The organism is Bifidobacterium italicum (genome assembly GCF_002286915.1).
In the GTDB taxonomy this organism is placed as follows: domain Bacteria; phylum Actinomycetota; class Actinomycetes; order Actinomycetales; family Bifidobacteriaceae; genus Bifidobacterium; species Bifidobacterium italicum.
Map to the genome: position 1 here is coordinate 1 of NZ_MVOG01000028.1, position 54,667 is coordinate 54,667.

A 54,667-nucleotide genomic window follows, 5' to 3' on the forward strand; every position below is an offset into this window, starting at 1 on the left:
CCGCGGGGCGCGGCGCGCGCCGAGAACCTGCGCTCCGGCGGCGACGGCGCCGCCTCGCACAAGGACGCCGGACGGTGAGCGCGAAGGGCGCCGACGGGCGTTGGACGCGCGTCGAGCACGGCTTCCCGCCGCTGTTCGACGCGCGTTCGCGCGTGCTCTTCCTCGGCACGATGGCCAGTCCGAAATCGCGCGAGGCCGGCTTCTTCTACATGCATCCGCGCAACCGCTTCTGGCCGATCATGGACGCGCTGTTCGCCGATCCGGACGACCCGTCGGACACGGTCGGCGCAACTGCGGCGTCGCGCCGCGCGTTCGCGCTGCGGCATCGTTTCGCGCTGTGGGACACGGTCGAATCCTGTGAGATCCTCGGCGCGTCTGACGCGTCGATCCGCGACGTCGTGCCGAGCGACCTGACGCCGATCGTGCGCGGATCCGAGATCCGGCACATCTACCCGTGCGGCGCGAAGGCGGCGGCCCTGTACGAACGCTACTGCAGGCCGATGCTGCTCGACGACGGGATCGACCTGCCGTCCACGCCGCTGCCGAGCACGTCGCCGGCCTACGCGGCGAAGACGCTCGACGACCTGATCGCGATCTACCGCGAGAAAGTGGACATGGCGGACTTCGCCTGACCCGCCGCGGCGGGCGCGCCCCATGCGCGCGTTCATGGGGCGCGTTTATGGTCTATGATGGTCTGCGCGCGCGAACGGCCGCAGGCGCTTTCGCTAAGGACGGGCGTTCGCACAGGACAATTCATGGACGAACGGATGAACATCACGGACCTCAGGGTCGGGAGACGGTGACGCAATGGCAATCGAAGTACAGGGACTGGAGATTCAGATCGGCGCGCGCACGCTGCTGCAGCCGACGAGCTTCCACGTCGCCAAGGGCGACAAGATCGGCCTCGTGGGACGCAACGGCGCCGGCAAGACGACGCTGACGCGCACGATCACCGGCGAACTGCTGCCGACGGCCGGCACGGTGCGCGTCACCGGCAAGCTCGGCTATCTGCCGCAGGACACGCATGCCGACGACCCGGAGCAGTCGGCGCTCGACCGCATGATGAGCGCGCGCGACATCGCGACGATCATCCGCCGCATGCGCAAGGCCGAAAAGGAGATGACCGACCCGGACCCGGACGTGATGACGAAGGCGATGAACCGCTACGACAAGGCGATGCAGGACTTCGAGAAGGCCGGCGGCTACGCGGCGCAGTCCGAGGCGCAGGCGATGGCGGCGAGCCTGGGGTTGCCGCAGGACGTCATGGCCCGTCCGCTCGGCACGCTCTCCGGCGGCCAGCGCCGCCGCATCGAACTGGCGCGCATCCTGTTCTCGGACGCGGACACGCTCATCCTCGACGAGCCGACGAACCATCTGGACGCCGACTCGATCGAATGGCTGCGCGGCTTCCTCAAGAAGTACGAGGGCGGCTTCCTCGTCATCTCCCACTCGGTCGAGCTGCTCGACGAGGTCGTCAACAAGGTGTGGCATCTCGACGCGCAGACCGCGCGGATCGACATGTACTCGCTCGGCTACCAGGCGTACCTGCACCAGCGCGCCGTCGACGAGGAGCGCCGCCGGCGCGAACGCGAGGTCGCCGAGAAGAAGGCGGAGCGGCTCATGCAGCAGGGCATCCGCCTGCACGCCAAGGCGACGAAGGCCGTGGCCGCGCAGAACATGATGCGCCGCGCCGAGAAGCTGCTCAACGAGACGAGCGGCGAGCAGCGCAAGGAGAAGGTCGCGGACATCCGGTTCCCCGAGCCGGCGCCGTGCGGACGCACGCCGATCATGGCGAAGGACATCTCGAAGGCGTATGGCGACAACATCGTCTTCGCCGGCGTCAACCTCGCGATCGACAAGGGCTCGCGCGTCGTCATCCTCGGCTACAACGGCGCCGGCAAGACGACGACGCTACGGCTGCTCGCCCATCTCGACGAGCCGGACACCGGTGCGGTCGAATACGGCCATGGCGCGAAGATCGGCTATTTCGCGCAGGAGCACGACACGCTCGAACTGGACATGACGGTCCTCGAGAACCTGCAGCATGTGGCCCCCGAGCTCACCGACACGCAGGCGCGTTCGATCCTCGGCTCGTTCCTGTTCTCCGGCGACGACGCGTTCAAGCCGGCGCGCGTGCTCTCCGGCGGCGAGAAAACGAGGCTCGCGCTCGCCACGCTCGTCACGTCGCGCGCGAACGTGCTGCTGCTCGACGAGCCGACGAACAACCTCGACCCCGCCTCGCGCGCCGAGATCCTCAAGGCGATCTCGAAGTACGAGGGCGCGATCGTGCTCGTCACCCACGACGAGGGCGCCGTCGAGGCGCTGCGCCCCGAACGCGTCCTGCTGATGCCCGACGGCGACGAGGACCTGTGGAACGACTCCTACCTCGAGCTCGTCGCCGAGGAGTGAGGACGCGCCCGTCTTTGCGGTCCGCTTACGCGAAACAGGGGCTTCATGGAACCGTTGCGGTTCCATGAAGCCCCTGTTTCGTCCGTGCGGCTGCGTCTTCGTCCGTACGCGCATTCAGTCGAGATCGACCGGCTCGTCGGGCGTGCCGGCCTGCGATGCGCGCATGATGTCCGGTTCGACGTAGATCTCCCAGTTGTACCAGGGCATCGACTCGCGCACCGACCGTTCGATCTTGTTGACGGTGTCCACGTCGTAGTCGCGGTCGAGCTTGGAGGTCTGCACCTTGAGGCACAGCAGGATGTTGTCCTCGGACATGTGCACGGACTGCATGTTGATGAGGTCCTCGACGCCTTCGGTGCCTTCGACCGCCTTGATGATGCGTTCCTGCGTCAGCGCGCTGACCGACTCGCCGATGAGCAGCGAGCCGGCCTTGTAGGCGAGCAGCAGCGAGCCGACGATGAGGACGACGCCGACGCACATGCCGCCGAGCGCGTCGTAGAGCTCGTCGCCGGTGGCGATGGCCAGGCCGATGCCGAGGAACGCGAACGCGAGGCCGATGAGCGCGAGCGTGTCCTCCATGATGACCGAGGCGAGGTCGGCGGATTTCGTCACGCGCCAGAATTTGTAGATGCCCATGTGCGGCATGCCGGTGTGGCGCATGCGTTCGTCCGATTCCTTGACCGACTGGTGCAGCCCGTAGCCTTCGAGACAGGCGGAGATGACGACGACGATGAGCGCGACGACGAGTTCGCCGCGGTTGGCGCCGCGCATGGCGGGGTCCTCGAGCACCTCGCCGACCTTCTTGAGCGCCTCGCTCGTCGAGAAGAAGCCGCCGACGAAGAACAGCAGCGTCGCGACGACGAAGGACGCGAGGTATTTGACGCGGTACCAGCCGAAGGGGTGCTGCGCGTTCTTGCGCCGTTTCCTGGCGACGCGGTCGCCGGCCATCAACACGATCTCGTTCGAGCAGTCCGCGATCGAATGCACCGATTCCGAGAGCATCGACGACGACCTCGTGAAGAGGAACGCGGCGAGCTTGGCGATGGCGACGCCGATGTTCGCCATGAGCGCGGCCTTGACCGCCGCTCCCTCATGTTTGCGTTCCTGCTGCGCGCTGATGCCGTCGCCCTGCGGCGCTGCGCCCTGTGCGATGTCCTTCGTGTGGCCGTCCGTCATGTCCTCGTCCTTTCCTCGTTGCTTCTCGTTGCCGTGGCGCGTCGCGTCACTCGTCGTCGGGCTCCGCGCCCGTCGCGGCATCCGGTTCCGCGTCGCGTTCGCCGAGCGACGCGCGGATGCAGACGATCGCGTTGAGCGCGCGCGGGTATCCGATGTACGGCAGGCATTGCGAGACGACGGCGATGAGGAAATGCTCGTCGTTGCCCAGCCGCAGGTTGGCCTGGATGTGCGCGCGCTCCTGCGCCTCGCAGCCGCCCTGTCCGATGAGCAGGCAGAACGTGACCATCTCACGCTGGGCGAGCGTCAGGCCTCCTCGCGTGTAATAACCGCCGAAGCAGTCGTCGGTGAGCCATGCGTTGATGTGGCGCGTATCCTCGGGTCCCTTGTGAGGGAAGTCCCTCATCGTGTCGCCGAACAGGCGCATCTCGACGCGTTCGCCGGCCGCCATGCGCCCTTCGTCGCCGACGGTGGCCTGGCCGGGCAGCGGCATCGCGACGTTCTCGGCGTTGAGGAAGTCGTTGAGCTTCCTCAGGTAGGGCAGCGCGTGGGCGAATCCGGCGTATGGCGTGGCCTGGTAGATGACCTCCTTGAGCTGCACGGACGTGACGCCGGTCCGGTAGGCGACCGGCAGCATCATCTCGAAGGCTTCCATGCCCTGCGCGCCGATGATCGCGGCGATGATAGCGAGGCACCGGTCGGTCTCCCCCAGTTTCGGGTCGTTCGCCTCGGGTTCGCGCACGACCTCGTCGTAGGCGAATCGGGAGAACAGCGCGATGTACTCCGGGTCGGTCTGGGACAGCGTGCGGTCGTCGTTCCAGAAATGGTTCATCTTCTTGTGCAGTTCCTCGAACACTGCGTGCCTCCTGTCCGGTTGTCGCGGCGGTCCCGCGCATGGCCGGCGCGACAACCGCGCACGGCCGGAAAAACATGCCTACGACGTCCGTATAATACGACAGGCCATCACGTCATGCCCATGACGTTCCGCGCGGGCGGCGCGTATTTCGCCATGGGCTGACGGATGATGGGGCGGCGGGGCCGTCCGGCCCCGCGGGCGCTCACTTGGTCTGCAGCTTGTCGCTTGCCGCGTCGAAGTCGCTCACCGGCGTGGCCACGATCGTCGGGTCGTCGTAGGTGGCCATGTAGTAGGTCTTCGTCTTCGCCGAGTAGCCGCTCGTGAACATCGTCTTCTCGTACTGGCCGTCGGCCATCGCGCTCATGCCCTCGATCATCGCGGCGCTCGAAAGCGTCTTGAACAGGCGGGTGACGTTGTCCTTCTCGCCCTGCTTGTCCGGGTAGTGCGCGTTCGCGTAGGCGATGCGCACGAAGCGGGACATCGAGTTCGGGTCGCCCGGCAGGCCATGGGCGCTCAGGCCCGCGCCCCACGGCTTGAGCTCGGCGCCGCCCCACTTGACGGGCTTGACCATCGTCGGCACGCAGTTGATGTAGTTGATGAGGTTCTGGCGGTGCACCGGGAACTCCGGCTGGTTCGTCATGACGTCGATGTCGTCGTCGTAGACGTGCATGCCGCTCGCCGTGTATTCGACGACGATGCTGCGCGTCGCGTCGGCGATGATCCAGTGCAGCATCGCGACCGGGTACTGGTCGTTGATCGGCTTGGCGACGATCGTCACATTCTTGAGCGCCTCGGCGACGTCGTCGACGCTCGTGAAGCTGCGAGCCACCCACAGCGGGAACTCGTAGGCGGCCACGTTCGTCGTGAAGTTGACACTGTCCTCGGCGTACTGCGCGTAGCCGGGGAAGTTGAGCCCGGCGACGGTCAGGCCCGCGTCGTTCGCGCAGTCGAAGTAGAGCGGCGTGTCCTCGACGATGATGCCGACGCCGATGACGGCGTGGTTGCGGTCCTCGGCGTTGAACGCCGGCTGGTAGTCGTAGTCGGCCGGCGTGTACACGATCTTCTCGCCGTAGCCGCATTCCCAATCGAGGTTGCGGCCGAAGTAGAGGTTGCCCTCGCCATCGACGAAACGCACTGCACTGCACATGATGATGTTCCTTTCCATGTCGCGGACGGCCTCGCCGCCCGCGTTCGATCGCGCGCGCCGCCCGGCGGGGCGGGTCGTGCGCCGTTGCCGCCATTGTAGGGAGCGGTTCGGCGCGTGCGCGCCGGTTATCGTTGTCAGAGGAAGCGGCGCGGCACTGCGCCCCGGCGTTCGGCCGGCGGCGCACACGGCGCACGGTACTAGAGTGGATGGCGTATGTGTTTGCCCTTCCCGGCCATGCGCTCGCACGTCGCGGGAAGGCGGGGAAAGGACCGACGATGAACGATCACGGCACGCGCGGCGCCGCCATGGCGGCCGCGCAGGACATCGAACCCGAGGAGGGGCCGCGCACCGACGTGCTGCGCTCGTGCGCCTACGGCGTGGCGACGGTGCGCGCGCTCGAACGCCCGCTGCTCGACGACGGCGTGCCGCTCATGCGCATGGCCGCCGCGGCCGCGGCGCGCCGCGTGCTCGACGTCATCGACGAACAGGGATGGGATGCGGACACGCTGCGCGTGTGCGTGCTCGCCGGCGCCGGGGACAACGGCGGCGACGGCCTGTACTGCGGCGCGATGCTCGCCGGCGAAGGCCTCAACGTGACGGCGATCGCCGTGGGCCGTTCTCTGCACGACGAGGCGTACGGCGCGTTCCGCGAGGCCGGAGGCCACGTCTTCACGCTCGACCCGAACGCGAGCATCCCGGGAGCCCCCGTCGGATTCTCCTCCGGCGAGGCCGGCGCACGCCTCGAACAGGCCGTGCGCTTCTCCTCACGCGCGCACATCATCATCGACGCGATGACCGGCATCGGCGTCAACGGCGCCCTGCACGGCATCCCCGCGGCCATCGCCGAAGCCGTCGGCACGCACGGAACACCCGGGCGCCCCGCGCTTCCCGACGACGAACTCGACATCGAATTCCCCTTCGTGCTCGCCATCGACACGCCCTCCGGCATCGGCGTCGAGGACGGCACGCTGCCCGGCGCCTACATCCCCGCGGACGTGACGATGACGTTCGGCGCGCTCAAGCCCTGCGCGATGCTGCCGCCCGCCTGCTACGCGTGCGGCCGCGTCACGCTCGTCGACTTCGGCTTCGACGTCGACGACGCCGAACCGGACGTCGAGATCGTCGACCGCACCTTCGCCCAGTCCGCGATCCGCGTCCCGTGCCTCGAGGGCGCCAAATACGAACGCGGCGTGGCCGGCCTGATCACCGGCTCCGACGCCTACCCGGGCGCCGCCGTCCTGTCCACATGCGCCGCCGCGCGCTCGAACATCGGCATGGTGCGCTATCTGGGCCCCGAGCGCGCCCAGGACCTTGTGCTGCACGCGCTGCCCGAAGCCGTCGTCGGCAAGGGACACGTGCAGTCCTGGATCGTCGGCTGCGGCATCCCCGACGGCGCGCACGGCGACGAGCGGGACCTGCAGCGGGCCCGCGCGAAGGCCCTGCTCGCCCACTACTCGCTCGACTGCGGCGATGACGCCCGCCGCGCCGCGCTCGCGATGCCGCCGATCGTCGTCGACGCCGGCGCGCTCGACCTGCTTCCCGCGCATGTACCCGCACACGTCGTCGTCACACCCCACGTCGGCGAGATGGCGGCGCTGCTCACCCGCCTCGGCGAGACGACCGACGCCGCCGACGTGGCCGCCCGTCCGCTGAACGCCGCGCGCCGCGCCTGCGAACTGACCGGCGCGACCGTCCTGCTCAAAGGCGCGATGACCGTCATCGTCGGCGCCGACGACGCCGGCGCGACGCGCACGCTCGTATGCGGCCGCGCACCCGCGTTCCTCGCCACGGCCGGCGCCGGCGACGTGCTCGCAGGCATCACCGGGGCGATGCTCGCCCAACAGGCCGACGAGGTCGTCGCGGACCCCTCGCTCGCCGCCGAGGTCGTCGCCGGCGCCGCCTACGTGCACGGACTCGCCGCCGCGCTCGCCTCGCACAGCGACCAGCGCGCATGGAACGAGCCGACGCTGTTCTCCGACGGCGCCGCGGACACACACGCCGCAGAATCGGTCGGCCATCCGATCGTCGCGATGGATGTCGTCGACGCGCTGCCCGCCGCCTTCGACATGCTCAACGCGACCGCGCGCTACGAGTGACGCGCGCCCACGCGCCGGACACAAGACCACCACCCATGACGGACGCCCCGCGGGACGCCGCCGTACAGAAAGGAACCACCATGACGCTGCTGCAGCACGACGTCGTCGACTTCACCCTTCAGGCCTACCAGAACGACGCCATCAAGACGGTGTCCAAATCCGACCTGCTCGGCCACTGGTCGCTGCTCTTCTTCTACCCCGCCGACTTCTCGTTCGTCTGCCCGACCGAGCTCGAGGACCTCGCCGACCACTACGACGCGTTCAAGCAGGACGGCTGCGAGATCTATTCCGTCTCCTGCGACACCCAATGGACGCACAAGGCATGGCACGACGCGAACGAGAAGATCGGCAAGATCTCCTTCCCGATGCTCGCCGACCCGACCGGCGAGCTCGCACGCGACCTCGACACCTACAACGAACACACCGGGCTGGCCGAACGCGGCGACTTCATCATCGACCCCGAAGGACGCGTCGTCGCCTACGAGGTGATCTCGTCGAACGTCGGCCGCGACGCCGCCGAGATCCTGCGCCGCGTCAAGGCCTCCCAGTTCGTCTACGAACACACCGACCAGGTGTGCCCGGCCAGCTGGGAGCCCGGAGACAAGACGATCAAGCCGAGCCTCGACCTCGTCGGGGAGCTGTGATGGGCAACGCCGGACAGGACTTCTACGACGCCGTCGTCATCGGCGGCGGCCCCGCCGGGCTCACGGCGGCGATGTACCTCGCGCGTGCGCGCTACCGCACCCTCGTCGTCGAGAAGGATGACTTCGGCGGCCAGATCACGATCACCGACGAGGTCGTCAACTACCCCGGCGTCCCGATGACCGACGGCCGCGCGCTCGCGTCGGCGATGCGCCGGCAGGCCCTGGACTTCGGCGCCGAGCTGCGTACGGCCGACGTGACCGGCATCGACATGCTCGACGACGGAGTCAAACTCGTGCATACGACGCGCGGCGACGTGCGCGCCTTCGCCGTCGTGCTCGCGATGGGCGCCGCTCCGCGCCGCATCGGCTTCGCCGGCGAACGCGAATACGCCGGACGCGGCGTGGCCACCTGCGCGACCTGCGACGGCGAGTTCTTCACCGGACGCGAAGTCCTCGTCGTCGGAGGCGGCTTCGCGGCTGCCGAGGAATCGGTGTTCCTGACGCGCTACGCGCGCAAGGTCACCGTGCTCGTGCGCGAGGACGACTTCACCTGCGACGCGCAGATCGCGGAACGCACGAAGAGCAACCCGAAGATCGACGTCCTCTACCACACCGAGCTCGACGGCGTCGAAGCCGGTGGCCAGGGCCTCGTCGCGGCGACGCTGCGCGACGCGCGCACCGGCGAACGGCGCCGCTGGCAGCCCGAGCACGGCGGCGCTTTCGGCGTCTTCGTCTTCGCCGGCTACGTGCCGCAGACCTCGATCGTCGACGGCTTCGTGCGGCTTGACGACGACGGCTACGTGATCTGCGACCCGACGACGCTCGAGACGTCGGAGTCCGGCGTCTACGCCGCCGGCGACCTGCGCGTCAAGGACCTGCGGCAGGTCGTCACGGCCACCGCCGACGGCGCGATCGCCGCCGTGCACGCCGAACAGTACGCGGCCGAGGCCTCCAGGCGCACCGGCGTCGTCCCCGAACGCCCGTCCGACTCCGTCTACGAACGCAAGGAGCGCGAGGCGCATGCGGACGTGCCGCCCGAAACGACGCTCGCACCGGCGTCCAGCGACGTCGAGGACACGCCCGCACCGCAGGTCGCTTCGTTCTTCGACGACGACGTGCGCACGCAGCTCGCGATGGTCTTCTCACGCATGCAACGTACGGTCACGCTGCAGCTGCAGCTCGACGACACGCCGCTGAGCGTCGAGCTCAAGGCCTTCGTCGAGGAGCTCGTGCGGCTGAGCGACGGACGGCTCGAGATGGTGGCCGACACGGTGGAACGCGTCGACGAGCACGGCCGCGGCGTCTTCAACGCGACGCTGCCGCTGCCCTTCGCCGCGCCGGTCGTCAGCCTGCTCGTGCGCAACGATGCCGACGAGCTCGTGCCCACCGGCATCGCGTTCCATGGCGTGCCCGGCGGCCACGAGTTCAACTCCTTCGCGCTCGCGCTGTACAACGCGGCAGGTCCGGGACAGCCGCTTGCCGACGGCGAACGCGAACGCATCGAGGCGATCCACGATCCGGTCGACGTGATGCTGCTCGTCTCGCTGACGTGCACGATGTGCCCGGAGACGGTGCGCGCCGCGCAGCGCATCGCGTCGCTCAACCCGAACGTGCGCGCCGAGGCGTACGACATCGCGCGCTACCCCGAGCTCAAGGAACGCTACGACGTCATGAGCGTGCCGTGCATCGTTGTGACGCGCGGCGGCGAACAGCGCACCGACTTCGGCAGGAAGGGCGTCACGCCGATGCTCGACCTCATCGAACACGTCTGATACGGCCGTCGTTCATATGCGAGGAGAATCCCCGTCCGCGGGGATCCTCCTCGCATATCAGCACCATGTCCGCATATGCACTGTCCGCCATTTGTACTGCACGGGCGCGCACATCGGCGCCCGTGCAGTACACTGGCGATGTCATTCTCATCTTCATCCGATGCACCCAAGCGAGGTTCCCGATGGCCGATGCCCGTCCGATCACCGATGTCGTCTTCGATTTCTGCGGCGTGCTCGTCGACTGGCAGTGCCATTGCGCGCTCGACGGTCATGTGGACGCCGAGCTCGTCGAACGCATCTGCGCCGACGACGACCCCTACGGCTTCTTCCACTACGAGGATCTGATGGACGGCGGCATGCGGCTCGACGACGTGCTGCCGGTCGTCGAACGGGAGCACGGCAAGGACATCGCCGCGATCTACCGGTACTACATCGAACACTACGGCGACGCATTGCCGGGCATGGTCGCCGGCATGGAGGAGCTGCTGCGCGACCTCAGGGCCGCGGGCGTGCACGTGTGGGGGCTGACGAACTGGGCCGAGGAGACCTTCCATTTCGCTTTCGACCGCTTCCCGCAGCTTGAGGGGCTGCTCGAGGGCACCGTCGTCTCTGGCGTCGAGAAGTTGCACAAGCCCGAGGCGCCGATCTACCGGCTCGCCGAGGAACGCTTCTCGCTCGACCCGCCGACGACCGTGTTCGTCGACGACACGGCGAGGAACGTCGCGGGCGCCGAGGCGCTCGGCTGGCACGGCATCCGCTTCACCGACGCGGCCGGCGCGCGTGACGCACTGCGCGGACTCGGCGCGGCCATCTGAGGCTTCATCGGGCAAGCATCGGCAAACGGCAACGGAAAGGACTGGCATCGCATGGCCACATTGCTGCAGCTCAAGTACATCGTCAAGATCGTCGAATGCGGCTCGATGAACGAGGCCTCGCACATGCTGTACATCTCGCAGCCGGCGCTGAGCTCATCGGTCAAGGAACTCGAGAACGAACTCGGCATCGAGATCTTCACGCGTTCGTCGCAGGGCATCGCATTGACGGTGGACGGCGCCGAGTTCCTCACCTATGCGCGCCAGGTGCTCGACCAGGTCTCGCTGATGGAGGAACGCTACAAGAACGCGAAGCCGCGCAAGCAGCTGTGCTCGGTCTCGACGCAGCACTACATGTTCGCCGTCGAGGCTTTCGTCAAGATGATCGAATCGATCCGTTCGGACGAATACGAGTTCACGATCCGCGAGACGCGCACGCGCGACATCATCAACCAGGTCGCGAACATGCGCTCGGACATCGGCATCCTGTACCTGTCCGACTTCAACAAACAGGTCATCGGCAAGCTGCTGCGCGAGAAGCATCTCGAGTTCCATCCGCTGTTCCGCGCGCCGTTGCATGTGTTCATCGCGCGCACGAACCCGCTCGCGATGAAGAAGAAGGTCACGATGGAGGACCTCAGGCCCTTCCCGTTCATCCAGTACGAGCAGGGCGAGGAGGGCAGCTTCTACTTCGCCGAGGAGGCGGTGTGGCCGGACCAGTCCCCCAAGCAGATCAACGTGACCGACCGCGCGACGATCCTCAACTTCATCATCGGCCTCAACGGGTACACGGTGTGCACCGGCATCGACAACGGCGACCTCAACAACGAGAAGATCGTGACGGTGCCGCTCGACACCGACGTGACGATGCTCGTCGGCTGGATCTCGCACGAGCGCGCCAAGCTGACGAAGCCGGCGCAGGTGTATCTGGACAAGCTCAGGGACGTGCTCGGCGAGCATGGATACGACGTCATCGAGCAGTGAGCGCGCCTGCGCTCACTAAGGATGGCCCTCGCGGCCTTCGCATGGGTGTCATCCGGCCCCCGCATGCATCCCTTAAACGGTTGCGGGTCATCGCCGGAACGCGAATCCAGACGCATTGCAATGCCTTCCCCTTTCCGCCTCTCCGTTCCTCCGCCCTCGCCCATCCATGGCTCTCTCTTCTCCCGCATAACCTAGGATTTCGTCTATGTCGGCGAGTTATGCGCGGACTGGGTGCATGTCCGATTTGATGCCCCATGCTTTTGGAACATGAGCTTACAGGTCATGTTCGAATCCATGATGCATCGGAACAGCAATCGACAAATGCGCACATCCTCGCCATCCCTGCAATGACCTTCATCGAAGAGATCGCCGCATAACCTAAGATTCCAGTCGAAATATCGAGTTATGCATGATGAAGCGATGCGGCGGCCATCGGGAAGACCTTCTTCCTTAGATGCTTGTCGTGCTGTGTTCAGATTGGTGCTTGGCGCGGTGGTTCGGGGTGTGATGCTTACTAACAGTAAGTACCTGTATATTCGTATGATATAATGACTCCATGCAGGACATCGACATCTTCTCCAAGGACTGCCCCACCCGCTTCAACCTGTCGGTCATCAGCGGAAAATGGGGGCTGCTCATCATTCTGGCGCTGGCGGACCGCTCGCTGCGCTTCAGCGAACTGGTGCGTACGATCGGCGGCATCAGCGAACGCATGGCGTCGCAGACGCTCAAGTATCTGGAACGCTGCGGCGTCGTGCGCCGGCGCGTCGTGCAGCATGCGAAGCCGCCGCAGGTGTACTACGAGCTCACGCCGCTGGGACGCCAGTTCGTCGCTCCCCTCTCCCAGCTCGTCGAGATCGCGAACCGCAACGTGGACGCGCTGATCTACCATCACGACTGATCGCAGGGCGGCGCTGCTGCAGCGAGCGCCAGCGGCGCCATGATCGCCTTGTAGAGGGTCGCATAGGCGGATCCGTATGAACGTCGTCTGTACGGCTCCCCCGTCTCCGTATAATCCTTCTGCCCATGACAGGCGAAGGTTGCGCGGTGCCACATGGGCTTTCCCGTAACGCGCATGTCATCGTTGACGGCCCGACCGATCACGCCTCATGCAGCCACCGGTCTCATACATCGGGAATCCGGCGCGTCCGCGGACGGTCCTGATTAGACTCCCGCATTAAACCATTGGGAAGGAGATCGGCATGACCGAACCAGACCGCCTGCCCGTTTCCTCCAAGCCGACGCATATCGGCGAACTGGTGTCCGCGTTCGAGGATGAGCCGTTCGCTGACGCCATCGACCGTCTGATCTGGAATGGCCACCGTTCGGATGCCACCGCATTCGAACGGTATGCGGCGCGCGAGCTGGAGGCGTCCGACGTCGCACAGCTGCGCCGCATCAGCGCGCAATATCCTCTTCGGGTCGTGCGACTGGACAACGGCTCCGCGTGGATTGCCGTACCTGATGAGATGTCTCCCGCAGACCGTGCGGTCGTGCATGCCGTGGAGGCCGCGCTCACGCGTCTGTTCGCCGCGGATGCCATGGCATGCTCGCTGGATGAAGGCCAAGGGCTCCTCACCACGCTCACCGACGCCGACTTGGGCGAGCTGGATTCGCTGATCCTCGGCGATTGGTGCGAACGCATGCAGTTCGTGCGCCGTCAGCCGGATCTCGATGTCGATCGATCTGAGCAGTACATGGGCGATGGCGACTGGGGTGCGATGCTCAAGTGCTGCGCGGTCAGCGAGTCGATCGTGCTTCCGCTGCACTATGAGTATCGCTGCGACTTCGACCGCGCGTCCGGCACGATGGGCATCGTGTTCCAGGCGCCCACGGCCGGCCAATTCAGCCTGTACGTCTACGACGGATGTGGCTGTTGGAGTCTACTTTCCGATGAGCGGCGCGCGGCGCGGGCGTCCGCGTACACGCTGTTGCTTGCGGGTGTCGTGGCGCAGGTTGGCTTCAGCGCGCATGCCGGTACACGTACGGTGTGGGCCACCGCATACGCGGACTCGGTGCAGCGGATGGAGCGGCCCGTCGTGAGCCTTACCGTGGACCGTGCGGATTTCGACGCGCGCGTCGCGCCGCAGTATGCGGCCGGGCTGGATGATGTGGTCGTGGATGGTGACGCGGAGGGCGCCTTGCGCGTCCTGCGTGCCGCGGGTGCATGCAGCGTGCGGCTGGATGCGCTCACCGGCGCGCTGGACGTGATACAGCCGCTGCCTCTGCCGCAGCCTCTACTCGACGGACGCACCCCCCTATGGAGGGACAACCGTGCGCTGCCGGCGAATCTGCAACGTCGGCTGCATGCGCTCAACGCGCGCTCATTGGACACCGAACATGATGACGGGGTCGTCACCTATGAGCAGATCGCTCGGATCGAACAGGAGAACCGGGACTCCCCGCTCATCATGGAGGCCGAGCTTGAGTCGGCGATCGCACGGATCGAATCGACGATGCCCAACGACGGCAAACAGCCGCTGTTCTGCGAGCATGCGCACGAACGCGCGGCGGTCGGCATGCTGTTCGCCACGCCATCCACGATCTACAGGCGCGTGCCGAAGTCGCTGTATTACGCGCATCTGGCGCTCGCGAACCTCTACATGAAGGAGGGAAGCGTACAGGCGGCGCTCAGGCATGCACACGCGCTTGTGGAACTGGCTCCGCTCACCGCGGCATCGTATTCCACGCTGGCGCTCGTGGTCTGGAGGACGACCCACGACGCCGATACGGCGATGCATGCGTTCCGCACGGGGCTCAAGCATGCCGTCACCCTGCGCGACCGCAGTCTGCTGTATCTGCATCTGGGCTATCTGCTCGCCGACGTCGGCAGGAGCGCACTCGCGCTCGCCTGCGTGCAATGCGGGATCGACGGCGATCTGCCCTATGACGAGATCGACGACGCCATCGAGATGTTCCTGCGACTGCGTGCGCGGCTCGGGCGCGAGCAGCCGTTCGACGACGACGAGAGGGCGCAGCTGCTCGGCGCGCAGGACTTGGACATCGACGAGACGTCCAAGGCCTGGATGTTCGCCCGAGGTGCCGCCGAGGAGCTCGCCGACTGCGGTTTCAAGTACGCGGCCGGCGTGTCCATGGTCGCCGACAACGATCTGATGCGCGCATTGAGCGCCAGCCTCCGGTACGGCATGCTCAAACCTCGGATGGTGGAGCAGGACGCGCGCGGTCGGCGAACGCGCTCCTGAAGACGGACGCGGACGCCCTTCGGCATGGACCGGCCGCGGCGCGCATCGCGGCCGGTCCATGCTTATTGGTTCCTGCCCGCAGACATGCCTTGAGGCGCCTGATAGGCGTTGCGCAGCCGGATGAGATCGTCGCTGTCGAACGCCTTCGCGTCGGATGCGTCCGTGGCGGCCGCATCATCGATGCGCGCGTCCGCATCCTCCGGCCACGCGCGTCCGGAGTGGAATTCCTTGAGTATATGCCCGTCGGCGACGGTGAAGACGAATCCTTCGATATGCTCGCCGCGGTCGGTGTAGTCGTCGCGGATGATGTCGGCGACGAAGGCACGCGCCGCATCCTCGTCCCCGAGTACCGTCACGCGCTCTTTGACCGGCACGCCAAGGCTTTCTGCGAGCGCCGCGAGTTCGTCGTAGTCGCATAGTTCCTGGAATTCGAAGCTGTTGCGCACCGCGTCGAGCAGGTAGGCAGTCGTCTTGGGGTATTCGATGATGTGCTTGTCGTGTGCTTTGTCGCATACTTCGAGCAGCAATGTGGCGTTGTGCTCACGGCAGTATGCCTTGAGTTTGTCCTGTGTGGTGACGGTGATGCCGTCGCCGCGCGCGCCGACGACGTCCGGCGGCCCATATGCGCCGCGCATGCGGACCATCGGCGCATCCGCGTCCGCGCCGTGGGCGCGATGCGGCTACACTACTGAAGCAACGCCGGGCGTAGGCGCCCGATTCGTGACGGATCCTAAGGAGGGCATCATGTTCGGAGCGATCATCGGCGACATCGTCGGTTCGAAGTACGAGTGGCATCCGATCAAGACGAAGGATTTCCCGCTGTTCTCCGACGGCTGCCGCTTCACCGACGACACGGTGATGACCTGCGCCGTGGCCGAGGGCATCATGAACGGCGGCGGCGCCGACGACTTCATCGACGCGATGAAAAAGTACGGGCGCATGTACCCGAACGCCGGATACGGCGGCCGCTTCCGCAAGTGGCTCGCCTCGGACAGCCGCGAGCCGATCGGCAGCTTCGGCAACGGCGCCGCGATGCGCGTTTCCCCCTGCGGCTGGATGATGGACTGCGGTTTCCTGGCGCGCACCGGTTTCATGCCGATCGTCGGCCGTCAGCTGGCCGAACGTTCGATAGCCGTGACGCACGACCATCCCGAAGGCATCAAGGGCGGCATGGCCGTCGCCGACGCGATCTTCCTCGCGCGCTACTGGTTCGGCGGCTGCCACGGCGAGTTCGAGCGCGGCATCGCCGACGACCCGGCCGAATGCAAACAGCGCATCCGCGACTACATCAACCACGAGTACGGCTACAACATGAGCCTGCCCATCGACCGCATCCGCCCCGCATACCGTTTCGACGTGACCTGCCAGGGTTCGGTGCCCGAGGCGATCTGCTGCGTCCTTGACAGCGACGGCTTCGAGGACGCGATCCGCAACGCCGTGTCGCTGGGCGGCGACAGCGACACGCAGGCCGCGATGGCCGCGAGCATCGCACAGGCCGCCTACGGCATCCCCGACGACATCGGCGAGCAGGCGCTCTCCTACCTGCCCGGCCCGCTGCGCGACGTGCTCGAACGCTGGGACGACTTCTACCGCGAGCGCGACAAGCCGCCATTGTTCTTCGAGCATCGTCCGTTCGCCGCGTAGCTCATGTGTCGATGCGGGTGATCTCGCGCAATGCCTTGTTGCGGTAGGTGAGGTCGCCACGCGCGTCGAATCCGAGACGCTCCCAGAACATGTTGCCGGCGTCGTTGTGCGCGAAGACGACGAGGGCGACCTTGACGATACCTTCGTTCGCGAGCGCATGCAGCGTCGCGTTGACGAGTGCGGTGCCGATGCCTTGGTGTTGGCGTTCGTGGCTGACGGCGGTGTGGTAGATGTAGCCGCGTCGCCCGTCGTGCCCCGCGAGGATGGCTCCGTCGATGANGNCGTCGTCGTTTTCGTGGACGAAGCTGGTGGTGGGGTTGCGTTGGAGGTATCTGGTGATGCCCTGGCGTGAGTCGTCAATGGTGTTGAGTCCCATGCCGGGGCATGAAGTCCAGCATGCGACGACGGCGTCGTAGTCGTCGGGTGTCATGATGCGGATCATGGGTGCTCCTTGAATAATCAATGCGTATGTGAGATAGGAATCACGGAAGCGACCAACACTCCCTGCAGCAGGTCTCAATGAGTTATCTTTGATAATCATAGCCTCATCCACATCGAGCACATCACACTATTAAGTAAATATCACGACGCATTCACAACAAACTGGTACTGCAAACAAGTAGAGATTCGGCGATTCAGCACATCTCTACCTATAAACGTACATACCGCAACATGCCCCCCTGATTTCCCTCATCGTTAATCCGACATCCATGTTCTTCGCCCTAACCGAAAAGACAGCGCACCCGTAGCAGAGTTGGTCAATTCTCCCTCAACGTCAATTAGTAGACCTATGATAGATATATCAGTTTTACTACTCATCCTTCTGTTCAATCTTTGTAAGTCATCGGCAAGAGTCCCCAACACAACGTTGCAAGTAAGGCGAAGAAATGGAAGATAAGAATCATCACAGAACAACTATCACAAGAGTAATTACAGTTACCGCATTCATTATAACTTTAATAACTATTTTTATCTTAATTAGCAAAAGAGTTATCAATATTAAAATTACTTATATACCCGTCAAATGGGAATGGAACTTCTGGACTTGCGCGGAAGCGATCGGCACCATCGGCGCCACCTTCGTCGCTTTGTTCGGCTTGAATCTAAAAGAAAGCAGGGAGAAGCGCCGCTCAGTGGCCAAAGTGGTATCCTCTTGGATTTCAGAAAAGAGTAAACCAAACGCAGATGGTAGTTCGTATGTTCGCACGGCAGTCATTCACATAAACAACGAAAGCGACGAACCAGTATATGACATTGCCGTGAACACGACTCTTGACGGCGGAGAGCATTGGATTGGACCACTTTCAGCTCCTGATCTGATACCCGTTCTTCCAGCCCACCGAGAACTGCAATTCGACATTACGATTCCACTACTTGGCCATAAACATTGGAGTACACCGCAAGTGGCCTGCACCTTTGCTGACCCCAACGGCAGGATATGGGAACGCAACATTGACGGAACCCTAAAGGACTGCAGCAAAGAAAAGCCCCGCTGGGTAGACCTGCAAGACGATGAGCCACTTGTGAAAGACTACGATTTCACTCTATTTAATCCGATGGCCGTCTGCCTGAGCTTTCTTGACCTACTTAATAGAGACCCATGCGGAGAAGATATGAAGAACCTGCTTTCTCCACAAGCGGTTGGTTGGAAAGATGTGGACTGGGAGAGCATCAGGCACGATTTTGGGAAATGCGCGCCGACATCCAATGTTCGCTTTCCAGCACCTCAAGTCGCGATCATCTTACTAACGGACGACGAATCACTTCAAGGAAAGAAAGTCGAAGGTTGGAGGCAAAGAATTGACGCGAAAGCAATTGTCACCTTGACTTTCTCCCATGACCAAGGCTGGAGAATATTTGGAATAGGGAATCGCGTACTTCCCGAAGACATTCTCTTCCCCGAAGGAACGCTTACGCAAAGCTAAATTAAAGAATTTGAATAGAAACACCGCTCATGCATCCTCTTCGCTTTTGCGTGTCGTGTGATGTTGGCTACACTGAAACCAGCTGCACAGGGACGATTCGTGGAGGAGATGCGATGCAGGAGCGTTGGGGGGTCGAGCGTGAGCAGCAGGACACCCGCTATCGTCTCTCGTTCACCGTCGGCGGTCTGCTGATGCCGCAGGGCGTGGTGTGCGCGCGTCGCTTCGTCGATTCCCGTCCGCAGCCGGATGTGCCGAATGTTCCGGTGGGTGCGGCGATCGTGTCCATTCGTGACGAGGTCGTCGATTCCAACATGCTGGCGATTCGCACCGTGTCCGCGAACAGGCGCGTCACGGCGGAGGTGTGCAAGCGGCTGAGCGCCCTGTCCTATGCGGAGCTTGCATTGTTGGCTTCGGATGCCGTGTCCCCGCAGGACCGCCGTTATCTGATGTGGATCGCGATGTGCCGGTATTACCTGTTCGTCGGCGAGTTCGCCTCCGAGGTGCTTCGCGAGCGCTTCCTGCTCGGCGAGACGATCTCCCATGCCGACTATGACCGTTTCGTGCTCAACAAGGCACTGTGGCATCCCGAGCTCGAGTCGGTCAGCGCTGCGACGGCGTCGAAGCTGCGCGGCAACGTGTTCAAGGCGATGCGCGAGGCCGGGCTAGTCGAGGGGGATCCCCGCGGCGTCTGCTCGATCGTCCCCGCCGTGTTCGGCAGTTTGCTGGCCGCATTGGAGGGGCCGGATTCCGCTGCGTCGTCGTTCTTCCCTTCCCGTGGTCCAATGAACTGAGGTCATATGCAATCGTCTTCCTTCCCCGGCTATGATGCGCTCCTGTCCGATGGCTCCTACGACGCGGCCAAGGATTTCGAACATGTGTTCGAAGTCATGTCGCAGCCGTCGTTTTTGCACATGACCGGCCTGGGCGGCGAGCAGCCGTTCTACATCTGCGACTATCCGGCCGAACGCGAGCTCGAGGTGCGCGGATGCATCGATACGCTTGCCGCGCGTCTGCGTACGACGAAGTACGCGGACGGCTCCCCCGCCCCTAGCATCCTGCGCATCGACCTGTTCGACAGCGTATGCGACTTCCTTCGCCACCGCGACGTGCTCGAACGCGTCATTGACCTCGAACCACGCCGGCATACGCCGATCTCCTCCGACCCGATGCGCGACGGGTTCCTCGAACTGCTCGTCAACATGGTGAACGCGACGAGGAACAACCTGTACGACTTCCTCGCCGAACATTACGACGAGGCGTTCGGGAAAGGCGGAGCGGACATCGTGTTCATCACCGGCATCGGCGCCGTCTACCCGTATGTGCGCGGCCACACGCTGCTCAACAACCTACAGGGGCGCATCGAGGGCAGTCCCCTCGTCATGTTCTTCCCCGGCACCTATGCGCAGAGTTCCGCGTCAGGCTCGTCGATGCGCCTGTACGACCGGATCGAGGCGGAGAACTACTACCGGGCAAAGAACATCAGGGACGTGTCCGTCATCAGCTGACGACGGCCCACATCCGACGACACGACATACGAACCACAGCAGACAGGGAAGGGAATCATGGACGACACAATCGCACTCAAAGGCATCTTCACGAAGGACATCGACCGGCGCATCAACGGCGTGATCAAGGCGCACGACGACAGGGCCCTCGCCCAAGAGATTGACGAATACGTGCTGACGAACGAGATCCAGCACAACCTCGAGAAGTTCCTGGACGCCTACGACGACCCCGACAACCATGTGGACAACGGCGCATGGATCTCGGGCTTCTTCGGCTCGGGCAAATCGCACCTGCTCAAGATGCTCTCCTTCATCCTCGGCACCGTGCCGGACGCCCTCATCGACAGGAACGGCGACCCGTCGATCCCCTCGCGCGAGCGCATCGTGCGCACGATGATGGCCAAGGCGCACAACCAGGACAACTTCGAGCTCGAGGGCCTGCTCGACCGTTCGCTGCGCATCCCCGCCACGTCGATGCTGTTCAACATCGACCAGAAGGCGGACAAGAGCAAGCAGGCGCCGCTGCTGTTCACGTTCATCGACGTCTTCAACGCCGCATGCGGCTATAGCGGGAGCAACCGCAGCGTGGCGCGCTTCGAACGCGACCTCGATGCCAACGGCAAGTACGAGGCGTTCAAGCAGGAGTTCGAGACCCGTGCCGGCAAATCGTGGCAGGAGGGGCGCGACGAGGCCATCCTGTGGGATCCGGAGATCGGCCACGCCTACGCGGACGTGACGGGCGGCGAACCGCAGGCCGACATCATCGGCCGGTACGAGAACGGCTTCTCCGCAAGCGTCGACTCGTTCACCAACGACGTCGTCGACTGGCTCGACTGCCAGTCCCCCGACCACCGCGTCCTGTTCATGGTCGACGAGGTCGGCCAGTTCATCGGCGACGACACGCACCGCATGCTCGACCTGCAGTCGATCGCCGAGGACCTGAACGCGAAGACGAACGGGCGCGCATGGATCGTCGTCACCTCCCAGGAGAACCTCGACACGATCATCTCCAACCAGAGCCACCGTCAGGGCAACGACTTCTCGAAAATCCAGGGCCGCTTCTCGATCAAGCTCAAGCTCGACAGCGCCGACACGATGGAGGTGATCCAGAAGCGCCTGCTCGCCAAGAAGCCCGAATACGTCCCCGAGCTCGAGGACCTGTGGGAGCGCAAACACGACGATATGCGCACACTGTTCGAGTTCAACGCCAACACGCACTTCCAGGACAACAAGGCCGCGACGGAACCGGACTTCGTCGCCTCCTACCCGTTCCTCAACTACGAGTTCGGCCTGCTGCAGTCCGCGTTCCATGCGATGAGCGACTTCGGCATGTTCAGCGGCAGGCACTCCTCGGTCGGCGAACGTTCGATGCTGTCCGCATGGAGCGCGACGCTGCAGGCCACGGCCGACGAACGCTTCGGCTACCTCGTCCCCTTCGACCGTCTCTTCGACGGCATCAAGGACATCCTGCAAAGCACGCAGACGCACCGCATCACCGAAGCCGACCAACGCCTCGATCCGGATGTGCGCGTCCTCGGCGTGCGCCTGCTCAAAGTGCTGCTCATGGTCAAGCACATCAAGGACTTCAAGGCGACGCCCCGCAACCTGCGCATCCTGCTGACCGACGGCTTCGATGTGGACGCCACCGACCTCGAACGACGCATCCAGGACACGCTCACCGTGCTGGTAAACCACACGTACGTGCAGCGCATCGACGACACCTACGCCTACCTGACCAACGAGGAGCAGGACGTCGAACAGGAGATCAAGAACACCGACATCGACGACGGCGCCGTGACGAAATACCTCAGGGAGACCTTCGTCGACACGGTCAAGACGCTCAGGATCGTCTACGGCAAGCAGCAGACGCCGTTCAGCTACACGCTCAGCATCGACGGCATCGCCCAGGGACGCACCGAACCGATCGGACTGGACCTGCGGACGCACGTCGACGACGTCTCCGACCTCGTGCTTCAGACAAGCGGCGACAGGAGCACGATCTCGCTGCTGCTCGACCAGAGCGACACTAACTTGTTCAACGACATCCGCATGATCGTCAAGACCGACACGTTCCTCAAACGCAACCTCGACGCCACGGACCGGACCTCGACGCGTCAGGCCATCATCATGGCGAAGCAGGCACAGAAGGAAGCACAGGAGCACGCCGTACGCGACCGCGTGCGGCAGGCGATCGCGAAAGGCTCGTTCTACTACAACGGCGCCGCGGCGGACGTGCCCGGATCCGACGCGGCGACCAGGATCACGACGGCGATGGGCGACGTGATCAGGAACCACTACTCCAACTACGCGATGCTCGTCGACCTCGTCTGCCACGACAACGAGATCGACGGCTACCGTGCGGCCGGGGCGGACGAGGAAGGCCGCAAGCTCGCCGGCACCGACAGCCAGATCCAGCGCATCGCGCCGATCACCGGCGACATCGTCGACACGCTCACGCGTAAGACCAACCAGAGGACGACGGTGAGCGTCAGGGACCTCATCGGCATCTACCATGAGGCGCCCTACGGATGGCCGGACGACATCATGCTGTGCATGCTCGCCTACCTGTACGGGGCGCACCGCATCGAACTGGGCATCGACGCGCATCCAATCGCGGACACGCAGCTCGCCGCATTGCTGCGCAACGCGAGGAAACGCGAATCGATCATCGTCACGCTCCCGAAGCGGGTCGATCCCACACACGTCAAACGGCTGGAGGAATTCGCGAGCGCCTTCCTCGACGGCCTGCGCCGCGGGCCGGGCATCGACGCACAGCAGTTCGCCCAGCAGGTGTTCGCGGGCATCGAGAACCGGCTGGACGAGATCAAGGACCTGCAGGCGTCCCACCGCGAGGACAAGGCGATCGTCGACCAGCTCGACGGCCCCATCAACATGCTGTCCTATGTCGTGCGCCAGCAGTCCCCCTGGCTGCTGGAGGGGTTCACCGATGCGGACAACGACTACGGATACGAGGCGGCGCTCAAACAGGATGAGGACGTCATCCGCCCGATTCTCGAATTCTTCAACGGCAAGCAGTTCCGCATGTTCAGGGACAGCCGGCGATGGCTGCAGGACAACCGTCCGAACATCGCCGTGTGCACCACCGACGATGCCGGACAGCTGCAGGCGCAGGCGCAGGCGCTGCTCGACGACCCGGACGTCTACCGCGGCTCCAAGACGCGCCGGCTCAAGGAACTCGTCGACCAGCTGCGCGCAATCGTCGACGAACAGGTGAACGATGAGCGCGCCACGGCGCTGACACGTCTCGACGCAATCGTCGCCGAACTGAAGGATTCTCCCCAGTACCGCGACGCCACCGACGACGCGCAGCGCATGGCGGAACGCAGGCTGGAAAGCGAACGCGCATGGTTCGAGGACGCCTCCGACATCAGCGCCATGCATGTGCGCGCCGAACAGGTGTCCAGAAAGCTGCGTCCGAGCCTGTACAACGAGCTGGCCGCGCATCCGCGCACGCCGGCACCTGTAGTGGCGCAGGAGACGCCGCACGTCGAGAAGGCGCCCGCGCCGGGACATGCGCCGGCCGCGGTCAGGTCGGCGCGGCATCATGTCATCACGATGGACTCCGTCTCCAAACCGGCGGGGTTCAGCTCGCTCAAGACAAAGGACGATGTCGACGAGTACCTCGACGAGTACCGCCGTCATCTGATCGAGGCCATCGAGAACGGAAACGAGATCCTGCTATGAACACGAACCAGCTGCAGCAATTCGCCGCCGACGCCCGCCGTGCGCTGATGGGCGCGATCGAACCGCGCGTGCGGGAGGCGTTGGATCCGGCCTCGGCGCTGTACGCCGACAACAGGACCGCCTGCGAGCATCTAAGGGGCGCCGCCCCGTCGGCCACGGACCACAAGGCCTTCGACGCCTATGTGGAGCAGGTCACCGAACGCTACGCATACCGGTGGTTCAACCGCATCATCGCATTCCGCTACATGGATGTGCACGGCTACACGGTGACGCCGGTCGTCTCCTCGGCCGACCCGAAGAACGTCAACGGCCTGCCCGAGATCCTCACCGCCGCACGCCGCGGCGAATACGACGAACGCGTCTTCGGCCCGGCGATCCGCACGAACGAGGCGATCCGGCAGCGCGTCGAGGCGATTCTCGACGGCGACATCACGACCGCAGACCCGCAAGGCGCCGCCTACGGCCTGCTGATGGCCGCCGCCTGCAACTACTGGCACACCTCGCTGCCGTTCCTGTTCGACGAACCGAACACCATCGAAGGCACGATCGACGTCGTGCTAATGCCGCAGAACCTGCTGGCCGACGGCTCGCCATTGCGCGAAGCGATCAAGGTAAGCATGCGGTGTGGGCGAAGCGAGCGGCAACGTCGAAATCATCGGCTGGCTCTACCAGTTCTACATCGCACCACGCAAGGATGAGGTGATGGCCGGCTTCAAAAAGGGCCGCAAGGCCGGGGCGGCCGAAATCCCGGCGGCGACGCAGCTGTTCACGCCCGAATGGATCGTGCGCTATCTCGTGCAGAACACGGTCGGACGCCTGTGGATGCAGGGGCATCCGGACTGTGCGCTCGCGCAGCAGTGGGAATACTACATCGCTCCCACCGGCGACGATCGGACGGCACAATCGGCCATCATGTCGCCGGAGAAGCTGACCGTATGCGACCCCGCATGTGGTTCGGGCCATATGCTCACCTACGCCTTCGACCTGCTCTACGAGATCTACGAGGACGAGGGCTACGCCCGTTCGGAAATCCCCGGGCTCATCCTCGAACACAACCTGTTCGGCATGGAGATCGACGAACGAGCCGCACAGCTCGCCGCATTCGCATTGACGATGAAGGCGCGCGGGCGCTCACGCGGCTTCTTCCGCAACCCGGTGCTCCCGCACATCGAACAGATTAGGAAGATCGAATTCAGCGACGAAGAGACGGCCGAACTCAATGAGCTGTATGACGTCGCGTTGCCGGCGGAGCTGTGGAACACCTACGCCGATGCGGATGTGTTCGGCTCATTGATCCAGCCCGACGTGATGCTCGCCACGGTCGCCGACAACATCCACGAACCGGAAGCACCGACGCTGTTCGACCCGGACCTCATCGACCGCAGCGACCATGTGCTGGAGCAGACCCGCTATCTGAGCCGCACCTACGCGGCGGTAGTCGGCAACCCGCCGTACATGGGCGGCAAGAACATGAGCCCCCAGCTCAAGCAGTATGTCGAACAGCACTATCCGAAGGGCAAGTCGGACCTGTTCGCCGCGTTCATGCTCCGGTGCATGCGGCTGGTTCCCGAACACGGCTATCTCGGATTCATGACTCCGTATGTATGGATGTTCATCCATACATACGAGGAGCTGCGCAAGCACATCATCGAACATGACCATATCAGCTCGCTCATCCAGCTCGAATACTCGGGATTCGATGGTGCAACCGTGCCGATTTGCACATTCGTACTGCAACGAGGCCACAATACCAAACTCGGCAGTTACATACGCTTGAGCGATTTCCCCGGAGCGCAACAACAGGCCCCACGAACCCGAGAGATCATTACGGCACATAGGGCAAGCCAGCAGAACCTGCCATACGAACATGCTGAGATGAAAGAACACTTCTACGAGGTGGATCAGCAGGAGTTCGCCCAGATTCCCGGCTCCCCCATTGCCTACTGGGTTAGTCATGCCATTTTGGATTTATTCACCCAATTCCCTGAGATGAACTCTCATTTCAAATTACGCGAAGGCATTCATTCTGCCGACAACTTGCAGTTCTTGCGCAGATGGTACGAAGTTTCATTCAACAGAATCATTAGAGATGCAACATCCATCAACGATATTGACCACAAACAGAACGCATGTTGGGTACCATATTGCAAAGGTGGCGAATATAGGAAATGGTATGGCAATAATGAATTTGTAATAGGTTTTGATCTCAAACACCGTGAAATGATGAAAAGTCAAAGAGGTTGCGTCTGGCCCAGCCAATCTCTTTGGTTCAAAGAAGGTGGAACATGGACTGCCGTGTCCTCTGGATCGCTTGGAGTCCGCTATTTCCCCGACGGTTTCCTTTTCGACGCAGGTGGCCAAGTTGTCGAAGGAATCAATGTACATAAAGCTATCGCAGAACTCAATAGTTCGTTGTATGAAGTAATAGCAAGATTAACGATGCCGACACTGAATTTTAAATGTGGAGTCATCAGCAAGCTCCCCGACTTCAGCCAATCAATGGATTTTGACGAAGAACTGATTGGCTCATGTATCACTACTTCCAAAATGGACTGGGATTCTTCAGAGCTTTCTTTTGATTTTCACACACCCTGTATTTTCACAAGCAAAACGGGCTCACTGCTGGATGCAATCCAAGACACAGAAAACCAATACTTGCAAGAATGCCGCAAACAGCAGCTTAGGGAGATTTCTAATAATATAAAAATAGTAGAGCAATGCTGTCCCGAAGGAGACGTTTCATGCGATGTCCCGCTCGAACGTGTCTCCCTCAAGCGCAACAAGGCCTTCGCCTATCCGAAGGCGAGCCCCGAGGAGCGTGACGAGCTGTTCACGCTCGACCTGGTCAAGGAGCTCATCTCCTATGCGGTCGGCTGCATGTTCGGACGGTATTCGCTTGACAAGCCCGGGCTGATTCTCGCCTCGCAGGGCGAGACGATGGACGATTTCCATACCAGGGTGCCGTATCCGTCCTTCGAGCCGGATGCGGACAACGTGATCCCGATGTGCGAGGGCGACTATTTCGACGACGACATCGTCGTGCGCTTCCGCAGGTTCATCGCCGTCGCGTTCGGAGCCGAGCATCTCGAGGAGAACATCGCCTATATCGAACAGGTGCTCGGCAAACCGCTGCGCAAGTACTTCGTCAATGATTTCTACAACGACCATGTGAAGATGTACTCGAACCGTCCGATCTACTGGCAGTATTCGAGCCGCACCGACAACAAGGGCGCGTTCAAGGCCCTGGTGTATCTGCACCGCTACACGCCGTCGACGACGAGCACGGTGCTCGCGTATCTGCGCGACTACATCGCACGCGTCTCCGGCTACGCCGCGATGCTCGACGAGTCGGAAGCGGCCAAGGACCTGCGCGAGGCGGACCGGCTGCGCAAGATCGTGACCGAATGCAAGACCTACGAGGACGACGTGCTGTACCCGCTGGCCACGCGCAACATGCCGATCGACCTCGACGATGGCGTGCTCGTCAACTATCTGCGCATGGGCAAGGCGGTGCGCACGATCACGGCGATCGAGAAGAAGCGCAAGGACGTGGAGACATGGACCTGGCCGGTGCATCCGCTGGAACGGCAGTGATGCGACGCTGGCGCTCCAGCAGTAGGTCATATGGACGGAAAAGGCAAGGTTGATACAACGATGAACGCATTGGGTGCCGTGGCGGCGATGCTCGCGAAACGATACGCCGAACCCGGCGAGCACGGCCGCATCGTGTTCTGGCTCGACGAGGCGGGCGACTACGCCGACGAGGTACAGACGATGTTCGGCCCCGAGTCGACCTATGAGGAACTGCGGAACGTCGAGCTCATCATCGGCGGCGATACGCCGTTCACGGACCGGTACACGATGACGGCGCAGCATCCCGACCGCAAATTCGCCGTGTATCTGCACGGCGAACAGCCGGCGCCCGAGGACGACTGGCTACTCGACATGAAGCTCGCCTATGCGCCGACGTTCTCGGCCGACCGTCTCTCGATGACGCTCACCGAGCTGGCGCCCGACGCCTCCGAAGAGACGAAGGAGGCATGGCTCGCCGTGATGCGCAGGACGCCGCAGTTCTTCGAATCCAAGCAGCAGGTGAAAAAACTCGCCGCACGCCTCACCGCGCAGGACGACACACGGCAGCTGCAGGCGAAGATGGTCGCCGTGCTGCTCGGCCTGCCGCATGGGCAGCACAGCCTGCAGGACATCTGGCGCACATTGCTCGCCAAGGACGCCGACGGCGACGACGATGGCATCCGGAAGATAGAGCAGATGGGATTGGGACCGTTCCACTGGCATGGCACCGAGGCGATCTACCACTACCCTGCCTCCGACAGGACGGAAGCCAACCGCACCGTCAAGGATTTCAAACTGTGGCTGCTCGAACTCGCTTGGAACGGCTTCGTCTCCCCCGGCCATGACGAGAGCTACTACGCCGGCGTCCGCCGAGATTTCACCGGATGGTGCAACGATGTGCACTTCCGCGAGACGATGCGACACATCACGGATTCGGCCTCCGAGGACCTCGACATCCCATCGCGCGTCGCCGGCATGGACATCGACGCACTCGCAGCGCACGGCCTGTATCGAGCGGTGGATCAGGCGCTCATCAGCCGCCTGCTCGAACGGCTCAGCACCCAGTCCATCACGGACACCGAGGTGCAGCGCATCATCAACGATCGCACGGAAACACTCTGGTACGACGTCTTCGCCAAGGACTATCAGGCCATTGCCGCCGCGAGCGCGTTGCGCGCGACGCTCGACGCCGTCGACGGCCATATCGAGCTGCAGTCGCCGCGGCAGGGCTTCGAGGCCTATACGTCCCATTACTTCACCATCGATCAGGCGTACCGCCGATTCCGCGCGGCCTTCGATATGGCACCGGACCTCGACGCCCCGGCGGTCGGCAACGAACTGGAGGCCGACTATGTGCGGTTCCAGCTGGAGCTCGGCGCCGCCTGGCAGCGACAGCTGAACACGTTGGACGCGTGGCGCATCGACGGTGTGGCCAATCAATGGGACTTCTTCCGCAACAAGGTCGATCAGCCGTTCCTCAAGGCGAACAGGAAGGTCGCCGTCATCATCTCGGACGCGCTGCGCTACGAGGTGGCCGAGGAGTTCTCACGGCGCATCGAAGCGGAAAGCCGGTACACCGCGTCGATCAGCGCCCAGCTCGGCGTGCTGCCGTCCTATACGCAGCTCGGCATGGCGGCGCTGCTGCCCCATGAGCGGCTCGCGCTCGACACGAGATCGGCGAGCGCGTTGCCCGATGGCCTCGTGCTGGCCGATGGCCGTGCCTCCGGCGGAACCGACAACCGCGACACCATCCTGCAAGACCATCACGGGCATGCCATTCAAGCCAAGGACCTCCTTGCGATGCCCACCGGCGAGGCACGGGAGCTGGTGAAGTCGTGCGACGTGCTGTACGTCTACCATGACGAAATCGACAAGGAAGGCGACAAAGGCGACGAAGACAAGGTCTTCGGCGCCTGCGAGCGCGCAATCGGGACGCTCATCACCATCGTCAAGAAGCTGGCAAATGCGAACGTCAACAACTTCCTCGTCACCGCCGACCACGGCTTCCTGTACCAGCGCAGCGAACTCGACGCGGCCGAATGGCTCAGCGAAGTGCCGCACGGCGACGCCGTCTGGATGAAGAAGCGCCGGTTCTCGACGGGTTCGCGTCTGGTGCCCAACGAGGCGTTCATGACCTATACGGCACAGCAGGTCGGACTGTCCAACACCCCGGATGAGGGCGTCACGATCCAATTACCGAATTCGATCCTACGTTTACGCCGTCAGGGCGACGGCGCGAAGTACGTGCATGGCGGCGCATCGCTGCAGGAGATCGTCGTGCCGGTCGTCGCAATCAACAAGGGACGTTCGTCGAGTGGCGATGTACGGCCGGTGCGTTTCGACATCCTGCAGAGCACGGATCGGATCACGACGGGGCAGATCACCGTGGACTTCCTGCAGGCCGAACCGGTCGGAGGCAAGGTCCGCGAGCGCACGGTCTTCGTCGGTCTCTACGGCCGGAGCAATGATGACGACGATGCAACGCTCATCTCGAATGAGACGCCGATCGCCTTCAATTCCACGTCGAAGGAGGCCGCGAACCGGCATAACCGGGTCACATTCATGCTCACGCCGGAGGCGGACGCCTTCAACGGGAAACCGATCATGCTGCTGTGCCATGAGAGCGTGGCCGGTTCGAGCGCGCGCAGGCCGTTGGAACAGAAGGCGCAGTTCACGCTCAGGCGCGATACCCAATCGGGCGATAATGATCTGCTGGATTGGAACTGACGGACAAGACAGGATAGGAAGGGATAGCCAATGACCGATACCATGCAACATGAGCTGAGCCCGTTGGACAGGAAAATCACTGACGCGTTCCCGCAGCACACCGTGCGCAAGGATCTCGTCGGGGAAATCAAGGGCAACGCGGTCGTGCCCACCTATGTGCTCGAGTTCCTGCTCAGCCAGTTCGCCACGACAACCGATGCGCTCAGCATCGAATCGGGTGTGCGGCGCGTGCAGGAGATCCTCGCCCAGCATTACGTGCACCGCGACGAGGCGATGCTGGTCCAGTCGAAGATCCGGGAGAAGGGGCATTACCGGGTAATCGACAAGGTGCAGGTGACGCTCAACGAGAAGCTCGACCGGTACGAGGCGAGCTTCTCGAACCTCAATATCCGGCAGGTGGTCGTCGATCCAGACATCGTGCAGAAGAACGAGAAGCTGCTCGTGACCGGCATCTGGTGCATCTGCCGCATCGGCTACGCCTACACCGGCGAGAAAGACGAGGTGCCGTGGCGGCTGGAAAGCCTCAGGTCTGTGCAGATGGCGACCGACGACGTGCACAACTTCATCGAGGGACGCAAGAAGTTCTCGACGGAGGAATGGGTCGACCTGCTGCTGCAGTCGATCGGCTTCAACCCGGAGCTGTTCAGCGACCGGGCGAAGCTGCTGCTGCTCGTACGCATGGTGCCGTTCGTCGAACGCAACTTCAACGTCGTCGAGCTCGGCCCCAAAGGCACCGGCAAGTCGCACATCTATTCGGAGTTCTCGCCGCACGGCATGCTCATCTCGGGCGGCGAGATATCGGTGGCGAAACTGTTCGTCAACAACGCCACCGGACGGGTGGGACTCGTCGGGTTCTGGGACACGGTCGCGTTCGACGAGTTCGCCGGCAGGAACAAGAAGGCCGGCAAGGAACTCGTCGACATCATGAAGAACTACATGGCGAACAAGACGTTCTCGCGCGGCGTCGAACAGATCCCCGGCGAGGCGAGCCTCGTTTTCGTCGGCAACACCGACCATGACGTCCCCACGATGCTGCGGACATCGGACCTGTTCGAGGCACTGCCGTCGCAATACCACGACCCGGCGTTCCTCGACCGCATCCACGCCTACATCCCCGGCTGGGAGTTCGAGCAGATCCGCTCGGAGATGTTCACCGACGGCTACGGCTTCGTCGTCGACTACCTGGCCGAGGTGCTGCACAACCTGCGCGACCTCGACTACAGCGACCGCTTCAACCCGTACTTCGAACTCTCGTCGTCGCTGTCCACGCGAGACAAGGACGGCATCCGCAAGACCTTCTCCGGCCTGATGAAACTCGTCTACCCCTCCGGCGAGGCGTCGGCCGAGCAGATCGAACTGCTGCTGCGCTTGGCGATCGAGGGCCGCAAACGCGTCAAGGACCAGCTGTGCCGCATGGACGCGACGATGACACCGGTCGACTTCGCCTACACGAGGATTGGATCTGAAACGCCGATCGCTGTCAAGACCTTCGAGGAGATCGACTACCCGAAACTGTACTGGCGTCGACGCACCGACGACGAATCCGACGAGGACGACGGCACGATCCCCGAAGGCGCGTTGCCGGAAGCGGAGGAACCACAGGCCGCTGCTCCGAACAAGAACGCCGCGAATGCGCGCCCGGCGCTCTCCGCGGTGGAGCGCATGCAGGCGCTCGCGAAACCCGGCGAGGTGACGTTGGAGGAAAACGAGCGCGGCTACTCCTACAATAGGCTGTTCGGCCCGTATGTCGCCGGCGCGCGGCAGATCGAACTGACCGACCCGTACATCCGCGTCGCCCATCAGATGAGGAATCTGGCAGAATTCCTGGAAATGGTGCGCAACAACTCCGATCCACATCAGCGCGTCCATGTGCACCTGATCACGAAGGAGGACGAGGAGGCCTACCGGGCACGGCAGCAGCTGGAGATGCTCGGACAGCTCGAGCACAACTACACGCAGATGGGCATCGACCTGACATACGCCTTCGACGAGACGATCCACGACCGGCAGCTGCGCACCGACACCGGATGGAAGGTCTCGCTGGGACGCGGGCTCGACATTTTCCAGAAAGGCAACGAATCCGACTGGCTCAGCCCGCAGAACCGAATCCAGCAGATGCGCCGCGTCAAATCCTGCACATTCATCTACCGCAGGGACGATGACGCACTGGCCGAGCAGGAGATGTAGGCAGGAACCGCCGTCGCCTCTCCCCTGTGAAAACGCTGTCATGGTGTACATCGCAGGCGGGGGCAATGGCCGCGCTCAGCAATAGCGGCCTATATGGGCACCGATGATATACAAGCAATCATGAATCCACGGGGGTAACAATGTGGGTAACCGAAAATGTTGAATTTCCAGATGAACTCGTCAATGCGGCGCTCAACGATGAGCTGGTCCTCTTCGTCGGCTCCGGCGTATCCCTTGACGCTCCCGCCAATCTACCGTCGTATCAGGGACTGGTAAAGCAGCTAGCGGATGAGCAAGACGTAGAGCCACCAGAGCCCAAGACGCCGCTGGACGGTTTTCTCGGCAAACTCCCCGACAGGAAAAGCGCGCACGAGCGAACGCTGCAAATGATGAGCGCCACCAACGCGAACTGCAACGAAACCCATAAAGCGATCATGCGCGTCGCGAAAGCCATGAAGACGAAGCGCATAGTCACCACCAACTACGACGTTCTCTTGGAAAAAGCCGCAGACTCCCTGTCCATGGATATCGATCGCATCTATCGTGGTCCGGCGTTGCCGCTCGGATCTTCCTTTGACGGCATCGTCCACCTTCACGGTGACATACACAGCAGGCCAGACGAGATCATTCTCGACGATCGGGACTATGCGCAGGCATATCTGCTGGAGTCATGGGCATCCAGATTCCTCGTTGAGATGTTCAGCCACTACTCTGTTCTTTTCATCGGCTATGGGATATCCGACCCCATCATGCGATACCTCACCTTGGGCGGCATCTCACAGGATCATCCTCATTTCGCGCTCTCCGCAGCAGGCGACAAATACAAAGAGGAACACGAGAGTTGGAAAGAACGCAACATCGCCACGATACTGTTCCCATTATCGTCTGGTTCATCATACGAAGAGCTTCCCAAGGCACTGAACTCCTTCGCCGATCAGCTGTGCGATGACTATCTGACGAAGAAAAGCCGCATCGAAAGAATTGTCTGCAGCGCACCTGCAACGATCACGCGGGATGACCGTGATTTCCTGATCAGGGCACTGCACACGACCGAAGGCATACAATGCTTCACAAACAACATAACGCGTCAAGATAACGAAAGCATGCAAGAATGGGTGCTCTGGTTATTGGAAGATCCCGCTACATCGCACCCGTTCACCACATCCCAAGCCTTGACCGATGAGGAATTGCTGCTTTGTAGACAAATCACCAACATCTTGGCGTCAGAAAAATATGCAGACATCTTATGTATACTGCTGATTCAGATTCAGCATGACGCCGGAGACCGGTTCTTCAACGGATGTTTCAACCTTCTCATACATGCATGCGAAAACCTGCAAGAATGGGCAGTGAAGCCACTGACAATTTTACTGTCATCTAACCCAAGAAAGCAATTGACACCTATTTATTACCTTCACATCAAACCACTTCTATCAATCGATTTTCCAGTATATCTTCTATCACAGTTCATCTTCCCGGTTGCGTCATATAGACAAGAGGAAAGAGCAACATACACTACTGTTTTCTGGTCAGCAGAAGTCGTCGACCGACACGAAGACAAGCCAATAAATGATAACTCGATTTATTATTCAAATGATTTTATAGAATTTGTAGAAGATTCAATAAAGCAATGTTCCCAATATGAAACAAAAAGTAAATTATCTGTCATGTACAGACCCGCGATAGAGCCACATAATCAGAATCAACGACGTGACAAGACCTCCTCGTTCTTCATAGAAGTGCTTCGCGAATATGCTAGATACCATGCAGATGACAATCAGGCGATCGCAGAACGTTGGTGGAAAAGCAGCGTACCTCTTCTTCAGCGCCTATCCATTTCTGCTATCACGATGTCCAACCGTACCGCAGACAGTAAGCTCAGCTCGATTCTGAATAAGGAAATAATCGCTAACATTACAAATCATATGTGGCTATGGCATGAACTCATGCTTCTTCTTCATACTTCCATAGTCGAAGCCTCCCCTGATATACGCAGTGCACTTTTACAAGAGATTCAAAGTATCAGCACTAACGAAACATACAACGACCAAGATGTTACCAGAACACGGTATGACATGCTGGATTACATGCTTAGGGCATTGCCAGAGAACTCTTGGAAGGAAGCCAATGATCTCACAGAATACTTTGCACGAAAATACGATTATAGACCTATGGAAAACTCTGATTTTCATATTTACCATTATCCAGCCCAGTGGCAGTTACCACAAGAAATAGTAGACGATAAAACATTTCTAGCAATGCTATACAATACTCCAGCACAGCTTCTTTCACTTCTTTCCTCAAAAGACAATCTTCAGGAGACCAATAATACATTCTTCTATCAAATCCCGAGATTGGCAGGAAATGATGCTCATGCTGGACTCGAGCTTTGGAACCTTACACCATCAGATCATGACAAGAATCTGCGCCTTCAAGAGGCCGTTCTCAAGGGATGGGCATATCACAAACAATCACCTGCTGATCTAAGTTCAATCATCACCCACCTTAAAAAACTTCCTCAAGAATCCTTGAGCTCATTCAGCGATATCATCATTCGCTTGATCCATACACAGATGGAGAAAACCAATGATGAGATCCCTGAGGACGCGCTCGTCTGGATGGACTCATTCGCTACCATGCAGTGGAGCGAACGACATGATTCCTTTGTTGCCCAAGACCGCACCAATTGGGAAAACGACCCAATCACTCTTTCGCTGAACCGATGGCCAGGTGAGCTGGCATGGTATTGGGTGCACAGGATTCAATACAGAAAGGAACACAGTTCATCCGAGTGGTCCGGATTCAACGAAGTCGAGCGCAATGCATTATCCCAACTTGCACAGGCCGAGGGAGATCCGGCGTTCGTCACACATCCGCCGTTGCTTTTCAATATGAATCTTCTTCACGAACTTGACGACGACTTCACGGAGAAGATCATTCCACAGATGCTTCAAACAGATGACGCCGTCATGGTCTGGAGAGTCATCACACAGTATCATAAGCAGCCCAACCTGCGACTTATGAGGCTTTTCTTCTTTAAGAACCTGCAAAGCGTACTCAAGAAGAGGTTGGACACTGATTCCAGATTTACCGAAGGACTCATGAACATCATATTTCGAGTGCTCAGCGTCCCGGATTTCAATAAAGACGAGAAGAAGCAACTCCTACAAGCTGTAGTAAACGAGCCTAGCCATACAGCAAAGGTCGCTCTGATGGATTACACGGCTCTGCGACTCGAGGACGCCGATCAGAGTATTCGTGATTTAGTATGGGAACGCTGGCTCAGAGACTACATCAACTCTCGTTCCCGGAACATAGGAACACAATGGAGCAACGAAGAAAGGGCCCAGTTCTCCAGACTGATTCCGATGTTGGGAAATCATACCACCAAAGCTACGCATTTGCTCGCAGACAAGCTGCCTGATTATTCAGATACGGAAACTTACCACATCCATCAAATGTTCGATATTGACGTCCACATCAGCGCGATGGACGAAGACAATATCAAAGCATTGCTGTCTTTCTATTCTCAACTGATACGAATTCCGTCGATTCGCAACAAGATATCTCCTGACGAAATCAGCCGCCTACTCGCCCATTTGAAGGATGCAGCCACATACAGCGAATATGATGCATTAGTCCAGTCGGCGAAGGACTACGATCTGTACGACTGAGCGATGCACGCTTTACACCATATGAAGATTACCATGATGATGCAATGCGCGTGCGCTCCCCTTACGTGCCGCAGCTTGCAAGCAGGGCACACCCCTCTTTCTCCCCTTCTACCAGCAGCAGCACGATCCTGCGGCGGCTCATAGCATCCTCTCCAGATCATTGGTCGGAACGTGCTCCAATGACCGCAGCCCGTGCTCCACGTCCTGCTCGGTGCGTTCGTCCACGCCGCCGGCCAACGTGAATCCGACGCCGAGCATCTGCGGCGATGTGCACTTGTAGAGGTCGGCGACCTTGCCGCCGCTCTGGAGCGCCTGGATGTACTGGCGACGCGGATTGTTCGTGCGACCCACCGTCATGTACGGAATGAAACGGTGATTCGGATCGAGCGTGGACAGCACGATGGTCTTCTGGGGAAAATCCATGCGTTCCATCGGCCGTAGATTGTGCGCGGTGAAGATCAGCTGCCCCTGCGCGTTGCGGGAGAACTCATGCAGCATCTCGCCGAGCAGGTATTCGAACACGCCTCCGTCAAGCTCATCTATCGTCACGAGCACGTCGGGATCGTTATAGGCGCGAATCAGATAGGCCAGCATGCCCACGATGCGCGTCACGCCCTCCGATTCGTGCATGAGCGGCACCTCGACCCCATCACGGACGCTCATCAGCACCACCTCGTTGGCGGTCGAACCATCAGGAAGAATGGTGGTTCCCATATTCCTGACCTTGAGCGTCATGTCGTGGACCAGATAGGGCATGATCTGGTTGAAGTCGCCAAGGCTGCGATTCAGTTCCGCCAGCTCGGAATCGTTCAGATTATTGACGTCGCCCATGGAAAACACCAGTTCACGCGGACGTTCCGTCTCGCTCGGGACGGAAATCGGCAGGAGGTTGTAGCTGACGATCGAGTTGTGTTGGGTCGACAGCAGAAACATGCGCGTACGCGCCCAGGATTGCAGCTCCTTCATCACGGCGAATGCCGACGGATAATGCGCAAGCCAACGCTGAACATCCTTCGCCAGCGGTTTCATGCCGCCTTCCGCGGCCGTTCGCAGGTAATCAAGGAACGTATCCGAAAACAGGAACGAACGGCGCTCGAGCGACGCACGCTGCTCCCCAAGCGCCACCGCCACCTTGTCATCGACCGCAGCGACGATACTCTGCCATCTGGTGATCGGTGACAAATCGAGACGATTGCGCTCATCAGCGGTATACCGCACAAACGGACGCCCGAGTCGACGCTCCGAATCGCTGACGCACACCGATTCCTGCGCAATACGAAGAACGTTGTCGATCCGCCGGTAGACGACCGTGTACTTGAGGTATCGCTCGCCGTCATCAACACGGACGCGGAACAACGCGGACAGTTCGGCCTCGCTTTCGCCTATGGACACGAGTTCGGTCGCTTCCTCGGGCAGTGGTTCGCCACTGATGGTCGGGCGAAGCAGACGGATGGCGTCAAGCACCGACGTCTTGCCGCTGCCGTTGGCGCCGTAGATGCCGGTGACGCTGCCAGCGGAGGGCAACGTTTCGAACGTGATCTCACCGTTGCCGATGTTCCTGATGTTGTGCAATGTAAGAGCCAGCAATCGAGCCATGAACGCTGTCCTCGTTTCTCAGTTTCTTTGTGAATCGCGATAAAAAAACGTGATTCATCAGTTACTGCAGCCCAAAGAGACCATCTACGCAACATCGTGGTATCACCGTCCGCGAGCGCATGCGTGCTCCGATGGCTTCGCACGAGGCGTCATGCATGCCGCAGTGCAGACAGTCGTCGCACCGGTACACATCCATGCGACACAACGCGTGGTGTCCCTCCGAGGAGGGGCACCACGCGAAAAAACGTCATTTCGGCGCCGTTATGGGCGCATCATCGGCTCACGCCCCGTAGCGCGCCAGGTACTCCTCGGCGGCGCCGGCGATCTCGTCGGTCACGTACGGCACGCCCTCCTCGTCGGCGAGTTCGCGGCCGGCGGCGAAGATCTCCTTGACGTTCGCGATCGCGAACACCGGGAATCCGAACTCGTTCTGCACGTCCTGCACGGCAGACAGATCAGAGTCCTTCGTCTTCTCCATGCGGTCGACGGAGAGCACAAGTCCGACGATGTTGACGTCGGCCTGCTCCTTGAGCTTGGGGACGACCTCGCGCACGGCGGTGCCGGCGGTCATCACGTCGTCGACGAGCAGCACGTTCATGCCGTCCTCGAGCGGCTTGCCGACCATCGTGCCGCCGTCGCCGTGGTCCTTCCTCTCCTTGCGGTCGAAGGTGTAGCCGACGGTGACGCCGTAGTTGAGTTCGAGCGCGATCGACGTGGCGACAGCGAGCGGGATGCCCTTGTACGCCGGGCCGAAGATCGTGTCGATGCGGGCGGGCAGCTGCTCGTCGTCGATCTCGGTCTGGATCTTCTCGGCGTAGAACGCGCCGAGCGTCGCGATCTTCCTGCCGTCGTCGAACGCGCCGGCGTTGATGAAGTACGGCGAGCGCCGTCCGGACTTCAACGTGAAGTCGCCGAATTTGAGGGCGTTCGATTCGAGCAGGAACTTGGTGAATCGATGGTCGAGTGAGTCGAACATCGTGTCTCCTTCCGAAATTGGTGGTCTGTAGTGTCCGATGTCGGCGGGTGGCTCAGCGCCAGGTGTCGCCCTTGGCGAGCTTTTCGGTCAGTTCTGGCCTGGAGTCGAGGAGTTCCTCGAGTTCGAGCGCGACGCGGATCGGCGCGGTCGGGTCGTACAGCGCGGCGCCGCCGACCTCGACGGCGTTGGCGCCGGCGTAGAGGTATTCGAGGGCCTTCTCGCCCGAGTCGATGCCGCCGATGCCGATGATCGGGATGTCGGGCAGCGCGGCGCGCACGCGCCATACGCAGGCCAGACCCACCGGGAAGACGGCAGGTCCGGACACGCCGCCGGTGCGGTTGGCGATGATCGGCTCGCCGGTCCTGATGTCGATGCGCATGCCGACGAGCGTGTTGATCATGCTCAGGCAGTCGGCGCCGCCCTCGACGGCGGCGCGCGCGATCGCGGCGATGTCGGTGACGTTCGGCGTGAGCTTGACGATCATCGGCTTGTCGGTCATCGGGCGCAGCCGGTCCATGAGCTTGGCCAACGCGACCGGGTCGGTGCCGACGGACATGCCGCCGTGCGTCACGTTCGGGCAGCTGACGTTGATCTCGAGCATGTCGGCGTCCGATTCGGCGAGCTTTTCGACGACCTGCGCGTAGTCGTCGTCGCAGTGGCCGGCGACGTTCGCGATGACGGTGGCGCCGAGGTCCTTGAGGTACGGCAGGTCGTGTGCGAGGTAATGGTCGACGCCGGGGTTCTGCAGGCCGACGGCGTTGACGGTGCCGGCCGGGCTTTCGGCGGTGCGCACGCCCGGGTTGCCGAGCCATTCGACCGGCGAGACGCCCTTCGTGGTGACCGACCCCATCTGGGACACGTCGTAGAACTGTCCGCATGCGTAGGCGTTGAAGGTGCCGGAGGCGGTGCCGACGGGGTTCTTCCACGGCACGCCGGCGACGACGGTGCCATGGCGCCATTCGTGCGGCGCGTAGACGCTCGTCGGGGTTTCGTTGAGTTCCTGTTCGATGTTCACATTGTCCTCGCTCACTTGTTGTCCCATCCCAGCTGGTGCGCGGTGAAGACCGGGCCGGCCTCGCACACCTTCTCGCGGCCGTCGCGCGTGTCGATCGTGCAGGCGACGCAGGTGCCGTAGCCGCAGCCCATGCGCTGCTCCATGCTCAGCTGCGCGTCGACGCCGCGCCTGGACGCCCATTCGGCGACGGCCTTCATCATCGGCGTCGGACCGCACGACAGGATGATCAGCTCACGGCCGCTCTCCTGCAGCTCCGGCCACAGGCGTTCGAGCAGCGTGAGCACGTTGCCTTCCGACTCGTCGATGCTGTGCACCTCGTCGGCGTATCTGGCCGCGTACACGTCGGCGAAATGCGCGTCGCGGTAGCCGAGCACGGCGATCGCGCGGCAGTCGTCGCGTCCGGCGAGCGCCTGCGCCGCCTCGAGCAGCGGCGGGATGCCCAGTCCCCCGCCGACGAGCAGGTAGTCGGCATCCTTGCGCAGGTCGAAGGGGCGCCCCAGCGGTCCGAGCACGTCCACCCGGTCGCCGGCCTTCAGGTGCGCGAACTCGTCGGTGCCGTAGCCGACGACGGCGAAGATCAGGCTGACCCGGTCGCCGTCGACGTCGCTGACGCCGAAGGGGCGCGGCATCAGATGCTGCGGGTTGGACGAGTACAGGTTGACGAACTGGGCGGGCTTGACGTTGGCGGCGGTGAACTCGTCGCGGAACGTCAGGCGCACGACGCCGGGCGTCAGTTCGCGCACGTCGACGACGTCGACGGTGCGCCTCGTCGGCGTGCGGCCGTTCGATACGGCATCCTCCACCGTGTGGGAAAACGCTGTGGTTGGCATGGGTGTCCTGTCCCTCTTTCTTCTCTGCTGTGGTTGCTGGACTGGGGTTCTTCTCGCGCCGTCGCGCCCGGAGGGGCGCGCGTGCATGTCAGGCGAGCGCGACGCGCAGCTGGTCGCGCATGTCCTCGGCGGCGCGCCGCGCGTCGGCGGCGACGAGTTCGAGCGCGGTCTCGGGTTCGAGGCCCGCGTCGTAGCGTGCGTCGTCGCGCCATGCGCCGATGATGCCGCGCGACGAGTTGACGATCGCGCCGGAGCCGTCATGGTCGAACATGCCGGCGACCGAGGCCGCGGTGCCGCCCTGGGCGCCGTAGCCGGGCACGAGGAAGAAGGTGTGCGGCATGCGTTCGCGCAGCGCGGCGCCCTCCTCCGGGTGCGTGGCGCCGACGACGGCGCCGGTGCGCGAATAGCCGAAGCGGCCGATCGTGTCGGCGCCCCATTGCTCGACGAGGTCGGCGACGTGTTCGTAGACATGGCCGCCGTCGGCCAGCTCGAGCTCCTGGATCTGCGCGGAGGACGGGTTCGACGTGCGCACGAGGACGAACAGGTCGCGGTCGGACTCCCCGGCGGCCTCGACGAACGGTTCGATGCCGTCGGAGCCGAGGTAGGGGTTGACGGTGAGCGCGTCCTCGTGCCATACGTCGGCGCCGTCGAAGCCGGTGAGGTGCTTCGCATAGGCGGCGGCCGTCGAGCCGATGTCGCCGCGTTTGACGTCGCCGATCACGTACAGGCCCTGCTGGCGCGCGTACTGGCAGGTCATCGTGTAGCAGTCGATGCCGGCCGGGCCGAGCGCCTCGTACATCGCGATCTGCGGTTTGACGGCGGGCACGATGTCGGCGACCGCGTCGATGATCGCGCGGTTGAACTCGAAGTACGCGGCCGCGGCGCCGGTCGCGGCGAGGTTGTCGTCGTCCTCCTCGACGTATTCGTCGGCTTCGATGCGGTAGGCGTCCATGACCTGGGCGGGCACGAGCGCCGGCGTGGGGTCGAGTCCGACGACGCTCGGGTTCTGTTTGTCTTCGATGGCTTCGATGAGGCGGTCCATCATGCTCCTTGGGTTGTGGGTGTGAGGGGCGTTGTCTGCTTCGCGCGGCGGTTCGTCCGCACGGCCGTCCGCGCGGGCGGATCCGCGCTCGCCTGGCGTCGCGTTTGCGCGTCAGGCGAGCGCGTCGAGGCTGCCGGAGGCCAGGCGCGAGCCGATGATCGTCGCGTATGGCCTGCCGGTGACCTCCCAGCCGTCGAACGGCGTGTTGCGCGCCTTCGACCGGAATTCGCCGGCCCGGATCGTCCATGCGTCGTCGAGGCCGAGGATGACGAGGTCGTTGCGCTCGGGGTGTTCGCTCGCGCCCAGGTCGAGCGTGCGTTTCGCCGCGCATTTCGCGCCCGTGTTGAGCAGGGCCGCGATGTCGGTCGAATGCCTGCCCATAAGCGAGGCCGGGTTCACGGCCATGAGTTCGATGAGGCGTGCGTCGCTGATCCAGCCGCCGTCGACGAGGACCGTGTGGCATACGGCGAACGCGCATTCGAGGCCGATGATGCCGTTGGGCGCCTCGAGGAAGCCGAGCGCCTTCTCGTCGGCGGTGTGCGGGGCGTGGTCGGTGGCGATCATGTCGACGGTGCCGTCGGCGATCGCGGCGATCGTGGCCTGCCGGTCCTGTTCGCTTCTCAGCGGCGGGTTCATCTTCGCGCGCGTGCCGTACTTGAGCAGCGCCTCGTCGCTTAATGCCAGATAGTGCGGCGCCGTCTCGCAGGTGATCGGCAGCCCTTCGGCCTTGGCGCGCCGGATCGCCTCGAAGCTGATCGCCGTGCTCACATGCTGGAAGTGCACGTGGACTCCGGTCTCGCGCACCAGGTCGATGTCGCGCTGCACGATCGCCAGCTCGGTGTCCTCGGGGATGCCGGGCACGCCGAGCTTCCTGGCGACGGGGCCGTCGTTGACGGCGCCGACGTCGTGGTGCTCGCAATGCTCGATCAGGTACAGCCCCGTCTCCTTGACGTTCGCGAACACGTCGCGCAGCACCGGCGTCGGCACCGCCGAGCCGTCGTCGCTCATCGCCGTGACCGGGTGCGCGATCTGCGCCGCGTCCTTCTCGTCGTCGTTGCCGAGCATGTACCACGCCCAGTCCTTCGGCTCGGTCGGCTCCTGACCCGCGCGGCCCTTCGTCGCGCACACGCACAGCTCGTAGCGCACCGGCAGCGTCACGCCGTGGATCCGCTCGTAGTGCTGCAGGTAGTCGATGACGTTGTCGCAGCCGGCGGCGAGGACCTCGTCGGCGCCCGGCTCCCCGGCGGTGACGATCCGGCCGTCCATCGCCGGCACCGTGTTCGGCATGATGAGCACGTTCGTGTAGCCGCCCGCGGCCGCCGCCGCGCAGCCGGTGGCCATCGTCTCCTTGTGCGTCTGGCCCGGATCGCGGAAATGCACGTGCGGGTCCTCGAGGCCCGGCGCCACCGTGAGACGCGAGGCGTCGACGACCACGTCGCGTCCGTCGGGCACGATCAGGTCGATGCGTTCGCCGGTGTCCCACACGCGGATGTCCCTGAAGGTGATCGCCATCAGAACTCGGCCTCCTCGTCGCAGTAGCGGCAGCGGTACACGTCCCCGTCGGCGCGGTCGAGGTAGAAGACCTGGTCGATGCCCGGTTCGGTCGTCGTCACGCAGCGCGGGTTGACGCAGGTGATGACGTTGACGACGCGTTCGGGCAGCGTCGGCGTCTTCTTGTCGACGATGCGCCCGCCCCGGATGACGTCGACGGTCGCCGAACGCGCCACGAGGCCGAGCACGTCGAGGTCGATCGCCGTGTCCGCGTCCTCGACCTTGATGATGTCCTTCGTGCCGTAGCGGCGCGAATCGGTGTTCATGATGAGCGCGAGCTTCGTCGCGGACGGGTTGATGCGCAGGTATTCGAGCACCTTGAGCGCCGTGCCGGCCGGCACGTGGTCGATGATGATGCCGTCGTGGATGCTGGTGACCTCCATCAGGCCATGACCTCCTTGTTCTCGTGTTCGGCGAATCCGGGCAGCTCGTCGCCGAGCACCGAGCTCTCCAACGCCATGCGCATGAGCATGCCGTTCCTGACCTGTTCGAAGTAGGCGGCGCGCGGGTCGTCGTCCACCTCCTTGGCGATCTCGTTGACGCGCGGCAGCGGGTGGAGCACCGCCATGTCCGGCTTGGCGAGGGCGAGCTTGGCCTCGTCGAGGATGTACGTGTCGCGCAGGCGCAGGTAGTCGTCCTCGTTGAAGAAGCGTTCCTTCTGCACGCGCGTCATGTACAGCGCGTCGAGGTCGCCGATGACCTCGCTTAAATCGCTGACCTCCACGTACGAGCAGCTCGGCGTCGCGTTGATGCGGTTGAGCACGTACTGCGGCGTGCGCAGCTCCTTCGGCGAGATGAGCACGAAGCGCACGTCGCCGAAACGGCACAGCGTCTCGATGAGCGAATGCACGGTGCGTCCGAACGTCAGGTCGCCGCACAGGCCGATCGTCAGATGGTTGACGCGTCCGAAGCGCGAGCGCAGCGTCGCCAGGTCGGCGAGCGTCTGCGTGGGGTGCATGTGGCCGCCGTCGCCGGCGTTGATGACCGGGACGGATGCGGCGTCGGCGGCGACGAGCGCGGCGCCCTCCTTGGGGTGGCGGATCGCGACGACGTCGACGTAGTTGGAGACGGTCTTGAGCGTGTCGGCGATCGATTCTCCCTTGGTGACCGAGGCGAGCTGGGCGCCGGCGAAGCCGATGACCTTGCCGCCGAGGCGCAGCATCGCCGTCTCGAAGCTCAGCCGTGTGCGCGTGCTCGGCTCATAAAACAAAGTGGCCAACACTCTGCCGTCGCAGGTGTGTGCCACTTCCTTGCGGTGCGTATCGATGTACTGCGCCTTGTCGAGCAGTTCGCGGATCTGCGCGATGGACAGGTCGTCCAACGTGATGACGCTCGTGCCGACCATCGAAGGGGCGGGAGCGTTGTGTGCTTCGCTAGCCAATGACTCACCTTTCTGACCGAATGTGAAGGTGGTCACCGAAGTGACCTCTCCAACTATAACCGCACCCGCCTATTGGGGCGCCGCCGGATGCGGCCCCGGGGCGTGTCCCGTCTCACGATGCGAATGCCGTCACTCCTCGACGCCGTAGAACAGCCGTTCGCACACCTCGCGGCTGCGCCGCATCTGGGCGAGGATGTCGTTCTCGAAGCGCTGGCCGTGGTTCGCGTCGTAGCCGAGGTAGACGGCGATGCCGCCGAGCGAGTACATGTCGGTCGGCAGGACGTCCGCCTGGCCGGTCCGTCCGCTCCACAGGTAGTTGCCGTTGCGCGCGTCGGTGCACATCTGCCACGCCTCGCCGAGGATCCTGGCGTCCTCCTCGCCGATGTGGCCGTCGGCGACGAGTTCGCCGAGCGCCTCCATCGTCGAGTTGACGCGCAGCCCCTTGTCGTCGTGCGCGTGACGAAGCTGCAGCAGCTGCACGGTCCATTCGACGTCGCTCAGACCGCCCTTGCCGAGTTTGAGATGGCGTTCGCGCCGCACGCCGCGCGGCAGGCGTTCGGCCTCCATGCGCGCCTTGAGGCGGCGGATCTCCCCGATCTCCTCTTCGGTCAGGTCCCGGTCCGGATAGCGCCGCGGGTCGGCGATGTTCGTCAGGAAGTCGTCGGCGAGTGCCGTGTCGCCGGCGGCGGCGCGGGCGCGCAGCAGCGCCTGGCGCTCCCAGGTGCTCGACCATGAGCGGTAGTACTCCTCGCAGGAGGCGTATGAGCGCACGAGCGGGCCGTTCTTGCCTTCGGGGCGCAGGTCCATGTCCAGTTCGATCTTCGCCTCGAGGCTGACCGGCCCCTGCATGAGCGCGCGCAGCCGTTCCTGCACCTTGCGCGCGAAGCGGTTGGCGTCCGCGTCGTCGGCTCCCGCGGCGGGCCGGTAGACGACGATGACGTCGGCGTCGGAGCTGAAGTTGACCTCGCGGCCGCCGTAACGTCCCATCGCGATGATCGCGATCGCGGCGGGCGCCTCCCGGACGTCGTCGTCGCGCATCTGGGCGGTGACCGACCAGCGCAGCGCGGCGTCGAGGATCGCGTCGTACACGTCGGTCATGCCCTCAAGCGCCTCGGGCGTGGCGATGACGTCGCTCATCCAGCCCAGTCCGATGCGTTCGATCTCGTGGCGGCGCAACGCGCGCAGCGCCGTGGCCGCCTCCTTCGCCGAATGCGAGTGGCGGTCGATGATCGCCGCGCATTGCGTGTCGAGGCTGGCGCGGGAGCGGGCGTGCAGCTTCGCGTCGTCGCCCAGCCAGGTGATCGATTCGAGGGACTTGTTGAGCGCATCGCCCAGATAGCGCGAGTTGGACAATACGTGGCACAGGCGGCGGGCGGCGGACGGCGAGTCGCGCAGGAAGCCGAGGTATTCGTGTTCGCCGCCGAAGCGTTCCTCGAGCGTGCGCCAGTACAGCAGACCCATGTCGGGGTTCTGCCCCTCCCCGAGCCAGCGCAGCACGGCGGGCAGCAGGATGCGGTTGATCTTCGCGGCGCGCGTGACGCCGTCGGTCAGCGCGCGCACATGGCGCAACGCGGCGGCCGGGTCGGCGAAGCCGATCGCCTCGTAGCGTTCGAGCGTCGCCTGCTCACTGAGCTCGATCGTGTCATCGGGGCTCGCCGCCGCGATCGGCAGCATCGGCCGGTAGTAGATGTCGTTGTGCAGGCGGCGCACCTCGCGGCGCGTCTCGTCGTACCGTTCGACGAGCTGCTCGGGCAGCATGTGGAAGGCGCGCGCCAGACGGTGCATCTCGGGGCTCTGGTTGAGCTCGTCGGGGTCGATCGCGCGTTTGCGTTCGAGGCCGCCGACGTTGCCGCGGCCCAGATCGGGGAACAGGTGGGTGCGTTTGAGCATCCACATCTGCTGGCGGTGTTCGAGCACGCGTTCGAAACGGTAGTCCCAGGCGAGCGCCTTCGCCTGGGGCCGTGAGACGTAGCCGCCGTCGGAGAGCGCCTGCAGCGCGTCGAGCGTCGAGCGCACGCGCAGCGACGCGTCGGTGCGCCCGTGCACGAGCTGCAACATCTGCACGGTGAACTCGACGTCGCGCAGGCCTCCGCGCCCGAGTTTGATCTCGCGGTCCTTGAGCGGCGCGGCGATGAGGTCCTCGACGCGTTCGCGCATGCGTTGGCAGTCGTTGACGAAGTTCTCGCGCCTGGCGGCCGTCCAGACGAATTTCGCGGCCATCGCCTCGTAGTCGGCGCCGAGGTCCGCGTCGCCGGCGACGGCGCGCGCCTTGAGCAGCGCCTGGAACTCCCAGTTCTGCGCCCATTGCCCGTAGTAGGCCTCGTGCGCGTCGAGGCGGCGCACGAGCGGGCCGTCCTTGCCCTCGGGGCGCAGCGCCCCGTCGATCTGCCACAGCGGCTGCTCGGCCACGCCGGACACGACGGACTGGCAGACGCGCTGCAGCGTCGTCGCGATCTTCGTGCCGATGCGCGTGAGCGTCGGATTGTCGGTCCGCCCGTCGGCGGGTTCGACGACGTAGATGAGGTCGACGTCGGAGACGTAGTTGAGTTCGCGGGCGCCGAGCTTGCCCATGCCGATGACCGCGAAACGCACATGTTCGGATCCGGTTACCTCATGTCGGGCGATTGCGAGCGCGCCTTCGAGCGCCGCGTCGGCCAGGTCGGACAGTTCGCCGCTGATCCTCGGCTGAATCTCGATCGGGTCGCCGTCGGTCACGTCCTGCGCCATGATCGCGGCGAGCTGCTCGCGGTAGTCGGCGCGCAGCGCGCCGGCCGCCTCGGCGAGCGGTTTGGAGGCCATCGGGGCGCCGGACTCGGCGTCGGCGCCGACGGCTTCGAGGATGCGGCGCCGACGTTCCCCGCGCGTGACGGTCGCCGTCCGGCGCGGTTCGGCGACGGCGGCGCGCACGAGCGCCGGGCGGAAGCGCATGAGCGTGCCCATCGCGTTCGAGGCGCCGAGCACGCCGATCAGGCGCGCCATGGCGGCCTCGTCCGCGACGATCGAGGACAGGGTCCCACCCCGGTCGGCGAGCGACCGGCGGATGTCGACGAGGTTCGCGAGCGCCGTGTCGGGGTCGTCGCATGCGGCGAGCTGGCCGAGCAGCGTCGCGACGGCCTCCGGGTCGGCGTCGGGGCCGAGCAGGTCGGCGATGAGCTGCTTCGCCCTGCCGATGCTCTGCAGTCCGGCGTGGATGACGTCGCGGGTGGGGATGTTCGTCGGTGTGCTCTGGTCCATGGGTCCAATCTACCCGTGCTGGATGACGCCGCGGGCGGCTCAGCCGAAGAACGCCTTCGTGTTCGCCCAGATGCGCCGGGTGACGCACGGCCGGTTCATCGTGTACAGGTGGATGCCGTCGACGCCGCGGGCGGTCAGGTCTCGGATCTGCTCGGACGCGTAGATGATGCCGGCCTCCTTGAGGGATGCCGGGTCGTGGCCCCACACGTCGAGCATGGCGGCGAGCGGTTCGGGGATCCTCGAGCCGCACAGGCCGGCCATGTGGCGCACCGAGGCGCAGTTGACGACCGGCATGATGCCGGCCTCGATCGGCACGTCGATGCCGGCGGCGCGCGCCTTGTCGCGGAAGCGCAGGAAGTCCCCGTCGTCGTAGAACAGCTGGGAGATCAGATGGGTGACGCCGGCGTCGACCTTGCGTTTGAGGTTGTCGATGTCCTCGTCGAGGCTCGCCGCCTGGGGGTGCTTCTCCGGGTAGCAGGCGCCGTAGATGGGCAGGCCGGGGCGGCGCTCGCGGATGAACGCGGCCAGGTCGGATGCGTGATGGAACACGTTCGCCGGTTCGCGGTCGGGGTTGCGGTCGCCGCGCAGCGCGAGGACGCCGGCGACCTTCGCCTGGTCGAACAGGTCGAGCGCCTCCTCGGCGCCGGCCTCGTCGAGGTACTGGGCGGTCAGGTGGGCGACGGCGGGGATGCCGTATTCGGCGCGCACGGTGTTCGCGATGCGCGCGGTGGCGGTGCGGTCGACCGATTTGCCGGTGCCGTAGGTCACCGAGATGAAGGCGGGTTCGAGGCCCTGCAGGCCGTCGAGCGTATCGTAGATCGTGCCGACCGGCGCGGTGCGCTTGGGCGGGAAGATCTCCAGCGAGAAGATGGACATGATGGGTCGTCCTCGGAGTCGGGGGCTTGGGGAGGGAAACGGAAACGGGAGAAGAAAAAACACGGGAAAGGAAGGGCATCGTCGACGCATGGGGGCCGACGGCGTCATGCGCCGACGATGCGCGATGGGGCGGCGCGCGCCCGGTGGCGCCCGCCGCGCGGGGTCACAGGCGCGAGCGCACGGCCTTCGCGGCCTCGACCATGTGCTCGAGGCTCGGCCACGTCTCGGCTTCGCCGCGGGTCTTGAGGCCGCAGTCGGGGTTGATCCACACCTTGTCGACATCCATCTTCGCGAGGATCTCGCCGATGCGTTCCTCGATCTCGGCCTCGCCGGGCACGCGCGGCGAGTGGATGTCGTAGACGCCGGGTCCGGCCTCGGTCTCGAAGTCGGCGTCGTCGATCGCGTCGAGGACGACGAGGTCGCCGCGCGACGCCTCGAAGGAGATGACGTCGGCGTCCATCGCGTCGATGTCGCGGATGATGTCGTTGAACTCGGAGTAGCACATGTGCGTATGGATCTGCGTGTCCGGCTTCACGCCCGAATGCACGAGGCGGAACGCGGGGATCGCCCAGTCGAGGTACTTCGCGTGCCAGTCGGAGCGGCGCAGCGGCAGCTTCTCGCGCAGCGCGGCCTCGTCGATCTGGATGATGCGGATGCCGGCGGCCTCGAGGTCGAGGACCTCGTCGCGGATCGCGAGCGCGAGCTGGCGCGTCTGCTCCTCGGCGGAGATGTCCTCGCGCGGCCACGACCAGTTGAGGATCGTGACCGGGCCGGTGAGCATGCCCTTCATCGGCTTGTCGGTCCTCGACTGCGCGTAGCGGCTCCATTCGACGGTGATCGGTTCGGCGCGCGAGACGTCGGACCACACGATCGGCGGCTTGACGCAGCGCGTGCCGTAGGACTGCACCCACGCGTTCCTCGTGAACAGGAAGCCGTTGAGGCGCTGGCCGAAGTACTCGACCATGTCGTTGCGCTCGAATTCGCCGTGCACGAGCACATCGAGGCCGATCTGCTCCTGCCTGCGGATCACGTCGTCGATCCGGTCCTTGATGAACGCGTCGTATTCGTCGCGGCTGATCTCGCCCTTGCGCAGCTTCGCGCGTTCGGCGCGGATCTGACCGGTCTGCGGGAACGAGCCGATCGTCGTCGTCGGCAGCGGGGGCAGCCCGAGAGCCTCGCGCTGCAGCCGCTGGCGTTCGGCGCGCGCAGGCAGGCGCGTGAAGTCGTCGTCGGCGAGGGCCTCGAGGCGCGCCTTGACGGCCTCGTCGCGCGCCACGCGGCTGCCGTCGAACAGCAGCCGGTTCGCCTTGAGCACGTCGGACGCCTGCTTCGCGTCGTCGTCGAGGTCGACGAGGTCGGCGATCTCGCGCACCTCGTCGAGCTTCTCGACGGCGAACGCGAAGTGCCGCAGGACATCGTCGCCGAGCGCCTCTTCGCCCTTCGTGCTGAACGGCACGTGCAGCAGCGAGCAGGCGGAGGCGACGGCGACGCGCCCGGTGACGCGCTGCAGCGCCTCGACGAGCGCGATGCTCTGCGCGTAGTCGTTGCGCCAGATGTTGCGCCCGGAGACGACGCCGGCGAACAGCGTCGTGCGTTCGCCCACGCCGTGGGTCCCGACGGCGGCGAGGTTCGCGTCGCGGCCCTCGACCAGGTCGAGGCCGACGCCGTCGAACTCGAGGAGCCTGACGGTCTCGTAGATGTCGGCGATGTCGCCGAAGTAGGTGTTGAGCAGCACGTTGAGCCGGTCCTCGCGCGCCGGCAGGATGCGCGAGTAGAGCGACTTGAACAGCCGCACGTCGGCGTCGTCCTTGTCGAGCACGAGGCAGGGCTCGTCGAGCTGCACCCATGCGGCGCCGAGGTCGGCGAAGCGGCGCAGGATCTCGGCGTAGACGCCGGCGACGGCGTCGATGAGGCCCTCGTCGACCCTCAGTTCGCGCGCCTGGGCGTCGCGCGAGAGCTTGAGGAAGGTGTACGGGCCGATGAGCACCGGCTTCGTCTGGTAGCCGAGCGCCTTCGCCTCGAGGTACTCGTCGAAGGGCTTCGTGCCGTTGAGCCGCACCTCGGTCGCAGCGTCGAACTCGGGCACGAGGTAGTGGTAGTTCGTCGTGAACCACTTCTTCATCGGCAACGCGGTCACGTCGCCGCGCTCGCCCTGATAGCCGCGCGCCATCGCGAACAACGTCTGCTCGGGGTCGTCGAAGGACAGGCGGCGGTAGCGCGCCGGGATCACGTTGAGCAGGATCGCCGTGTCGAGCATCTGGTCGTAGAGGCTGAAGTCGTTGCTCGGGATCAGGTCGATGCCGGCGGCGCGTTCGAGCCGCCAATGCTCGACGCGCAGCTCACGGCCGACGCGGCGCACGTCGTCGAGCGACGCGGCGCCCTTCCAGTACGCTTCGATGATCTTCTTGAGCTCGCGGTTCCTGCCGATGCGCGGGAAACCGGAGATGGACGTGGGAACGCTCATGGGTGCCTCCAAAAATCGGGCTTGCTTGCTGCAACGTGCATCACGCTAGCAGACCTGCCCGGGCGGCGGCGCCCATGTCTTGCGAAAAACCCGCGAAACGGCCATACCGGTTATTGAGACGACGTCATAACCGCAGCTTATAGCCCCGATCCGAGGCCGGGGCGGCCCCGCGCCGGCACGGGCGCGTCAGTCGAAGTCCTTCGGCGAGAGCACGGCGATGAGGTCGGCCTCGTGCGTGCCCCACTTGCGAAACGGCGCATCCGAGCCGAACACGGCCACGCAGGCCGTGGACATGCCCAGCTTGAGCAGGTCGGTCACCTCCGGTCCGGACCGCGGCCCGGCGAGCCACTGGCAGGCCATCGACACGGTCGGCTCATGGCCGATGACGAGCAGCGTGCGCCGCTTGTCCTTACACGAGGCGAGGGCGTCGAACACCGACTGCATGCCGTCCTCGTACAGCGACTTCGTGTAGTCGACCTTCGGGCCGTCGCCGAACACCTTGAGCATGCGCTCGCATGTCTGGCGGGCGCGCACCGCGCTCGAGCAGTCGATCTGATCGGGCGTCAGACCCATCGACTTGAGTCCCTTGGCCATGCGCTTGGCCTGCTTGAGGCCCTTGTCGAGCAGTTCGCGGTCGAAGTCGCCCTTCGCGTTCGACGGTTCGGTCTTCGCGTGCCGCATGACGAGCAGCACGTGTTGGTAGTCCTTCACCTTCCTCGCGGCCTTCCTGACGTTCATGCACGCTCTTTCGTCCATCGGTGGCCCCATCGGGGCGCTGGTCATATGCAGTATAGCGCCGTGGGCGCCGGCACGGGCCTATTCGCCGTCGGCGTCGCCGATGACGCGCAGCTGCGCGTCGAGGTCGCGCAGCACCTTGCGCAGCTTGCGGTCGGAGATGTCGCGCAGCTCGAGCTCCTCGAAGACGGCCTCGCGCTGTTCGGGGCTGAGCGAGTCGATGTCGGTCGTCGTGTCCTTCGCCGCGCGCTCGCGCCGGCGCAGCGCCTCGAAGCCGTCGGCCATCGCGCGCGAGACAACGAGGAAGCCGGTGTGCCCGATCATCTGGTGGTCGGGGCGCACCGCCAGCCCCTGCGCCTTCCAGTTGCGCTCGAGGGTCTCCTGGATCTGCGGCTCGCTCCAGCGTCCCGATGCGCGCAGCGCCTCGGCGAGCCTGGCCATCTGCGTCGTCGTCGTCACGTAGCAGGTGAGCACACCTCCGGGCGCAATGACACGCCCCGCCTGCTCGAGGCGGTTCCACGGGTCGAGCATGTCGAGCATGACGCGGTCGAACCATCCGGCCGGCAGCGTGGCGGCGACCGAGTCGAAGTCGCCGGTCAGCAGGTTCCAGTTGTCCGGATGCGCGCCGTAGTACAGGTCGACGTTCGCCTGCGCGACTCGCGCGAACTCGGGGCGCAGCTCGATCGTCGTCAGCTCGCCCTCGGCGCCGCATGCCTCGAGCAGGTGCAGGCTCATCGCCCCCGACCCGGCTCCCGACTCGAGCACGCGGTGGCCACGGCGGATGTCGCCGAGTTCGACGACCTGAGCCGTGTCCTTCGGGTACATGATCTGCGCGCCGCGCGGCATCGAGAGCACATAGTCGGCCAGCCGCGGACGCATGACGGCGTAGCGCCAGCCGCCGATCGCGCGCGTGCCCTTCCACGGCTTGTTCGCGTCGCGTTCGGGATGCTCGGCGTTGACCTGGGCCTCGCGCCTGGCCGTCACGCTCGTCACGACGATGCCCTCGCAGCGGCCGATGACGTCGTCGTGCAGGATCAGGCCGTGCGCCGTCTGCGTCGCCCCTCCCGCGACGAGCTGGTCGGTGATCTTGTTCGACTTCCTGTCGGTGAACTGGACCTTCTCCCCCGCCACAAAGGGACCACGGCGCATACGGCGACTCCTTGACTCATCGGCGCGGGCCGCGGACGGCCGCGCCGTCCGGCACGTTTCCAACGCTTAGCGTACACGAGGCCGCGCGCAACAGCCGCGCGCGCCGGCCGGCGGCCCCTCAGCCGCGCAGTCGCGCGCTCCAGCGCCCCCGGTCATGGCGCACCGCCAGATCGAGGCCGAACACGGCCGAAAGCCGTTCGTCGGTCAGGCCCCCCTCGATGCCGCCCGCGTACACGACGGTGCCGGGCGCGGGGTCGAGGCCGTCCGCACCGGCGGCGCAAGCGTCCGCCTCGCCGCCGCGCGTGCGCCCCATGACGGCCACGTGGTCGAATCCCGCGGGTATCTCCTCGAGCCGATGCGTGACGAGGACGACGGCGCGCGGATCGTCGCGCCCGATGCGTCCCAGCGCGCGCAGCGCGATCTCACGGCCGCCCAGATCGAGGCCCGTCATCGGCTCGTCGAGGATGAGCAGCTCGGAACGCGCCATCAGCGAGCGGCAGATCATGACGCGCGTGCGTTCGCCCTCCGACAGCTTCGCCATCGACTTGCCGACGAGGTATTCGATGCCGAAGTCGCGCATGAGGGCCCGCGCCCGCGCGATCTCGGCGTCGGTGTAGGTGTCGCGCCAGCGGCCGGTGACGGCCTTGAGCGCGGTGACGACGGCGTCGAGCGGGTCCTCGACGCCGGGGAACGAGCGCAGCAGCTCCGCCGAGCTCAATCCGATCAGATGGCGGTAGGAGAACACGTCGACCTTGCCGAGCCGGCGTCCGAGGACGTCGACGGTGCCGGACGAGGGGTGGCCGCGCGTCGCCATCATCTGCACGAGCGTGGATTTGCCGATGCCGTTGGGGCCGAACAGCACCCACTTCTCGCCGCGTCCGATCGTCAGATCGACGTCGGCCAGGATCGTGCGCCCGTCCCGGCGGAAGGCGACGCCGCGCAGGGCGACGGCGTCGCCGCCATGGCCCCGGGCCCCGGCTTTGGTGGTGGTATCGTCTCGCATCGGCTCGCTCCTTCGTCTCCCGTCCGCTTCCCGCCTGCGGCGTGCATGCACGCTGCCGCCACGGTAGCGCACACCCGCGCCCCGGCGCCGCGCGCGTCCCGGCATCCGGAAGAGGGGCGCCCCGCGCCGCATACCACCGGCGCCGCGCGCGTCCGCGGGCGGTTCGCTTTCGACGGCAAACTTCCCCTGACCGCGTATTTCCCCCGCCCGCGCCCGTTTTGCACTACCGTTGGGGGCATGAGCGAAACAAACATGGTACGCCTGACCAAAGGCGATGTGGCACCGAACTTCGAACTCGAATCCGACGAATACAAGCATTACGCGCTCGCCGATTTCAAGCATCAGAACGTCGTGCTCTACTTCTATCCGAAGGCCGGATCCTCGGTCTGCACACTGGAGGCCAAGGACTTCCAGAACAACCTCGAGCGCTTCGCCAAGGAGGGCTACACCGTCATCGGCGTCTCCCCCGACGACGTGAAGGCGCTGCAGGAGTTCCGCGAAAGCAACGACCTGGGCTTCGTCCTGCTGTCCGATCCCGAGTACACCGCGCACAAGCTGTACGGCGCCGCGAAGGAGCACTTCAAGGACGGCGAGAAGACCTATGAGACCATCCGTTCCACCTTCGTGCTCGACGGCGAGGACAGGATCGTCTTCGCCGGCTACGACGTGAACGTCAACGGCCAGATCGACGAGCTGCTCGAGCAGATCGAGAAGATCAAGTAACCGTCCCCTCCGACAGGCGTCATACGCAAAGGCGGGCGGACCGTTTCGAAACGGTC

The 54,667-nt window shown here is 63.9% G+C and carries 39 protein-coding genes; 20 read left to right on the forward strand and 19 right to left on the reverse strand.

All coding sequences use genetic code 11. The annotated features are described in order from the left end of the window. The first annotated feature begins 170 nt into the window (after positions 1-170). Positions 171-632: a uracil-DNA glycosylase family protein gene (locus tag B1400_RS07095; RefSeq protein ID WP_235607381.1), complete on the forward strand. Its 462-nt coding sequence runs from the start codon at positions 171-173 to the stop codon at positions 630-632. A gap of 175 nt (positions 633-807) precedes the next feature. Next, the gene (locus B1400_RS07100; protein WP_095613725.1) at positions 808-2,409 is read left to right on the forward strand and encodes an ABC-F family ATP-binding cassette domain-containing protein; all 1,602 of its coding nucleotides are present in this window, start codon (positions 808-810) and stop codon (positions 2,407-2,409) included. A 114-nt stretch (positions 2,410-2,523) separates the two neighbouring features. On the opposite strand, the gene B1400_RS07105 is transcribed toward B1400_RS07100, so the two are convergent. The 3 genes from B1400_RS07105 to bsh form a co-directional block, all read right to left on the reverse strand. After that, on the reverse strand, positions 2,524-3,585 hold the full coding sequence (locus B1400_RS07105; RefSeq protein WP_095613755.1) for a cation diffusion facilitator family transporter: 1,062 nt from the start codon (positions 3,583-3,585) through the stop codon (positions 2,524-2,526). 46 nt (positions 3,586-3,631) lie between these two features. Then, complete coding sequence (locus tag B1400_RS07110) at positions 3,632-4,438, reverse strand: carboxymuconolactone decarboxylase family protein (RefSeq protein ID WP_201260206.1); 807 nt, start codon at positions 4,436-4,438, stop codon at positions 3,632-3,634. Positions 4,439-4,640: 202 nt separating this feature from the next. Beyond that, positions 4,641-5,585, reverse strand: a complete 945-nt coding sequence (bsh, locus tag B1400_RS07115) for a choloylglycine hydrolase (protein ID WP_095613757.1) — start codon at positions 5,583-5,585, stop codon at positions 4,641-4,643. Positions 5,586-5,890: 305 nt separating this feature from the next. On the opposite strand from bsh, the gene B1400_RS07120 reads away from it, so the two are divergent. The 7 genes from B1400_RS07120 (at position 5,891) to B1400_RS07150 (ending at position 15,096) form a co-directional block, all read left to right on the forward strand. After that, a complete protein-coding gene (locus B1400_RS07120) occupies positions 5,891-7,681 on the forward strand; it encodes a bifunctional ADP-dependent NAD(P)H-hydrate dehydratase/NAD(P)H-hydrate epimerase (protein WP_095613758.1) in 1,791 nt (596 codons plus the stop codon). A gap of 80 nt (positions 7,682-7,761) precedes the next feature. Next, the gene (locus tag B1400_RS07125; RefSeq protein ID WP_095613726.1) at positions 7,762-8,325 is read left to right on the forward strand and encodes a redoxin domain-containing protein; all 564 of its coding nucleotides are present in this window, start codon (positions 7,762-7,764) and stop codon (positions 8,323-8,325) included. Continuing rightward, positions 8,325-10,097: an FAD-dependent oxidoreductase gene (locus B1400_RS07130; RefSeq protein WP_095613727.1), complete on the forward strand. Its 1,773-nt coding sequence runs from the start codon at positions 8,325-8,327 to the stop codon at positions 10,095-10,097. The genes B1400_RS07125 and B1400_RS07130 overlap by 1 nt, the downstream gene beginning before the upstream one ends. 182 nt (positions 10,098-10,279) lie before the next feature. Next, positions 10,280-10,912: an HAD family hydrolase gene (locus tag B1400_RS07135; protein ID WP_095613728.1), complete on the forward strand. Its 633-nt coding sequence runs from the start codon at positions 10,280-10,282 to the stop codon at positions 10,910-10,912. 51 nt (positions 10,913-10,963) lie between these two features. Beyond that, positions 10,964-11,893, forward strand: coding sequence for a LysR family transcriptional regulator (locus B1400_RS07140; RefSeq protein WP_095613729.1), 930 nt, complete (start codon positions 10,964-10,966; stop codon positions 11,891-11,893). A 556-nt stretch (positions 11,894-12,449) separates the two neighbouring features. Further along, positions 12,450-12,794 (forward strand): winged helix-turn-helix transcriptional regulator, encoded by a 345-nt coding sequence (locus B1400_RS07145; RefSeq protein ID WP_095613730.1) that lies wholly within the window; start codon positions 12,450-12,452, stop codon positions 12,792-12,794. Between the two features lie 301 nt (positions 12,795-13,095). Next, positions 13,096-15,096 (forward strand): hypothetical protein, encoded by a 2,001-nt coding sequence (locus B1400_RS07150; RefSeq protein WP_095613731.1) that lies wholly within the window; start codon positions 13,096-13,098, stop codon positions 15,094-15,096. A 62-nt stretch (positions 15,097-15,158) separates the two neighbouring features. On the opposite strand, the gene B1400_RS07155 is transcribed toward B1400_RS07150, so the two are convergent. Then, the gene (locus B1400_RS07155; protein ID WP_157909657.1) at positions 15,159-15,731 is read right to left on the reverse strand and encodes an RNA ligase; all 573 of its coding nucleotides are present in this window, start codon (positions 15,729-15,731) and stop codon (positions 15,159-15,161) included. A 109-nt stretch (positions 15,732-15,840) separates the two neighbouring features. On the opposite strand from B1400_RS07155, the gene B1400_RS07160 reads away from it, so the two are divergent. Next, complete coding sequence (locus tag B1400_RS07160; protein WP_095613733.1) at positions 15,841-16,740, forward strand: ADP-ribosylglycohydrolase family protein; 900 nt, start codon at positions 15,841-15,843, stop codon at positions 16,738-16,740. Between the two features lies 1 nt (position 16,741). On the opposite strand, the gene B1400_RS07165 is transcribed toward B1400_RS07160, so the two are convergent. Then, positions 16,742-17,281, reverse strand: coding sequence for a GNAT family N-acetyltransferase (locus B1400_RS07165; protein ID WP_456061888.1), 540 nt, complete (start codon positions 17,279-17,281; stop codon positions 16,742-16,744). A 346-nt stretch (positions 17,282-17,627) separates the two neighbouring features. Between B1400_RS07165 and B1400_RS07170 the strand changes: the two genes are divergently transcribed. The 9 genes from B1400_RS07170 to B1400_RS07205 all read left to right on the forward strand — a co-directional run bounded on the left by B1400_RS07170 (position 17,628) and on the right by B1400_RS07205 (position 36,036). After that, the gene (locus tag B1400_RS07170) at positions 17,628-18,665 is read left to right on the forward strand and encodes a hypothetical protein (protein WP_095613734.1); all 1,038 of its coding nucleotides are present in this window, start codon (positions 17,628-17,630) and stop codon (positions 18,663-18,665) included. Positions 18,666-18,778: 113 nt separating this feature from the next. After that, complete coding sequence (locus B1400_RS07175) at positions 18,779-19,456, forward strand: DUF1819 family protein (protein WP_157909658.1); 678 nt, start codon at positions 18,779-18,781, stop codon at positions 19,454-19,456. Between the two features lie 6 nt (positions 19,457-19,462). Further along, positions 19,463-20,170, forward strand: coding sequence for a DUF1788 domain-containing protein (locus B1400_RS07180; RefSeq protein WP_095613736.1), 708 nt, complete (start codon positions 19,463-19,465; stop codon positions 20,168-20,170). Positions 20,171-20,227: 57 nt separating this feature from the next. Beyond that, complete coding sequence (gene brxC / locus B1400_RS07185; protein ID WP_095613737.1) at positions 20,228-23,875, forward strand: BREX system P-loop protein BrxC; 3,648 nt, start codon at positions 20,228-20,230, stop codon at positions 23,873-23,875. Then, positions 23,872-24,573: a BREX-1 system adenine-specific DNA-methyltransferase PglX gene (locus tag B1400_RS09955; protein ID WP_235607378.1), complete on the forward strand. Its 702-nt coding sequence runs from the start codon at positions 23,872-23,874 to the stop codon at positions 24,571-24,573. Before brxC ends, B1400_RS09955 begins: the two co-directional genes overlap by 4 nt. After that, a complete protein-coding gene (pglX, locus tag B1400_RS07190; protein ID WP_235607379.1) occupies positions 24,500-27,469 on the forward strand; it encodes a BREX-1 system adenine-specific DNA-methyltransferase PglX in 2,970 nt (989 codons plus the stop codon). Before B1400_RS09955 ends, pglX begins: the two co-directional genes overlap by 74 nt. 60 nt (positions 27,470-27,529) lie before the next feature. After that, positions 27,530-30,175: a BREX-1 system phosphatase PglZ type A gene (gene pglZ, locus B1400_RS07195; protein ID WP_235607380.1), complete on the forward strand. Its 2,646-nt coding sequence runs from the start codon at positions 27,530-27,532 to the stop codon at positions 30,173-30,175. Positions 30,176-30,205: 30 nt separating this feature from the next. Further along, positions 30,206-32,362 carry a BREX system Lon protease-like protein BrxL gene (gene brxL / locus B1400_RS07200; protein WP_095613738.1) on the forward strand — a complete coding sequence of 719 codons (2,157 nt, stop codon included), beginning with the start codon at positions 30,206-30,208 and terminating at the stop codon, positions 32,360-32,362. 140 nt (positions 32,363-32,502) lie between these two features. Continuing rightward, positions 32,503-36,036 carry an SIR2 family protein gene (locus tag B1400_RS07205; protein ID WP_095613739.1) on the forward strand — a complete coding sequence of 1,178 codons (3,534 nt, stop codon included), beginning with the start codon at positions 32,503-32,505 and terminating at the stop codon, positions 36,034-36,036. Positions 36,037-36,174: 138 nt separating this feature from the next. Here B1400_RS07205 and B1400_RS07210 read toward each other — a convergent pair whose 3' ends face one another. The 14 genes from B1400_RS07210 to B1400_RS07275 form a co-directional block, all read right to left on the reverse strand. Beyond that, positions 36,175-37,632, reverse strand: coding sequence for an AAA family ATPase (locus B1400_RS07210; RefSeq protein WP_095613740.1), 1,458 nt, complete (start codon positions 37,630-37,632; stop codon positions 36,175-36,177). Positions 37,633-37,912: 280 nt separating this feature from the next. Then, positions 37,913-38,608 (reverse strand): orotate phosphoribosyltransferase, encoded by a 696-nt coding sequence (gene pyrE, locus B1400_RS07215; protein WP_095613741.1) that lies wholly within the window; start codon positions 38,606-38,608, stop codon positions 37,913-37,915. A 52-nt stretch (positions 38,609-38,660) separates the two neighbouring features. Then, positions 38,661-39,623, reverse strand: a complete 963-nt coding sequence (locus B1400_RS07220; RefSeq protein WP_407641081.1) for a dihydroorotate dehydrogenase — start codon at positions 39,621-39,623, stop codon at positions 38,661-38,663. Positions 39,624-39,634: 11 nt separating this feature from the next. Then, entirely contained in the window at positions 39,635-40,453 is an 819-nt protein-coding gene (locus tag B1400_RS07225) for a dihydroorotate dehydrogenase electron transfer subunit (protein ID WP_095613743.1), read from the reverse strand. A gap of 88 nt (positions 40,454-40,541) precedes the next feature. Further along, complete coding sequence (gene pyrF, locus B1400_RS07230; RefSeq protein WP_095613744.1) at positions 40,542-41,495, reverse strand: orotidine-5'-phosphate decarboxylase; 954 nt, start codon at positions 41,493-41,495, stop codon at positions 40,542-40,544. A gap of 111 nt (positions 41,496-41,606) precedes the next feature. Next, a complete protein-coding gene (locus tag B1400_RS07235) occupies positions 41,607-43,007 on the reverse strand; it encodes a dihydroorotase (RefSeq protein WP_095613745.1) in 1,401 nt (466 codons plus the stop codon). Next, a complete protein-coding gene (locus B1400_RS07240) occupies positions 43,007-43,429 on the reverse strand; it encodes an aspartate carbamoyltransferase regulatory subunit (protein ID WP_095613746.1) in 423 nt (140 codons plus the stop codon). Before B1400_RS07240 ends, B1400_RS07235 begins: the two co-directional genes overlap by 1 nt. Further along, complete coding sequence (pyrB, locus tag B1400_RS07245; RefSeq protein WP_095613747.1) at positions 43,429-44,391, reverse strand: aspartate carbamoyltransferase; 963 nt, start codon at positions 44,389-44,391, stop codon at positions 43,429-43,431. The genes B1400_RS07240 and pyrB overlap by 1 nt, the downstream gene beginning before the upstream one ends. Positions 44,392-44,556: 165 nt before the next feature. Then, positions 44,557-47,661: a bifunctional [glutamine synthetase] adenylyltransferase/[glutamine synthetase]-adenylyl-L-tyrosine phosphorylase gene (locus tag B1400_RS07250; protein WP_095613748.1), complete on the reverse strand. Its 3,105-nt coding sequence runs from the start codon at positions 47,659-47,661 to the stop codon at positions 44,557-44,559. A 39-nt stretch (positions 47,662-47,700) separates the two neighbouring features. After that, positions 47,701-48,537 (reverse strand): methylenetetrahydrofolate reductase, encoded by an 837-nt coding sequence (locus B1400_RS07255; RefSeq protein ID WP_095613749.1) that lies wholly within the window; start codon positions 48,535-48,537, stop codon positions 47,701-47,703. A 163-nt stretch (positions 48,538-48,700) separates the two neighbouring features. Beyond that, on the reverse strand, positions 48,701-51,001 hold the full coding sequence (metE, locus tag B1400_RS07260; protein WP_095613750.1) for a 5-methyltetrahydropteroyltriglutamate--homocysteine S-methyltransferase: 2,301 nt from the start codon (positions 50,999-51,001) through the stop codon (positions 48,701-48,703). Between the two features lie 186 nt (positions 51,002-51,187). After that, the gene (locus tag B1400_RS07265) at positions 51,188-51,739 is read right to left on the reverse strand and encodes a SixA phosphatase family protein (protein WP_095613751.1); all 552 of its coding nucleotides are present in this window, start codon (positions 51,737-51,739) and stop codon (positions 51,188-51,190) included. Positions 51,740-51,817: 78 nt separating this feature from the next. Beyond that, positions 51,818-52,885 carry a tRNA (adenine-N1)-methyltransferase gene (locus B1400_RS07270; protein ID WP_095613752.1) on the reverse strand — a complete coding sequence of 356 codons (1,068 nt, stop codon included), beginning with the start codon at positions 52,883-52,885 and terminating at the stop codon, positions 51,818-51,820. 118 nt (positions 52,886-53,003) lie between these two features. Beyond that, positions 53,004-53,888 (reverse strand): ABC transporter ATP-binding protein, encoded by an 885-nt coding sequence (locus B1400_RS07275; protein ID WP_095613753.1) that lies wholly within the window; start codon positions 53,886-53,888, stop codon positions 53,004-53,006. A gap of 237 nt (positions 53,889-54,125) precedes the next feature. On the opposite strand from B1400_RS07275, the gene B1400_RS07280 reads away from it, so the two are divergent. Further along, positions 54,126-54,611 (forward strand): peroxiredoxin, encoded by a 486-nt coding sequence (locus B1400_RS07280; protein ID WP_095613754.1) that lies wholly within the window; start codon positions 54,126-54,128, stop codon positions 54,609-54,611. The last annotated feature ends 56 nt before the right edge of the window (positions 54,612-54,667 follow it).

Excerpts from the sequence above, each read along its gene's own strand:
- B1400_RS07095 (WP_235607381.1), top strand. The coding sequence starts at position 171 with ATGGCCAGTCCGAAATCGCGCGAGGCCGGCTTCTTCTACATGCATCCG.
- B1400_RS07100 (WP_095613725.1), top strand. The coding sequence starts at position 808 with ATGGCAATCGAAGTACAGGGACTGGAGATTCAGATCGGCGCGCGCACG.
- B1400_RS07105 (WP_095613755.1), bottom strand. The coding sequence starts at position 3,585 with ATGACGGACGGCCACACGAAGGACATCGCACAGGGCGCAGCGCCGCAG.
- bsh (WP_095613757.1), bottom strand. The coding sequence starts at position 5,585 with ATGTGCAGTGCAGTGCGTTTCGTCGATGGCGAGGGCAACCTCTACTTC.
- B1400_RS07120 (WP_095613758.1), top strand. The coding sequence starts at position 5,891 with ATGGCGGCCGCGCAGGACATCGAACCCGAGGAGGGGCCGCGCACCGAC.
- B1400_RS07125 (WP_095613726.1), top strand. The coding sequence starts at position 7,762 with ATGACGCTGCTGCAGCACGACGTCGTCGACTTCACCCTTCAGGCCTAC.
- B1400_RS07130 (WP_095613727.1), top strand. The coding sequence starts at position 8,325 with ATGGGCAACGCCGGACAGGACTTCTACGACGCCGTCGTCATCGGCGGC.
- B1400_RS07135 (WP_095613728.1), top strand. The coding sequence starts at position 10,280 with ATGGCCGATGCCCGTCCGATCACCGATGTCGTCTTCGATTTCTGCGGC.
- B1400_RS07140 (WP_095613729.1), top strand. The coding sequence starts at position 10,964 with ATGGCCACATTGCTGCAGCTCAAGTACATCGTCAAGATCGTCGAATGC.
- B1400_RS07145 (WP_095613730.1), top strand. The coding sequence starts at position 12,450 with ATGCAGGACATCGACATCTTCTCCAAGGACTGCCCCACCCGCTTCAAC.
- B1400_RS07150 (WP_095613731.1), top strand. The coding sequence starts at position 13,096 with ATGACCGAACCAGACCGCCTGCCCGTTTCCTCCAAGCCGACGCATATC.
- B1400_RS07155 (WP_157909657.1), bottom strand. The coding sequence starts at position 15,731 with ATGCGCGGCGCATATGGGCCGCCGGACGTCGTCGGCGCGCGCGGCGAC.
- B1400_RS07160 (WP_095613733.1), top strand. The coding sequence starts at position 15,841 with ATGTTCGGAGCGATCATCGGCGACATCGTCGGTTCGAAGTACGAGTGG.
- B1400_RS07170 (WP_095613734.1), top strand. The coding sequence starts at position 17,628 with ATGGAAGATAAGAATCATCACAGAACAACTATCACAAGAGTAATTACA.
- B1400_RS07175 (WP_157909658.1), top strand. The coding sequence starts at position 18,779 with ATGCAGGAGCGTTGGGGGGTCGAGCGTGAGCAGCAGGACACCCGCTAT.
- B1400_RS07180 (WP_095613736.1), top strand. The coding sequence starts at position 19,463 with ATGCAATCGTCTTCCTTCCCCGGCTATGATGCGCTCCTGTCCGATGGC.
- brxC (WP_095613737.1), top strand. The coding sequence starts at position 20,228 with ATGGACGACACAATCGCACTCAAAGGCATCTTCACGAAGGACATCGAC.
- B1400_RS09955 (WP_235607378.1), top strand. The coding sequence starts at position 23,872 with ATGAACACGAACCAGCTGCAGCAATTCGCCGCCGACGCCCGCCGTGCG.
- pglZ (WP_235607380.1), top strand. The coding sequence starts at position 27,530 with ATGAACGCATTGGGTGCCGTGGCGGCGATGCTCGCGAAACGATACGCC.
- brxL (WP_095613738.1), top strand. The coding sequence starts at position 30,206 with ATGACCGATACCATGCAACATGAGCTGAGCCCGTTGGACAGGAAAATC.
- B1400_RS07205 (WP_095613739.1), top strand. The coding sequence starts at position 32,503 with ATGTGGGTAACCGAAAATGTTGAATTTCCAGATGAACTCGTCAATGCG.
- B1400_RS07210 (WP_095613740.1), bottom strand. The coding sequence starts at position 37,632 with ATGGCTCGATTGCTGGCTCTTACATTGCACAACATCAGGAACATCGGC.
- pyrE (WP_095613741.1), bottom strand. The coding sequence starts at position 38,608 with ATGTTCGACTCACTCGACCATCGATTCACCAAGTTCCTGCTCGAATCG.
- B1400_RS07225 (WP_095613743.1), bottom strand. The coding sequence starts at position 40,453 with ATGCCAACCACAGCGTTTTCCCACACGGTGGAGGATGCCGTATCGAAC.
- pyrF (WP_095613744.1), bottom strand. The coding sequence starts at position 41,495 with ATGGACCGCCTCATCGAAGCCATCGAAGACAAACAGAACCCGAGCGTC.
- B1400_RS07235 (WP_095613745.1), bottom strand. The coding sequence starts at position 43,007 with ATGGCGATCACCTTCAGGGACATCCGCGTGTGGGACACCGGCGAACGC.
- B1400_RS07240 (WP_095613746.1), bottom strand. The coding sequence starts at position 43,429 with ATGGAGGTCACCAGCATCCACGACGGCATCATCATCGACCACGTGCCG.
- pyrB (WP_095613747.1), bottom strand. The coding sequence starts at position 44,391 with ATGGTCGGCACGAGCGTCATCACGTTGGACGACCTGTCCATCGCGCAG.
- B1400_RS07250 (WP_095613748.1), bottom strand. The coding sequence starts at position 47,661 with ATGGACCAGAGCACACCGACGAACATCCCCACCCGCGACGTCATCCAC.
- B1400_RS07255 (WP_095613749.1), bottom strand. The coding sequence starts at position 48,537 with ATGTCCATCTTCTCGCTGGAGATCTTCCCGCCCAAGCGCACCGCGCCG.
- metE (WP_095613750.1), bottom strand. The coding sequence starts at position 51,001 with ATGAGCGTTCCCACGTCCATCTCCGGTTTCCCGCGCATCGGCAGGAAC.
- B1400_RS07265 (WP_095613751.1), bottom strand. The coding sequence starts at position 51,739 with ATGAACGTCAGGAAGGCCGCGAGGAAGGTGAAGGACTACCAACACGTG.
- B1400_RS07270 (WP_095613752.1), bottom strand. The coding sequence starts at position 52,885 with ATGCGCCGTGGTCCCTTTGTGGCGGGGGAGAAGGTCCAGTTCACCGAC.
- B1400_RS07275 (WP_095613753.1), bottom strand. The coding sequence starts at position 53,888 with ATGCGAGACGATACCACCACCAAAGCCGGGGCCCGGGGCCATGGCGGC.
- B1400_RS07280 (WP_095613754.1), top strand. The coding sequence starts at position 54,126 with ATGAGCGAAACAAACATGGTACGCCTGACCAAAGGCGATGTGGCACCG.